General features: G+C 46.6%; 59 protein-coding genes and 1 tRNA gene (1 of these 60 only partly in view). 47 read left to right on the forward strand and 13 right to left on the reverse strand.

All coding sequences use genetic code 11. From position 1 onward, the window contains the following. Positions 1-51: 51 nt before the first annotated feature. On the reverse strand, positions 52-372 hold the full coding sequence (locus tag LY387_RS03965) for a hypothetical protein (protein WP_234495392.1): 321 nt from the start codon (positions 370-372) through the stop codon (positions 52-54). A 292-nt stretch (positions 373-664) separates the two neighbouring features. On the opposite strand from LY387_RS03965, the gene LY387_RS03970 reads away from it, so the two are divergent. The 4 genes from LY387_RS03970 (at position 665) to LY387_RS03985 (ending at position 5,814) form a co-directional block, all read left to right on the forward strand. Further along, complete coding sequence (locus tag LY387_RS03970; protein WP_234495393.1) at positions 665-1,471, forward strand: crotonase/enoyl-CoA hydratase family protein; 807 nt, start codon at positions 665-667, stop codon at positions 1,469-1,471. Between the two features lie 363 nt (positions 1,472-1,834). Further along, positions 1,835-3,517: an amidohydrolase gene (locus tag LY387_RS03975; RefSeq protein ID WP_419153422.1), complete on the forward strand. Its 1,683-nt coding sequence runs from the start codon at positions 1,835-1,837 to the stop codon at positions 3,515-3,517. 124 nt (positions 3,518-3,641) lie between these two features. Further along, positions 3,642-4,988 (forward strand): magnesium transporter, encoded by a 1,347-nt coding sequence (locus LY387_RS03980; protein WP_234495394.1) that lies wholly within the window; start codon positions 3,642-3,644, stop codon positions 4,986-4,988. A gap of 325 nt (positions 4,989-5,313) precedes the next feature. Next, the gene (locus LY387_RS03985; protein WP_042477647.1) at positions 5,314-5,814 is read left to right on the forward strand and encodes a DUF3332 family protein; all 501 of its coding nucleotides are present in this window, start codon (positions 5,314-5,316) and stop codon (positions 5,812-5,814) included. Between the two features lie 199 nt (positions 5,815-6,013). Here the strand turns inward: LY387_RS03985 and LY387_RS03990 are convergent, their stop codons facing one another. Next, positions 6,014-6,355 (reverse strand): hypothetical protein, encoded by a 342-nt coding sequence (locus LY387_RS03990; protein ID WP_234495395.1) that lies wholly within the window; start codon positions 6,353-6,355, stop codon positions 6,014-6,016. Between the two features lie 280 nt (positions 6,356-6,635). Here LY387_RS03990 and LY387_RS03995 point away from each other — a divergent pair, with 280 nt between their 5' ends. Continuing rightward, positions 6,636-6,806, forward strand: coding sequence for a hypothetical protein (locus tag LY387_RS03995; protein ID WP_234495396.1), 171 nt, complete (start codon positions 6,636-6,638; stop codon positions 6,804-6,806). Positions 6,807-6,864: 58 nt separating this feature from the next. Here the strand turns inward: LY387_RS03995 and LY387_RS04000 are convergent, their stop codons facing one another. The 3 genes from LY387_RS04000 to LY387_RS04010 all read right to left on the reverse strand — a co-directional run bounded on the left by LY387_RS04000 (position 6,865) and on the right by LY387_RS04010 (position 9,161). After that, positions 6,865-7,704 (reverse strand): transposase, encoded by an 840-nt coding sequence (locus tag LY387_RS04000; RefSeq protein ID WP_234495397.1) that lies wholly within the window; start codon positions 7,702-7,704, stop codon positions 6,865-6,867. Between the two features lie 268 nt (positions 7,705-7,972). Then, on the reverse strand, positions 7,973-8,374 hold the full coding sequence (locus LY387_RS04005; RefSeq protein ID WP_234495398.1) for a DUF2061 domain-containing protein: 402 nt from the start codon (positions 8,372-8,374) through the stop codon (positions 7,973-7,975). A 244-nt stretch (positions 8,375-8,618) separates the two neighbouring features. Next, positions 8,619-9,161: a nuclear transport factor 2 family protein gene (locus LY387_RS04010; protein ID WP_042477652.1), complete on the reverse strand. Its 543-nt coding sequence runs from the start codon at positions 9,159-9,161 to the stop codon at positions 8,619-8,621. Positions 9,162-9,322: 161 nt separating this feature from the next. Here LY387_RS04010 and LY387_RS04015 point away from each other — a divergent pair, with 161 nt between their 5' ends. The 6 genes from LY387_RS04015 to rodA all read left to right on the forward strand — a co-directional run bounded on the left by LY387_RS04015 (position 9,323) and on the right by rodA (position 13,512). Further along, the gene (locus LY387_RS04015) at positions 9,323-9,691 is read left to right on the forward strand and encodes a winged helix-turn-helix transcriptional regulator (protein WP_234495399.1); all 369 of its coding nucleotides are present in this window, start codon (positions 9,323-9,325) and stop codon (positions 9,689-9,691) included. A 95-nt stretch (positions 9,692-9,786) separates the two neighbouring features. Then, complete coding sequence (dmeF, locus tag LY387_RS04020; RefSeq protein WP_234495400.1) at positions 9,787-10,710, forward strand: CDF family Co(II)/Ni(II) efflux transporter DmeF; 924 nt, start codon at positions 9,787-9,789, stop codon at positions 10,708-10,710. Further along, positions 10,710-11,126, forward strand: coding sequence for a MarR family winged helix-turn-helix transcriptional regulator (locus tag LY387_RS04025; RefSeq protein ID WP_042477654.1), 417 nt, complete (start codon positions 10,710-10,712; stop codon positions 11,124-11,126). The genes dmeF and LY387_RS04025 overlap by 1 nt, the downstream gene beginning before the upstream one ends. 84 nt (positions 11,127-11,210) lie before the next feature. Then, complete coding sequence (locus tag LY387_RS04030) at positions 11,211-11,585, forward strand: hypothetical protein (protein WP_234495401.1); 375 nt, start codon at positions 11,211-11,213, stop codon at positions 11,583-11,585. A gap of 81 nt (positions 11,586-11,666) precedes the next feature. Continuing rightward, positions 11,667-12,344, forward strand: coding sequence for a DedA family protein (locus tag LY387_RS04035; RefSeq protein WP_234496051.1), 678 nt, complete (start codon positions 11,667-11,669; stop codon positions 12,342-12,344). A gap of 82 nt (positions 12,345-12,426) precedes the next feature. After that, positions 12,427-13,512: a rod shape-determining protein RodA gene (gene rodA, locus LY387_RS04040; RefSeq protein WP_234495402.1), complete on the forward strand. Its 1,086-nt coding sequence runs from the start codon at positions 12,427-12,429 to the stop codon at positions 13,510-13,512. 5 nt (positions 13,513-13,517) lie between these two features. Here rodA and LY387_RS04045 read toward each other — a convergent pair whose 3' ends face one another. Beyond that, positions 13,518-13,898 carry a hypothetical protein gene (locus tag LY387_RS04045; protein ID WP_234495403.1) on the reverse strand — a complete coding sequence of 127 codons (381 nt, stop codon included), beginning with the start codon at positions 13,896-13,898 and terminating at the stop codon, positions 13,518-13,520. Positions 13,899-14,127: 229 nt separating this feature from the next. Here LY387_RS04045 and LY387_RS04050 point away from each other — a divergent pair, with 229 nt between their 5' ends. Beyond that, complete coding sequence (locus LY387_RS04050) at positions 14,128-15,309, forward strand: C45 family autoproteolytic acyltransferase/hydolase (RefSeq protein ID WP_042477666.1); 1,182 nt, start codon at positions 14,128-14,130, stop codon at positions 15,307-15,309. 125 nt (positions 15,310-15,434) lie between these two features. On the opposite strand, the gene LY387_RS04055 is transcribed toward LY387_RS04050, so the two are convergent. Beyond that, a complete protein-coding gene (locus LY387_RS04055) occupies positions 15,435-15,998 on the reverse strand; it encodes an outer membrane beta-barrel protein (RefSeq protein ID WP_234495404.1) in 564 nt (187 codons plus the stop codon). 373 nt (positions 15,999-16,371) lie between these two features. Between LY387_RS04055 and LY387_RS04060 the strand changes: the two genes are divergently transcribed. The 7 genes from LY387_RS04060 (at position 16,372) to LY387_RS04090 (ending at position 23,051) form a co-directional block, all read left to right on the forward strand. After that, positions 16,372-17,313 carry a LysR family transcriptional regulator gene (locus LY387_RS04060; protein WP_234495405.1) on the forward strand — a complete coding sequence of 314 codons (942 nt, stop codon included), beginning with the start codon at positions 16,372-16,374 and terminating at the stop codon, positions 17,311-17,313. Positions 17,314-17,513: 200 nt separating this feature from the next. Beyond that, positions 17,514-18,557, forward strand: coding sequence for a TRAP transporter substrate-binding protein DctP (gene dctP / locus LY387_RS04065; protein ID WP_234495406.1), 1,044 nt, complete (start codon positions 17,514-17,516; stop codon positions 18,555-18,557). A 131-nt stretch (positions 18,558-18,688) separates the two neighbouring features. Next, positions 18,689-19,102: a TRAP transporter small permease gene (locus LY387_RS04070; protein WP_234495407.1), complete on the forward strand. Its 414-nt coding sequence runs from the start codon at positions 18,689-18,691 to the stop codon at positions 19,100-19,102. Beyond that, complete coding sequence (locus tag LY387_RS04075) at positions 19,099-20,376, forward strand: TRAP transporter large permease (protein ID WP_234495408.1); 1,278 nt, start codon at positions 19,099-19,101, stop codon at positions 20,374-20,376. The genes LY387_RS04070 and LY387_RS04075 overlap by 4 nt, the downstream gene beginning before the upstream one ends. After that, a complete protein-coding gene (locus tag LY387_RS04080) occupies positions 20,376-21,119 on the forward strand; it encodes a M15 family metallopeptidase (protein ID WP_234495409.1) in 744 nt (247 codons plus the stop codon). The genes LY387_RS04075 and LY387_RS04080 overlap by 1 nt, the downstream gene beginning before the upstream one ends. A gap of 42 nt (positions 21,120-21,161) precedes the next feature. After that, a complete protein-coding gene (locus LY387_RS04085; RefSeq protein ID WP_234495410.1) occupies positions 21,162-22,418 on the forward strand; it encodes a D-amino acid dehydrogenase in 1,257 nt (418 codons plus the stop codon). Between the two features lie 126 nt (positions 22,419-22,544). After that, positions 22,545-23,051 (forward strand): DUF3087 domain-containing protein, encoded by a 507-nt coding sequence (locus tag LY387_RS04090; RefSeq protein WP_234495411.1) that lies wholly within the window; start codon positions 22,545-22,547, stop codon positions 23,049-23,051. Between the two features lie 93 nt (positions 23,052-23,144). On the opposite strand, the gene LY387_RS04095 is transcribed toward LY387_RS04090, so the two are convergent. The 3 genes from LY387_RS04095 to LY387_RS04105 form a co-directional block, all read right to left on the reverse strand. Continuing rightward, on the reverse strand, positions 23,145-24,314 hold the full coding sequence (locus tag LY387_RS04095; RefSeq protein WP_234495412.1) for an MFS transporter: 1,170 nt from the start codon (positions 24,312-24,314) through the stop codon (positions 23,145-23,147). 148 nt (positions 24,315-24,462) lie between these two features. Beyond that, a tRNA-Arg gene (locus LY387_RS04100) sits at positions 24,463-24,539 on the reverse strand. Positions 24,540-24,592: 53 nt separating this feature from the next. Next, on the reverse strand, positions 24,593-25,729 hold the full coding sequence (locus LY387_RS04105; RefSeq protein WP_234495413.1) for a flagellar assembly protein FlgT: 1,137 nt from the start codon (positions 25,727-25,729) through the stop codon (positions 24,593-24,595). A 160-nt stretch (positions 25,730-25,889) separates the two neighbouring features. Here LY387_RS04105 and LY387_RS04110 point away from each other — a divergent pair, with 160 nt between their 5' ends. Both LY387_RS04110 and LY387_RS04115 read left to right on the forward strand, forming a co-directional pair. Continuing rightward, on the forward strand, positions 25,890-26,525 hold the full coding sequence (locus LY387_RS04110) for a FlgO family outer membrane protein (protein WP_042477693.1): 636 nt from the start codon (positions 25,890-25,892) through the stop codon (positions 26,523-26,525). Between the two features lie 9 nt (positions 26,526-26,534). Continuing rightward, the gene (locus tag LY387_RS04115; RefSeq protein ID WP_042477696.1) at positions 26,535-26,963 is read left to right on the forward strand and encodes an LPP20 family lipoprotein; all 429 of its coding nucleotides are present in this window, start codon (positions 26,535-26,537) and stop codon (positions 26,961-26,963) included. Between the two features lie 74 nt (positions 26,964-27,037). Here the strand turns inward: LY387_RS04115 and LY387_RS04120 are convergent, their stop codons facing one another. From LY387_RS04120 to flgA, 3 genes are all read right to left on the reverse strand, one after another. Next, the gene (locus LY387_RS04120; protein ID WP_234495414.1) at positions 27,038-27,463 is read right to left on the reverse strand and encodes a flagella synthesis protein FlgN; all 426 of its coding nucleotides are present in this window, start codon (positions 27,461-27,463) and stop codon (positions 27,038-27,040) included. Positions 27,464-27,493: 30 nt separating this feature from the next. Continuing rightward, positions 27,494-27,811: a flagellar biosynthesis anti-sigma factor FlgM gene (gene flgM, locus LY387_RS04125; RefSeq protein ID WP_042477702.1), complete on the reverse strand. Its 318-nt coding sequence runs from the start codon at positions 27,809-27,811 to the stop codon at positions 27,494-27,496. Positions 27,812-27,934: 123 nt separating this feature from the next. Then, positions 27,935-28,681 (reverse strand): flagellar basal body P-ring formation chaperone FlgA, encoded by a 747-nt coding sequence (flgA, locus tag LY387_RS04130; RefSeq protein WP_042477704.1) that lies wholly within the window; start codon positions 28,679-28,681, stop codon positions 27,935-27,937. Between the two features lie 76 nt (positions 28,682-28,757). On the opposite strand from flgA, the gene LY387_RS04135 reads away from it, so the two are divergent. The 26 genes from LY387_RS04135 to fliG all read left to right on the forward strand — a co-directional run. Continuing rightward, positions 28,758-29,693 (forward strand): chemotaxis protein CheV, encoded by a 936-nt coding sequence (locus LY387_RS04135; protein WP_234495416.1) that lies wholly within the window; start codon positions 28,758-28,760, stop codon positions 29,691-29,693. Positions 29,694-29,771: 78 nt separating this feature from the next. Then, positions 29,772-30,602: a protein-glutamate O-methyltransferase gene (locus tag LY387_RS04140; protein WP_234495417.1), complete on the forward strand. Its 831-nt coding sequence runs from the start codon at positions 29,772-29,774 to the stop codon at positions 30,600-30,602. A 304-nt stretch (positions 30,603-30,906) separates the two neighbouring features. Beyond that, positions 30,907-31,302 carry a flagellar basal body rod protein FlgB gene (gene flgB / locus LY387_RS04145; RefSeq protein WP_042477711.1) on the forward strand — a complete coding sequence of 132 codons (396 nt, stop codon included), beginning with the start codon at positions 30,907-30,909 and terminating at the stop codon, positions 31,300-31,302. A gap of 5 nt (positions 31,303-31,307) precedes the next feature. Then, positions 31,308-31,724: a flagellar basal body rod protein FlgC gene (flgC, locus tag LY387_RS04150; RefSeq protein WP_042477714.1), complete on the forward strand. Its 417-nt coding sequence runs from the start codon at positions 31,308-31,310 to the stop codon at positions 31,722-31,724. 16 nt (positions 31,725-31,740) lie between these two features. Then, positions 31,741-32,448, forward strand: a complete 708-nt coding sequence (flgD, locus tag LY387_RS04155) for a flagellar hook assembly protein FlgD (RefSeq protein ID WP_234495418.1) — start codon at positions 31,741-31,743, stop codon at positions 32,446-32,448. 26 nt (positions 32,449-32,474) lie between these two features. Continuing rightward, positions 32,475-33,773 (forward strand): flagellar hook protein FlgE, encoded by a 1,299-nt coding sequence (gene flgE, locus LY387_RS04160; protein WP_042477717.1) that lies wholly within the window; start codon positions 32,475-32,477, stop codon positions 33,771-33,773. A 257-nt stretch (positions 33,774-34,030) separates the two neighbouring features. Then, the gene (gene flgF / locus LY387_RS04165; RefSeq protein ID WP_128650732.1) at positions 34,031-34,780 is read left to right on the forward strand and encodes a flagellar basal-body rod protein FlgF; all 750 of its coding nucleotides are present in this window, start codon (positions 34,031-34,033) and stop codon (positions 34,778-34,780) included. 20 nt (positions 34,781-34,800) lie between these two features. Then, complete coding sequence (gene flgG, locus LY387_RS04170) at positions 34,801-35,589, forward strand: flagellar basal-body rod protein FlgG (protein WP_128650731.1); 789 nt, start codon at positions 34,801-34,803, stop codon at positions 35,587-35,589. 15 nt (positions 35,590-35,604) lie between these two features. Continuing rightward, entirely contained in the window at positions 35,605-36,378 is a 774-nt protein-coding gene (flgH, locus tag LY387_RS04175; RefSeq protein WP_234495419.1) for a flagellar basal body L-ring protein FlgH, read from the forward strand. A gap of 70 nt (positions 36,379-36,448) precedes the next feature. Continuing rightward, positions 36,449-37,540, forward strand: a complete 1,092-nt coding sequence (locus LY387_RS04180; RefSeq protein WP_234495420.1) for a flagellar basal body P-ring protein FlgI — start codon at positions 36,449-36,451, stop codon at positions 37,538-37,540. A 12-nt stretch (positions 37,541-37,552) separates the two neighbouring features. Then, a complete protein-coding gene (flgJ, locus tag LY387_RS04185) occupies positions 37,553-38,494 on the forward strand; it encodes a flagellar assembly peptidoglycan hydrolase FlgJ (protein ID WP_234495421.1) in 942 nt (313 codons plus the stop codon). A 223-nt stretch (positions 38,495-38,717) separates the two neighbouring features. Continuing rightward, positions 38,718-40,598 (forward strand): flagellar hook-associated protein FlgK, encoded by a 1,881-nt coding sequence (gene flgK / locus LY387_RS04190; RefSeq protein ID WP_042477724.1) that lies wholly within the window; start codon positions 38,718-38,720, stop codon positions 40,596-40,598. A gap of 13 nt (positions 40,599-40,611) precedes the next feature. Beyond that, positions 40,612-41,805, forward strand: a complete 1,194-nt coding sequence (gene flgL, locus LY387_RS04195) for a flagellar hook-associated protein FlgL (protein ID WP_234495422.1) — start codon at positions 40,612-40,614, stop codon at positions 41,803-41,805. Between the two features lie 437 nt (positions 41,806-42,242). Continuing rightward, complete coding sequence (locus tag LY387_RS04200) at positions 42,243-43,379, forward strand: flagellin (RefSeq protein ID WP_042477729.1); 1,137 nt, start codon at positions 42,243-42,245, stop codon at positions 43,377-43,379. A gap of 508 nt (positions 43,380-43,887) precedes the next feature. Continuing rightward, positions 43,888-45,021 (forward strand): flagellin, encoded by a 1,134-nt coding sequence (locus tag LY387_RS04205; RefSeq protein WP_234495348.1) that lies wholly within the window; start codon positions 43,888-43,890, stop codon positions 45,019-45,021. 297 nt (positions 45,022-45,318) lie between these two features. Next, positions 45,319-46,449, forward strand: a complete 1,131-nt coding sequence (locus tag LY387_RS04210) for a flagellin (RefSeq protein ID WP_042478446.1) — start codon at positions 45,319-45,321, stop codon at positions 46,447-46,449. Between the two features lie 137 nt (positions 46,450-46,586). Then, positions 46,587-47,036, forward strand: coding sequence for a flagellar protein FlaG (locus tag LY387_RS04215; RefSeq protein ID WP_042478449.1), 450 nt, complete (start codon positions 46,587-46,589; stop codon positions 47,034-47,036). Between the two features lie 53 nt (positions 47,037-47,089). Continuing rightward, positions 47,090-49,042 (forward strand): flagellar filament capping protein FliD, encoded by a 1,953-nt coding sequence (fliD, locus tag LY387_RS04220; RefSeq protein ID WP_234495423.1) that lies wholly within the window; start codon positions 47,090-47,092, stop codon positions 49,040-49,042. Between the two features lie 23 nt (positions 49,043-49,065). Continuing rightward, a complete protein-coding gene (locus LY387_RS04225; protein WP_042478451.1) occupies positions 49,066-49,368 on the forward strand; it encodes a flagellar protein FliT in 303 nt (100 codons plus the stop codon). Positions 49,369-49,378: 10 nt separating this feature from the next. Then, entirely contained in the window at positions 49,379-49,789 is a 411-nt protein-coding gene (gene fliS, locus LY387_RS04230) for a flagellar export chaperone FliS (protein WP_042478453.1), read from the forward strand. A 216-nt stretch (positions 49,790-50,005) separates the two neighbouring features. Then, positions 50,006-51,469, forward strand: a complete 1,464-nt coding sequence (locus LY387_RS04235; protein ID WP_042478455.1) for a sigma-54 dependent transcriptional regulator — start codon at positions 50,006-50,008, stop codon at positions 51,467-51,469. Positions 51,470-51,662: 193 nt separating this feature from the next. Then, positions 51,663-52,733 (forward strand): sensor histidine kinase, encoded by a 1,071-nt coding sequence (locus LY387_RS04240; protein ID WP_234496052.1) that lies wholly within the window; start codon positions 51,663-51,665, stop codon positions 52,731-52,733. Beyond that, positions 52,733-54,148: a sigma-54-dependent transcriptional regulator gene (locus LY387_RS04245; RefSeq protein WP_234495424.1), complete on the forward strand. Its 1,416-nt coding sequence runs from the start codon at positions 52,733-52,735 to the stop codon at positions 54,146-54,148. Before LY387_RS04240 ends, LY387_RS04245 begins: the two co-directional genes overlap by 1 nt. Positions 54,149-54,287: 139 nt before the next feature. Continuing rightward, complete coding sequence (fliE, locus tag LY387_RS04250) at positions 54,288-54,599, forward strand: flagellar hook-basal body complex protein FliE (RefSeq protein WP_042478457.1); 312 nt, start codon at positions 54,288-54,290, stop codon at positions 54,597-54,599. A 51-nt stretch (positions 54,600-54,650) separates the two neighbouring features. Continuing rightward, the gene (gene fliF / locus LY387_RS04255; protein ID WP_419153436.1) at positions 54,651-56,363 is read left to right on the forward strand and encodes a flagellar basal-body MS-ring/collar protein FliF; all 1,713 of its coding nucleotides are present in this window, start codon (positions 54,651-54,653) and stop codon (positions 56,361-56,363) included. Beyond that, positions 56,363-57,215 carry the 5' portion of a flagellar motor switch protein FliG gene (gene fliG, locus LY387_RS04260; RefSeq protein ID WP_042478459.1) on the forward strand. Its footprint extends 200 nt past the window's final position, so the window shows 853 of its 1,053 coding nt (coding positions 1-853); the start codon lies at positions 56,363-56,365; its stop codon lies off the right edge, out of view. The genes fliF and fliG overlap by 1 nt, the downstream gene beginning before the upstream one ends.

Genomic DNA, 57,215 nt, shown 5'->3' on the forward strand with positions numbered 1-57,215 from the left:
AAGTTTTACCGACAAGCATCTTGCTGATGCCCATAAATGATCACTTAACGGCTACGCTGGTGTCACTTTAGTTTGACGAAACTGTTTTAGCTTGCTGATGATTGTAGGCGTAAACCATATCAACGAGATGGGTATAGCCAATCGGCTGATCGAGTCGATTAGCGCTAATGTGTCACGATCACCACCGGTTAACTGAGTCGGTAAAACGAAGACCAGCAACAGGTAGGTAAACGCAGCCATAATCGCATTAAACCACCAAGGATCCTGAGGTTTATATTCGATGACATGTATTGAATCGGCGTTCTGATGGGCATCAGATGCGGGTTGAGTGTCATTGTTTGACACTTGCGAGTTTTGATTTTCCGTAATCATGGATTGTACTTCCTATTCATCCAATGGAGCACTTCCATTCAAGCACTCAAATGATATAAAACAAGCACTATAGCTTCATAACGTAACCGACCTCTTAAAATTAGTAGTGTAGTCGCTACTTGATCAGCCGCTTCTCACACAATGCGTGACCCTACTGTAAACAGGTGAGACCTCTCATTATTGAGTAAATATTCTAACGTTGAAGCGAACCCTCACTAAACTGATTAAAAAGTCAGCATATAACTTCAGAAGATAACTACATTCAGAAAACAACTATAGGGAAATCACAAAGATGACGTATCAGAGGATTGAAGTTAGTCGTTCAAACGATATTGTGACCGTAACACTCAATCGACCAGACAAACTTAATGGTGTCGATATGGCAATGTTTGATGAGTTAATTGATGTTAGTCGTTTGCTCAAAAAAGATCGTCAACTGCGAGCGGTGATTTTGACCGGATCAGGAGGCAACTTTAGTTCGGGCTTAGATTTCAAATCTATGATGACGCAAAAGAGCAATGCCGTGAGGCTGCTTTTCAAATGGCTTCCCGGACAATCCAATCGTGCTCAACAAGTCAGTAGTAATTGGCGCAAACTCTCTGTTCCTGTGATTGCCGCGATTGATGGTTATTGTTGGGGAGCGGGCATGCAGATCGCGCTAGGTGCCGACTTTCGTATTTGCTCACCAAACGCCAACTTATCGATCATGGAATCTAAGATGGGGTTAACTTCGGATATGGCAGGCTCGATAGCACTAAGAGAAGTGATGCCAAAAGACAAAGCCTTGTTGATCTCTATTTGTGGGACTGAGCTTACTGCGCAACAAGCGCTAGAGTATGGACTAGTGACAAAGGTCAGTGATCAGCCAATAGAGGAAGCGTTATCACTCGCCGCCGAAATCACGAAAATGTCGCCTGATGTGAATGCTGCCATGAAGCATATGTACACCAGATACTGGACTGCACCAGCGTGGAAGCTGCTCGCCTATGAAACCTACAGTCAAATACGCATTATGCTGGGGCGAAACTTCGGTCGAATGCAAAGCGCATTAAGAAAAAAAACGCCGCCTAAGTTTCAACCTAGGCAGCGTTATTGGTAAATCAGTATCGTTAGCGAACGATGGTTTTCTCTCCACACTCTCGGCATCGATAAACCTCTTTGATGCCAGAGAGTTTTTGCCAGACGCTACGTCGGACTCTAACTAGTGATACTGCTTGTTTACACTTGCACATGAATGATTCCCAAACGTTGTTATTTTGTGATATTGGTTCAATTTTTATAAGCCGGTACATATCATTACACTTATATACATAGAAGTGAATAGTCTTATGTACTTTTATTGATATCAATTCAGTGTATATAACTGATTGATTTTACGAATCAATATCGCATTTATATATCATGCGTCTAATTGATGGATTTTGAGGCTTTTATCAAAATGGTGACCCATATATTTCCGGCTATGCTAAAAAAATCGATGCGTTTTGCGATGGTTATGTCAGGCCTTTTTAGCCCTTTAATAGCTTTTGCCGCCCCAGACATCGTTTTAGTCAATGGCTCGATCTATAACAATCAAGACGCACGTGCGTTGGCCATTCAAAACGGTGTGATAACCGCGATTGGCGGGTCAGAGGAACTGCTTGCATCGACTGATGATAAGACACAAGTGATAGACCTGAATGGACAGTTGTTGATGCCGGGCTTTATCGACAACCATAACCATGTGTTCGAAGCAGCATCTGAGGCGGGAGGTAACTGTGAGTTAAGCGCTTCGGCGACATTACTTGAACTCAAGCCCTATCTTGAGTATTGCCAACAGCAATCACAATCGAAAGACTGGTTAATGGGCTATGGCTTTTCACTTGAAATGCTTTTGGCTCATGACAGTGGCCAGACACCGCTCGATATGTTGGACAGCATATTCCCTGATCGTCCTGTGATCTTAATGGAGCAAACCTCTCATTCCATGTGGGTGAACTCAACTGCCCTAGAGTTAGCTCAGATCTCTGAAGACACACCTAACCCTCAAGGCGGCGTCATTCTGCGTGATGAAGCCTCTGGCAAGCTTAATGGCATATTGCTAGATAGTGCTGGGGATGCGGTTATGGAGGTTGCTTGGAATAGTCTGAATAATCAATTTGAACAGAGTTATCAGGGCTTGCTTGTAGGGCTTGAAACAGCAGCAGAGCACGGTATTACAACCATTGGCGATGGACGGCTGTATTGGAAGCGAGGTTGGTATGAGGTATGGCGTCATGCTGATGACCAGCAGACCTTAACCGCGCGCGTCGCGCTTCGACCTTGGGTATACCCAAATGAAGAAATGACGGCGCAGCTTAAGTACCTTGAATCTATCTATTCGAGCGAGCCGACGATGAGCGATCTCCTTATTATCAACCAAGTGAAGATGTACAGTGACGGCATTATCATTAATGGTACGGCTAAGCTGTTGGCACCCTATCTCGATACTTACTTAACGAATAAGCCCTATGGCATCAATTATATTTCGCCCAAAAAGATGACCAACTGGCTCAAGGCATTGAATGATATCGGCTATAGTGCCCACATACACGCGATTGGTGATGGCGCTGTTCGAGAATCTTTGGATGCTATTGAGCAGGTCCGCCAACAAGGAAGTAACAAGCCGTATACTCTGACCCATGTTGAGCTCGTCGATAAAAACGATGAGTCTCGGTTCAATAAGCTCGGCGTCAGTGCAGACTTCCAAGTGGGTTCAGACTACGTTGCCTATAACGATCATGCGTGGGCAGAAGCCTTTATAGGAGCAATGCGAGCTCATCGATTGATGAACCTTAAGGCGATATTTGATACGGGCGCAAATGTCACGTTAAGCAGCGATTGGAATGTGCATGACATCAATCCGTTGGTGGGTATCAGCAACAGCTTGATAATGGAACGCAGCGGATTGCCAACATTGGAAGCTGCGATTGATGCCTACACCATCAATGCTGCCAAAAGCCTAGGTATCGACCACATAACAGGCTCCATCGCGATAGGGAAATCAGCGGACTTGGTCTTGTTAGATAAAGATATCCGTGAACTTGCTCCGGAAGACATTGCGAAAGCGCGTGTGGTTATGACCATGCTTCAAGGAGAGATCGTGTTTAGTTACGCGGAAAATTGAAGTTGAAGTGACGCTAAACGATTAAGATTTATTCAGCTTTATCAATATTCTGAATGTGGCTTGGTGACCTATTCGCTATGATAGAAGGTATTCCAATTACGCGCACGGTTACAGGGAGCCCGCAGTGAGCGAATTCCAAGATCTGTCAGTTCAAATTGAGCAAATCTCACAGGCAGAAGAGGCACAGCAGCCGCACATTCTCAATCGCTTTATAGAGCAAGGTCTCGACGCATCGTCGATCGCTCTGATCCTTGAGGCCTTCCCAATTGAACAAAGGGTACGGCTATGGCGTGAACTGCCTCTTGAGAGTCATATCGAGGTATTGACCGAGTCGCGCGGCGAAGTGAGGGTGTCGATTCTTGATGCTTTGTCAGAGACAGAGCTAAGACTCACGCTCGCTAAGCTGGATAACCTATCACTTATTGAGTGGGCGGACTCTCTACCTGACGACATCATTGAAGAAGCGATATCGCTGCTTGAACCAGGTGAACTCGAGCTTTATGACCAAGCCAACGAATACGAAGAAGAAGAGCTAGGTCGCTGGGCGGAGCGTAAGGTTATCGCTATCCCATTCAACATATCCGTAGAGCGTGCTCGAGTTTTAGTTGCTAAATACAATGTTGAATCGGCAAGCCACATCTATCTTATCGACAAGCAGCAACGCTTTCGAGGCATGGTGGACTACATCGATTTACTAAGCGCGGACCCAAAAGCGCGTATCAAACAGTTAGTGCTTGAACATGTGAACACTCTAAGTGCCAATATGGCGTTAACCGAAGCGGTAGACGCAATGGAACGCTCAGCATTTGCCGCGTTGCCAGTACTCGATGAGCGTAAACGTTTGGTCGGAGAAATCGATTGGAAGTTTGCATTAAGTACCCAGCGTGAAATCTATGAAACGCGCCTTATGGCTGGTACGGGTATGGATGAAGGAGATGATCTATTCGCTCCGATTCTTAAAAGCTCGCAAAAGCGTGGTGTGTGGTTGGGTATCAACCTGTTAACTGCCATTCTTGCTTCAGTGACGATTGGTTTGTTTGAGGATGTTATCGCCCAAGTTGTCGCACTCGCGGTTCTCATGCCAATCGTAGCTTCTATGGGAGGAATTGCTGGTAGCCAAACCCTAACGCTGATGGTTCGTTCTATGGCCTTAAATCAGATCACGTCAGGTAACCGATTCGCCTTGATAAAAAATGAGTTAGGGATCGGTGCCATCAATGGTTTGCTATGGGCAGCAATCATTGGCGTGGTTGCCGGGCTGTGGTTCCAGTCTCCTTTACTTGGCGGCACCATCGCATTGGCTATCATCGTTAATATCATCACTGCGGCATTGTTTGGGGTGCTTATCCCATTAATACTCGATAAGTTAAAGCTCGATCCTGCACTTGCTGGCTCGGTTATCTTGACCACAGTGACAGACGTAGTGGGTTTCTTCGCCTTCTTAGGAACGGCAAGTTTGGTGCTGTTGTAGGATATGACTGTCACAGGTTGATATTTTGTGATTTTTTCGTGGCGATGTGAACAGTTGAATGATAAAGGGACTAAGTTTAAGGCTTTGAATTAAAACATTTTAATTGCTTTGTTGTGAGTGGTTATTGAGAAAGTGGGTCTTGGATGTTAATGCGCAGATAGCGCAGCAAAAATGCGCCTAGAACCGATTTTGATTGGAGTTATAATCCCGCGCCATTTATTGGTGGCGGGAATGAAAAACCAGCACTGATTGCTGGTTTTTTCTAATAATTTCAATCAACTTGCTTGCGCTGTGTTGGCAGTGTGAGTGAGAGGTTTTTTAAGCAATGAAACTGATCAAAACAACGATTACTGCAGCACTAATGTCGACAATGTTGACTGGCTGTATCGGTCAAATGGCAACAACGGGTGCACTTATGTATGAAGTAAACCTAAAAGGGGTCGACAACCGTTACGCCCGTGCTGGTCTTTACACTCTGATGTCACCGGTTTACGCGATCACGGCTGCGGCTGACTTGTTTGTGGTTAACTCGATCGAGTTTTGGACGGGCACGAACCCTATTACTAAGAAAAAAGCCGTGGCAGATACGCCAGCTGAGGCGTACATCAAAGTAAACCACAAAGTTGGTAAGCAGTTCTCTACCGCACCGGTGAAGCTTTCAAAGCTTGATAACAACACCATGCAAATGGAGTTTATCGACGAGGAAGGTAAAGCTCGTACCTTGGTAGGCGTAAGTGGTGAAGAGTCCGTTGATTTCTATCTAGATGGTCAGTACATCACGACTGCAACGCATCAAGAATTGGAGCAGTACGCCGCTGCATCGTAATGGCTTTTTTGCCTTAGCAACAAACAAGGCCTACTAGGTGCTGATACCGGTAGGCCTTATTACCAATAAATAGGATGTAAAAAAGGAGGTTATTGGATTGAGATGATCCTACCACGCATCAACAGAAGCGCTATGACTAGAGCGTGGCAAAATGTAAAAATCGGTATGCAATCTTCTCGATTGAAATACACTGAGACGATTAAGAAGTACGAACCCGTTTTGCCGTTACAATAAGGCCTTGTGTATAGCTAAAACCATAGCCATAACCGTATCCACCATAGCCATTCTCACCACGACCACCTGCCTCTAATAACGCCTTGTAGTCATAGTCACCACTTGTAATTGGCGTGATGGCCACGACCTCATAGCCATCGTGGTTGAGTGTTTCCACGGCTTTTTGCAGATCTTCTGCCAAACGGACACTATCAACTACGGATTTCGAATACCCTGTTTTTCGCCAAACGGGAGAATCACTATAGTCGACAGTCTCATGCTTGCCCACCTCGCAAAACTGAGCGGGAACATGAACAATTCGATTCATCTGATTACCTTACTGCTATTGTTACTCTGATATGCCACATCCGGATTAGTCTTTGCGCTAACACTCTTAATAGTGGATTGGCGATTCTACCGCACTCTTTTATAAAGTCGTAACAAAATGTCTAATCATTCATAGAGTTAAAAGCAGTAAGTGAGCGATAACGCACAGTTAACGGTTGGAGTAACTCGGCATAGCACTAGCGATGCTCGCATGGAAGGTGGTGTAAGCGGGAATCTGACTCATACTTACTGATGTCTTTTTACAACAAGGAGACGTCGTTATGAAATTGATTATCTTATCTTGCGTAAGCGCATTGATCTTGATATCAGGTACAACCTTCGCGAGTCAAAGTGGCGGTAGACTTGGCTATGTGGTTGATTGCAACATCAATGGGACAGTGACACGAATGCCAATGACGGCATGCCGTCAGAAAGGAGGAGAGGCGAAATAGAGGCTATTAGTCTGTTCGCCTCAGTCCAAACGCTGAGGCGAACAAAAGCGACATTCAACTAGAGCGTTGCTTTAGAAACAATACGACTAACTCGCGAATAGTGCAGCCCAAAATGTGCACCAATTTGCTTTTGCGTATAACCGCCACTTCGAAATGCCAAACATATCGCTTCGTCGCGGCTTTGTGCTTGTTGTTCGTATGCCTCTAGGGTCAAAGGGGCTGAGCGACGTTGTGGCGTTGGGATATCACCGAGCTCAATATCGCTACTATCTAGGTTAGAAAGATGGCGCTGGATAAATGTTTCATCTCCTAAGAAAATCTGTCGTTTCACGTTTTGCCATGGATTCTCATCTTTGCCATCCAAAACATACTTTTTGTACTTCGTTAGCGCGGCAGATGGACTGCTATCGAATGACTTTAACGTAGTTTTACTATCAAACCAGGTTGGTGATGTTTTGCTACCGTTTAGATAACACCAACTGCTCCATGGGTAACTTTCTGGATCGACGACCATTTTTGCATGTACCGGGTTTAGCATAATATCTCGGCTAACAGATAAGAAGTAAGCCTCTCGGTCGATCAAGACCGATTTAAAACGACCTTGGAAAAGGTGTCCGCTGCGACCACGTTTGTGATTAAACCTCTGCGTGTATACACCACTAAGCTGACGCATACCAATACTCAAATTGCCATCCGGCGTTTCTAGCATCACATGATATTGATTCGACATTAAGCAGTAGCTATGGACCTGCCAGTTGTATCGCAGGGCAGTATGCTCGAGTACCTGTAAGAACAGTTCGAAATCGCCTCTATCTTGGAAAATAGGTTGTCCGTCGTTGCCTTTACAAGTGACATAATACAAGGCGCCAGGGTATTCGATTCGTAGTGGTCTGCTCATTGCGGTATCGGTCATCGTCATGGTTGGAGGTAGGTCTTACTATAGAGGAATCAGATAGAAAGGCAAAACGCAAGACTTGGCCCCTATTAGGTTTTTGATGTGATTCATTGACTAATATGTCGGCACTATTCATAGGACGCTGATAGATATCGCGATTTGCTAGTTAGAAATTACTGACTTATGAATGATAGATGTAAAAAGGGGCATGTCGATGACATGCCCCTTGGTTTTCGAATAGATCACTCTCAATGTATAGCGCTGGTGGCCGTTACGCGGCAACCGGTTTGTTGAAGTTAACACCAATGCTCTCATGAGATTTGCGTTGCCATACTTTTTCATGGAAGAAGTAGGCGACTGAGTTAATGGCTGGTTCGATTGTTGCCATCAAGCCACCGATAAATGCATCCCCAGTTAGCAAGTAAGTCACAGTGAAGGCAACGCTAAAGTGAATAACGGCAAAGCTAGCGGTTTTCACTTGAGTCAAAGACTGTCGACGTTTTAAAAAGGCCACTTTTTGCCACGCTTTTTCGTGAAGGTAGAAAGCACCTGTGTTGATGGTTGGTTCAATCATGGCGACAAGACTACCTAGCAAAAAGTCACCAGTAAGAGCAAAAGCTACCATGGTTGCAATCGTGAAGTGGATGCCTGCAAAAGTTATAGTCTTGATCATGACGTTACCCTCATTGAACGCTAATCTGTGTTGATGTGAATATTATTGATAATTATTCTCAGTAACAGAAGTAATTTACCCCTATTATTTTGATAGTTAATTCCTATTGATATTTGGTTATGGATAGCTTTTAGGATGAGGCGTAGAGTGAGTGGCAAATGCTGCCCCCATAGCATTGCGTGGATTGGGGGCAGTCGTTGTAACGTCGTTAGTAGGCAAGTGCTTGTTTGGTAGTCGTCAGCTTTTAGAACACACCGTTCTCGTTGGCAATATCGCCACCACTGATTAGGGAGTAGACTCTCATAGAAAAGTCGAGTGCTTGAATGGAGTCCCAATGCTCGACAATGCGACCATCTTCGATGCGCCAAGTATCGATAATGTTCATTCCTTTTTCATCATTCCCCCGGTCTTCTTTGTTTAGTGTCGCGTGGGAATGAAAAATCACATAGTCGCCGTCGACATAGATGTGCTTCACATCATAGCTGTAGTCTGGATATTCTTCGACAAACTCAGTTAGAAACCCAACGAGACCCGTCACTTTATCCGGTAGGTTTCGATTGTGCTGCACATAGGCGCTGTCGTTGTAATGCTTCATCACATAATCAAAGTCATGGTCGTTCATCAGGTGTTGTACAAAGTCAGTGATCAGCGCAGCATTGTTGGCTTCTTGCTCAGTCCAGTTTTCCTTCTTCAATGACGCAAGATCTATCGTGACAGAGTCGTTAGACTGCGCGAAAACGGTGGTTGTTGCGACGAGAAGCATAAGTGAAGTAAGTCGTTTAATCATGGTGATCTCCCTTTCTAATGTTGCTTGTTTGGTATAGATTGATAACCATAGTAATTAATAGTAACCTACACTACAAGAAGGCACCGAAAGCTGCGCTGGTTACCTTTTGGTAACTGTTGGAGCAAAATAGGCAAACGAATGGATAGAGGTTGAAGGTCGAAATGGCGAATACAGAGAGACGAGTGTTTTACAACGACAGCGACTGCCCAGTTAGAAATGTGGTAGCACAAATCGGCGACAAATGGTCATTGCTGATCTTATTTGCATTAGTGGATGGATCCGATCGATTTAATGCATTGAAGTCGAGAATCGAAGGGATCTCGCAACGCATGTTGACTCAGACATTGCGTGATTTAGAGCGAGAAGGGTATGTGAATCGAACGGTATACCCAGAGGTGCCGGTGCGCGTTGAGTACGCTTTGACAGATTTAGGCAGAGATCTCGTCAAGCCACTCTATAATCTGGTTCAGTGGGCAGAGAGTCATCAAGATGAGATTACCCGCTCTCGCGAGGCGTACGACAACCAATAGATCTTATTGGGCGTTAGATACTTACGGTTGACTTTGTTTGATAGTCAAACTAAATTGATAATCAAGTATTTTGATTATCAAACAAAGTGTGCCCCATGTCTTTTGAATCTGCGCCCCACTCACACAATTTTTCTAGCCATAATCACCAAGGTGAGAAACGAACTTTTTATGTGCTGTTGCTCACTGTCACCACTATGGTGGTTGAAATCGTGGCGGGTACCATCTACGGCTCCATGGCACTGTTGGCTGATGGTTGGCACATGGGCACACACGCTGCCGCTTTTTGTATCACCTTGTTTGCTTATCGCTATGCGAAGAAGCATGAGAACAACGATAGATTCTCCTTTGGCACGGGCAAGGTTAGCGTACTTGGGGGCTATACCAGTGCGATTGCGCTGGGTATTGTGGCGATTATGATGATCGTCGAATCGGTGCACCGATTGTTCAATCCACAGCCGATTCATTTCAATGAAGCTATTATCGTCGCCTTTATTGGTCTGGCCGTGAATGTTGCGAGTATGTTTTTGCTGGGGGATCACCACCATCACGACCACCATCATCATGACCATGGGCATTCACATGATCACGGACATGCACACCATCATCACGACCACAACCTAAGAGCTGCTTACCTGCACGTTTTAGCGGACGCGTTGACCTCTGTGCTTGCCATTGGTGCTTTGATTCTGGGTAAGCTCTATGGATGGAATTGGCTAGATGCATTTATGGGGATCGTTGGCGCCCTGGTTATTGGTAAATGGACGCTAAATCTCCTAAAACAAACCAGCCCTATTTTGCTCGACGAAAGCATAGAGGAAACGTATCGAGCAGAAATTCGTGAAGAGCTTGCGCCCTTTGCTGAAGTAGCTGATTTGCATATCTGGAGAGTGAGTGGTCATCACTATGCGGCGGCGATTACCTTGGTGTCTAAGGACACGCTTTCTTTGCAGGCGTTCAAACAAAAGCTGAGCAAGTTTGATAAGATAAGTCATCTCACATTAGAAGTACGTTCGACTTAATGCAGAATCTAGAAACGTTAAACCAGTTACTGACCGAGTTTTACGACAAGATGTCGTCTTGGGAGCAGTCTGTCGTCAAAGAGACCGGCTATTCATTGGCTCAAGTACACACCATAGAGGTTTTGGGTGTTCATGGCGCCATGCGAATGAAAGAGCTCGCTGATAAACTGGGAATAACCACCGGTACCTTGACGGTGCAGGTCGATAAGCTAGTGGCTGCAAAATTGATGGAACGTTTCCCTCATCCGAACGATCGCCGTGCAATTGTGGTTGGGTTGACAGAGGCGGGGCAAGCAATTCACCGTCACCACAACCAATTACACCTCGACTTAGTTAAAGACATCACTCGACATTTTGATGAGGGGCAAGAAGCTTTACTTATCTCATGTCTATCGAAGATGAATCGCGAGTTCTAATCGGATTTAGAGTCGTTAAATTCTCATTGCTTTTTTAGGCGCTTGGCAGTACATATAGGCAGATCCCACTACTAGGCTTTGTGTGTGAAGCGACCGATAAAGCTCGTCCCATTCCTGCTGACTTTGCTAACGATGCTGCTATTGAGCGGCGTCGCAGAGTCTATTGGTGAGACTCCACACTTTTACCAGCCTTCAGTGGTGAATCCAGAGCGGGTTCCTGACCTTGCCAATGACCATCAACTACTGCGTCTGTCAACGTGGCGATTGCCACCACAAAAACCTCAGGCTGGACCTCAAGACCCTCTGCCTTGGCTGATGTTGGTGCTCTCCTTGAGCTCATGGTTTGTGTTTGCGCTTTCAAGAAGGGCGCTCCCGCGAAGCTACCTGGCTTTCGCTCATCCTCGACTCGGCGGCTGGCACGAGTCCAACCTTCAGTTTCGCTTTATTCACTCTCGATAGTTCTCAACTTAAACGTTTCATCGATTCATCTCGTTTCGTTTTTTAGTAACTATGTTGGGAGTAACTATGCTGGGAGTAGCTATGCTTGATGCGACCCAAGACGTCTTGATTGCCATTTGGAATCAAGACTTTGACGCGTTGCTGTCGCCTGGTAGCGCGGTACTGATTTATATCTTAGTGACCCTATTTATTGGTCTTGAAAGCAGTTTTTTGCCAGCTGCACCATTGCCTTGTGACAGTATCGTTGTGTTGGTGGGAACCTTATCTGCCGTCGGGGTTCTTAACCCTTTTCTCGCATTTGCGCTGCTCATCATCGCCGCCTCCGTGGGCAGTTGGCTCGCCTATTTGCAGGGACGTTGGCTTAACAAGCTTCCCGTTGTTCGAGGCTGGCTGATGAAAGTGCCTGAAAGCAATATGCGCCTAGTCGATAACCTTTTGGGTCGCCATGGGCTAATTGCGCTATTCGTTGCCAGATTTGTCCCGGGAGTTCGCTCACTGGTGCCTATGGTAATGGGGATTCGTCTGCACCAAGTTCAGCGCTTTCACTACTTTGCTTGGTGTAGTGCCACGCTATGGATTGCATTACTAGCGGGCGTAGGATTCGTCTTACCTTCATTGCCAGATACCGTGAGTAGAGTCGCGACGATGGTACTGATGGCAGCACCTATTGTGACCCTGTGCGCCGCTATCATCACCTTTGTTACTTGGCGTTTGCGCCGCGTTATTTCAGGTTATCGAAATAGCCTAAAAAAATCCTAACCAGATGCGCCTTTCTGCGCTAATTACCCATGACATTTGTAGAGATGAGCAGCGTCTTAATGGCGTTGCTCGTTAGATTCGTATGCTAAAAGCTCTTAACACTCCAAAAATCGACGTCCTCATCTTGTTGGCGATCGTCACTATCATGCTGCTTGGTTCACTCACTATCTGGAGTGCCAGCGGTTATAGCGAAGCCACCATGACCAACCATCTCATGCGCTGTGGAATATCCATCTTGTGTGTTGTGATCATGGCGTCGATTCCTGCACGGCAGTATCGCCGCGTGTCTCCTTACCTCTATCTGCTTACCATTCTTCTACTGATTGGCGTAGTCCTTGCTGGAGACAGCAGTAACGGCTCTCAGCGCTGGTTGAGTATTGCGGGATTTCGTTTTCAACCATCAGAGTTGGTGAAACTGGCCATTCCCATGATGGTGGCTTGGTTTATACAGCAAGAAGGGACGCGACCAACCGGGATTAGGCTACTCGTCGCTATTTTGATGACCGCCATACCAGCGGGCTTGATATTTGTTCAGCCTGATCTCGATGGAGCAATCTTCGGCATCATATACATGCTATTTGTGCTCTATTTCGCAGGCATGAGCTGGAAGATCATTGGTGGCTTTGCTGCCCTTGTTGCCACTTCGATACCGTTGCTGTGGTTTTTTGTGATTGAGGCTTATCAGAAGAAGCGCATCATACAGTTTCTTAACCCGCAAAGTGACCCACTGGGCTCTGGTTATCAGATCATTCAGTCACATATTGCGATTGGATCTGGAGGCGTGACAGGGAAAGGCTGGATGAATGCCACTCAAAGTTCGCTCGGCTTCATTCCAGAGAGCCACACTGATTTTATCTTCTCTGCTTATGCGGAAGAGTGGGGGTTTCTTGGTTGTGTATTGCTGCTGTCGCTTTATCTATTTATCACCTTGAGAGCACTTTGGCTCGCCTGTCATTGTCATCACGCCTATAGCCGACTGGTGTGCGGGTCATTGGCGCTGAGTTTCTTTTTATATGCCTTTATCAATACAGGGATGGTTAGCGGATTGTTGCCAGTCATGGGAAGTCCATTGCCATTTTTCAGCTATGGTGGCACCGCGATGATCACCCAAGGCGTCTGCTTTGGCATCATTATGTCATTGTGCCGAGCATCGTCGCGTTATGAGTAGTTGGCTTAGTCGTAAGCACCCTTACCATATTGCTCGATGAAGAACTGGTAGTCTAAGTAAGCTTTTCGTACTCGTTCAGGAATGGTTTTCTCATAGACACGGGCATCGTCGATTTTTGCCATGGACCAGCCTTGAAATATGGGCTCCTCATAGCAGTTCATGGCTTCGTCACGGGGTTTGGCTAGAAGAATTCGACGGATGTTTTGTACATGATACCAAGGTGAGCTTTTGCCTCGAAAGTGATTGAGGATTGGGTACTGGATGAGAAAAACCTCACAAGAGACAAGCTGAGCCAGCAAACATTCAGCGCTGTCTCTTTCCTCTTCAGGGTAATACTTTACGACCTTATTAAGTTCCCGATTGCATTGTTCGATCAAGTTGCTCAAATAGTACCTCTAGCATCAAAACATTAAGCCCGTTTTAAACGGAAAATTCGCACGCTTACACAATACACATTAAGACATGGTAAGGCTTATCGCCAGTTCTGTACCTTTTCGTTTTTATTGAAAAGTAATATTGGAGGACTCAACCCATCACTGTGCATTGGTTGGTTTTGCACAAGATTCATACAATCCACCTCGACTTCACAATACTGTTCTATCGAGGTAACTAACAATGACAACTTCAACACTAACACTGCTTAATCAATTTGAAGACGGCAAAATTTTTGAAACTAACGAAGAGATGCTTTACGTCCTTCAACTGCAAGGCAGTTGGTTTGAGATGGGCCGCCAATATGGCGCACTGGCGAAAGATCACATGGAGGCGATGTACCAAAAAATCGTTCAACCAGAAATCAATCACGGCTTGATCACTCAAGCTGACGCATTTGAGCTGTTTGGTACTCGTATCTTTAACGCTCTTTCACTGCGTCGTAAGCAATATTTCCAAGGTGTAGCCGACGGTGCCGGCTGGCCTGTTGAGAAAGTGGTCGTGCTAGACCAAAGCGGTCCGATGGCTATCTACTTGGGTAAACTGCACTCTTTCTCTGGTTGCTCATCGTTGGCGACATGGGGCGAAAACACTAAAGATGGTCACGCTCTTGTCGGACGCAATATGGACTGGGCTGAGCTATTTCTTGATTTCCCAATCTACACGACTGTTTATAACCCAACGGATGGTTCAAACGGTATCGTGAACGTGAGCTGGCCAGGTTGGCAGTGGCTAGTAACAGGTTTCAATGACAAAGGCGTTTACACCGACCTGCATGATGGTACGTCAATGGGCGGTAACATTGTCTCTATCGAAAAACCTTCATTCTTGAACTCTGTGTTCGACTATATGGCAGAGTCTGACTCAATCGAAGCTCTGAGCGCTCGTTTTCAAGCCTCTCGTACTGATGTGGCCGCTATCTGGATGCTTGCTGATCAACAAGGTAAAGCGTGTGCTTATGAGAACACCATTCAAGAGAACCGCCTGCGCTCTGCAGACAAAGATGCAAGCTCGTTTGTGACAGTGAACACCTTCCTAAACCCAGATTGGGGTCTAGGTAAACGTGAAACACAAAGCTTCTCACTAAAACGTTTTGACAACCTCAATGCGCGTCACGATGAAAAAGCAGGTCAGCTGGATACACAACAAATGCGTGATATCTTCGACCTAACGCTATACAACGAAGACGGCAGCTTTAAAGAAAACGGTGGTGTAACCAAACCAACTAACCAAGATGTGGATCTCACCAACTACCAAATCGTAGCAGACCTAAATGAGCTTCAATTGTGGGTCAAACTACCAGCGCTAGGTGTAGAGAGTGATTGGGCACATGTTGATGTTAAGTCACTGTTTGTAAATAAGTAACAGCGTGTCTAGTCACTTACTCTTAGTGATGACTAGTAGGTAAAATGTATCGCCTCTGTTCTATGCCGTGAGGCGATACTTATAGTATTCAATACATGCTCAATGAACTGAGTTTATATTAACGATTAAAAGTTATACCTGATACCTACAAATGGACCAGAAGATCGAACGTCCACATTTTGAATTTTCGAACTGATGTCTTTAAGGCCAAATGCGACGTCTAGATTGTCGATTTGGTAGCCTGCTTCAACCCCAATTTGGTACCCGACAGCATCGTTCTTAACACCAAAATCGAAATGATGGTTTTTAACGTCAAGAGCGACATCACCAATACCAAACATGCCGCCAATATAAAAGTTGCTGTCAGCAATATAGTACTTTGGCTTCGCGCTAATGAAAAAAGCATCTGCCTTACTTGTTGATATATCTTTGTACTTATATTCACCGACAGATGAGTACTGGGCTTCTAGGCCAAGTCCGAACTTTTCAGAAATAGCAAACTCATAGCCACCAATGAACTCAAAATTTAAGCGATTAGTAGCGTCGATTTTGACTCCTAGAGGAGAAATGTAGTTTTCGTTAGCAACTGGAATGTTACCACCGATGTAAAATCCTGGTTTTGCAAACGCACTCGTTGATATTGTTGCAGTAAGTAGTGATAAGAATAAGGTATTGGTAGTTTTAGACATGATTACTCTGTGCTTGATACTGCGGCTAGTACCGCTTTATTTTGTGGCGGGGGATGCTAGCAATGAGTGTTTAATACAGCAAAACGGTTTGTGCTCAATATGGTAGCTATCTATATGAAAAGGAGCGCGAAATCTTGCTTATTCGAATACGATGGCTTCGAACACTTTGAAATATCAGTAAATCTAAGTACTGGCAGGGCATAAAGTAAGTACTGATATAGGTTTGAGTGCATATGATGTGAGGGGTGTTATGGTTTGATGAAATGGGAAGTGAAAAGAGAGGGAGTTAGCATTCTTATAAAATCACTAAGAAAATGAGCTTGAACTGTGAGAAGCTAATCCAGTCTATCGGTTGAGTTAAACAGGATATTTAATGCACCACCTCAATATTCGTTCGCTTGAATACTTAAATGCGGTTTCCAAGTATGGGTCATTGCGAAAGGCGTCAAAGATGCTCAACGTCGATCCAGCAGCAGTGAGTAGAATGTTGAGTCAGCTCGAGGTGCAAGTCGAGGTGAAAGTGTGGGAAAGAAATAGCCGGCAATCCTACCTGACCGAAGCCGGTAAAGAGCTATTAGAATATTACCAATCTATCGTGAGAGGCGAGGCAGCGGTGCTTTCTCGGCTCACTAAGCTAAAAAACTTGACGGGTGGTAGCGTTAGCATTGCGATTGGAGAGGGGTTTATTACCAATTTGGTATCGACACCAATGCAGACGTTTATGGCTCGCTATCCCGATATCAACCTGTCGATAGAAATTGCGGGAGCGCTGGATGCCGTCAAGATGCTGGAAGACCAGCAGATAGATTTTGCTATTACCTACGCCTCTGCACCTCACTCTAAACTTCATTCGCATGTAGAGCGCAGCCATCCATTAGAGTTGATCGTCCCTAAGGGACACTTTCTTACTATGAATACCTCACCTGCAACCTTGCAAGACCTGCAAGATGTTTCTCTGGCATTGATAGACAATTCAACAGGCATGGGCAGGTTGGTAAAACATGCAGAGCAAATTTCCCATTTAACACTTAAGCCAAAACTTCAAACCAATTCAGTGACGGCGTTGACCAACTTTGTTGTCGCTGGGCTCGGCGTTACTTTCATGCCTAAGCTGACCGTCATCGACGAGATAGAAGCGGGAACCATTGAAATTGTAGATACCGAACTGGGTATGCTTCCAAAAGCGACGGTAAAAGTGCTTTCACTCAAGGGGAGAGAGCTCAGCCCGCAGGCTAAGACCCTACTTGAGTTCTTAATGGAAAATACCGCGTTTCTCCGTTTTGACGCGCATACTGTTCCGATGCAAACCCGATAGTGGGTTCTACAGGCTGCGTCCAAAACATATCGTCTTAATCTTAACTTATTGTTATCGCTATAGGTTCTCACGAGATACTGAGATAGAAATCACGATTCTCTCTTTTGTTGCCTCTAAATTACCTTAATTGACAAAATGTCAACACTTCCTATCTTGTTAAGTCAACGCACACTCCGTAATGTGAATTGTGAGTTATTAATATGTTAAATAACATGGAGATGGTGTTGATGAATATGGTTCGTAAAGGAAAAGCTTTTAAACTGTCCGCGCTGGCGTTGGTTGGGGTATTTGGGATGTCTGGTCTCGTTCAGGCTCAGTCTATCAACCTAAGTTATAACGGTGCACCAGATGCAGATAAAAACGCGGTGCACTTATTTGCTTCTAACTTAAAGTCCATTGTCGAGAAGAACTCGAACGGCGAAATAGAATTAAAGCTTTATCCAAATAGTATTTTAGGTGAGGAACAAGAGCGTATGGAGCAAGTGATTAATTCTCCTAGCCTTAACATCGCATCTTTTGGAGGCATTTCGCCGATTTTCCCAGAAATATTTGTCAGCTCCATCCCATTTATGTTCACCGATTTTGACATGGCACGTAAGTTCTTCGATGAGGGGGATTACTGGAAAAAAGCGCAAACTGAGTTCTATCAGAGAAACAACGCACACCTTCTTGCTGTCGTGGAAGAGGGGGGCTTTCTTGCCTTCACTAACAACAAGCGTGAGATTCGTACGCCGGATGACTTTAAAGGTTTGAAGTTTAGAGCGATGGACAAGAGCCAAGTGGCATTATACGAATCGTTTGGCGCGTCCGGTACGCCAATTCCATGGACCGAAGTTTATATGGCGCTCAAAATGGGTGTTGCTGACGGTCAAATGAACCCACCTATGTACATCATCATGGGTAGCTTGAATGAAGTTCAGCAATACCTAACGCTGGCGAATGTTCAGTATTCAGACCAGTTCTTAGTTGCCAACGACAACTTAATGAAAAATCTTACCGACAAGCAACGTGAGATCTTACTCAATGCAGTCAAAGAGGCGAATACACTCAATAGAGAGTCGGTTCAGTCTCAAGTTGAAAACAGAATCGATTACTTATCTAAAAATGGTATGAAGGTTTACCAGCCAACGGAAGAAGAAATTGCCCAGTTTAGAGACGCATCAAAAGAGTCTTATATCAGTTGGTTAGAAACTCAAGGCATCGATAAGAGCTGGGTAGACCTAGCGATGAAAGATATTAAATAGTGCATTAATGCGAAATATCTGAGCATTGGCGCCGATACGGCGCCAATAGCGGTACCTTTTAGAGCTGTAGGTTGAATATGCTTGGCTATATAAAGAAAGTCTTATTGTCTTTATCTACATTGTGTCTATTCATGAATGTAGTGGTATTACTTGGTGGTGTGCTATCAAGATATATATTTAATTCCTCACCAATTTGGGTTGATGAAGCTGCGCGTTATCTTTTAATTGGCTCTGTCATGTTGATGGCTGGCATATTAATCACTACCAATGAGCATATGCGACTCAGCATCGTAGATAAACTTCCCAAAGGTAAGTTGCCATATATTGTTGTTTTCTACCGCCATCTAGTGACAACAGCTATCGCAACGTTCATGACGTATGCGAGTTATCACTATGCGGTTTCTATTGCCAACTTTACGACTATTGGCTTGGGGATCAGTAAATCCATCCCCCTATACGCACTACCTATTGGGTTCTTTTTTATCACCCTTTACTCAGCAATTAAAACAGTGAGTGTAGTAACTAATAAGGAAGGCTTGCGATGATCACTGTAATATTAATTGTATTCTTAGTGAATTTATTTTTAGGGGTGCCACTTTTTATTTCCCTATTGGTATCTTCTATTGCAGGTTTCTTTTTTGTCGACATTGACCTCGCGTTTAGAATTATCCCACAACAGTTTTTCAGTGGCATTGATAGTTTTTCCCTCATGGCGGTCCCTCTGTTTATTCTTGCGGGTAACCTACTCAATGAGAGTGGTTTGACGCCAAAGTTAATGAACCTCTCCAAGGCACTCGTCGGTCACTTAAAGGGCGGTGTCGGATACGTCAACGTTATCTCTAGTGTGTTCTTTGCTGGCGTGAATGGTTCAGCAGTAGCTGACACATCGGCACTCGGTACACTCTTGGTACCCGCAATGAAAAAAGAGGGCTATTCGACAGGTTTTGCTGCAAGTCTCACTGCAGGCAGCTCGCTAATCGGCCCCATTATTCCGCCTAGTATCTTCATGATTATCTATGCCTCATTAACGAATACGTCGGTCGGAGACTTATTCTTGGCTGGCATCATGCCAGGATTGGCGTTGGGGGCAATCTTCTTTATCGTCAACTGGAGATATGCAAGAAAACACAACTTACAGTCCTCGCAGACCAAGCCGAGTATTAAACATGTGTGTAGCGCTATCGTGCAAGCGTTGCCTGCTGTGTTCGCACCGATACTGATCGTCTCAAGTATTATTCTGGGCTTTGTGACACCAACGGAATCTGGAGCTCTTATTGTTCTATACACGGTGATTGTTGGTTTGATACTGCGCACACTGAAGTGGTCGAGCATCCTAAAAGCGATTGTTGATGCGGCAAAGCTCACTACGGCAATATTTATCATTATTGCATCGTCTTCCGTGCTGACATGGCTATTAGGTTACGCTCAAGTGCCCGCAGCGTTCGCAAGCTTGCTCGCTCCGTTTATCGACAGCCCAATCATTATTCTATTTGTTTTGAGTGGCATTACATTCTTTGTCGGCATGCTGATGGAAGAGGTATCTGCGCTCATGCTATTGACGCCAGTTTTCATGCCGATAGCCACGTACGCAGGTGTTGACCCTGTACACCTAGGAATCGTCATTACGATGAACATCACCATCGCGTTGATCACACCACCTATGGGGGCGTGTCTGTATGTGGCGAGTGCGGTGAGTAAAATCGATTTGGCAGTCATGTTCAGAGAAATCATCCCTTTCATTTTCTACGCACTATTAATTCTGTTCCTTGTGATTCTAGTGCCGGACTTTGTTCTATTTATTCCGGGGGCACTTAACTGATGTTGGAAAGAAAAATCGACGCTATGAAAATTCCTTCGATAGACATTCCGGTCTGGGAGAGTTTAGAGAGAATTGCAATTGAAGAATGCGGAGAGCGGCTAGTTCCATTGTCTCTTTCTGACGATATCGTGAGCTATCCCGCCTATTACAAAATGGGGATTAAGTACGCGGTACAAGAGTGCTTTGTCCGTGAAAGTGTGTTCGATAAGTTGCTGGTGGTAGCTCGTAGCTTGCCAGATGGTATTCGCTTAGTGGTATTGGATGGATGGCGACCGATACATGTTCAAGAGTACCTGTATGAGACGTTGATCAACCAACTCAAAAGAGCCCCGATTCACGCGGAAAAGAGCCTATCTGAAATCAGTCTAATCGCTAGGACATTGGTGTCTCCGCCAAGTACTAATGCAAACTGTCCTAGTCCTCACCAGACTGGTGGATCTGTTGATGTGACTCTGTGTGATAGCGATGGGCGACTGTTAGATATGGGGACGCAGTTTGATGAGAACAGCTTGCGTTCATGGTCTAGTGCTTTAGAGGATTCACCTGAAACAGACCAAGCACAAAATAGACGCCTGTTGTACAACGCAATGATTGAAGCTGGGTTTACAAACTTACCCAGTGAATGGTGGCATTACGATTATGGTAATCAAATGTGGGCGAACTATACCGGTCGTAACAAAGCGATATACGGCGCGACGAGACCATTAACCATTGAGCATTTGTGGAATATTCAAGAAGGTTAGAGAGCGCGTTTATGGAATTAAGTGGTAGTTGAGGAGAATAGTGTGGACGTTATCGTAATTGGTAGTGGTGTCATTGGTTTAACCAGCGCATGGTATTTAGCGAAAGAGGGGCACTCTGTCACTGTGATAGAGCGCCAAAGCTCGAGCGGCAAAGAGACCAGCTTTGCTAACGCAGGGCAGATTTCTTATGGTTACTCCTCACCTTGGGCTGCACCAGGGATCCCTCTTAAGGCGATGAAATGGCTGACACAAGAGCATGCTCCTCTGAAGGTGAAGCCTTCACTATCTCCTGAGCTGGTTTCATGGGCGACAAAAATGCTCGCCAACTGCAACGAAGAGAAGTACGCCCAGAACAAGTCCCGCATGTTGCGAATAGCGAACTTTAGCCGCGACTGTTTGACTCATTTGAGAGAAAGCGAAAACCTCGCTTATGAAGGGCGACAAAAAGGCACGCTGCAGGTATTCAGAGATGAAAAGCAGTTAGACGCTGTTCAAAAAGATATGGCGCTTCTGAAAGAGAGTGGCATTGCGCATAGCTTGTTAAACGTAGAGCAATGCTTAGAAGTGGAAGCGGGACTTGCGGATGTTAAAGACAAGCTGGTGGGTGGTCTTTATCTGCCGGGTGACGAAACTGGTGATTGCTATCAGTTCTGCGTCGCACTCACTGAAAAAGCGCGGCAATTGGGTGTGAACTTTGTCTTTGATACTGAGGTGCATAGCCTTAATCAAAACAACGGCGCACTAACCAGTATTAGTACCAGCAAGGGTGATTTCAAAGCTGACGCTTACGTGGTTGCCTGCGGCAGTTACTCAAGGGATTTGCTTAAGCAAGTTGAGCTGTCGCTACCTGTTTATCCCGTTAAAGGATACTCGCTGACTGTACCGATTATTAATCCCGATAAAGCACCGACCTCAACCGTAATGGACGAGACCTACAAGGTTGCCATGACCCGTTTTGATGATCGCATACGCGTTGCTGGAACGGCGGAGCTGGCTGGTTTCAACACCCTAATTCCAGAGAAACGAAAAGCCACCATAGACATGGTCATAAAAGATTTGTTTCCGTTTGGCGGCGATTTCTCTAAAGCGGAATATTGGACTGGATTAAGGCCTATGACGCCAGATGGCACGCCAATTATTGGTAAGACACCGATTACAAATCTGTTTACCAATACGGGGCATGGTACGCTCGGCTGGACGATGGCGTGTGGTTCGGGGAAGATCTTATCTGAAGTGGTCAGCAAGGGTGATACGACGATTGAATCCAGTGATCTCAATGTTTATCGCTATTTGTCGTAGCAACTGTGGATACATTGCCGGATGCTTGGTAATGTTTGCCCTAGCTACTGACTTTCTGGCCTTTCTAGGAGCGGTCCTTCTAAAGGCTAGAAAAGCGTAATCACTCTATTAGCCATTGGATTTAGAATGCAATTACAATCTATCGACAAGCAGTTGTATCGCTCACGTTTAAATATCGTCATCATTGCATGTATTGTCAGCTTAAGTGTCTCTAGCTTAGCGATATCTCAAAGCTTGATATTCTTTTTCCCATCAGAAACGGGCTCGCATTTTCATTGGAACCTTCTTGGTGTCGTGGTGAGTGCATTGGGTCTAGGTTTTACCCTGTTAAAACTTAAGAATCACCCCAAAATGAAAGAAGTCGTTTATGTGTGGCTGCTAAAGAAAGAGCTTAACCTCATTTACCGAAAAAACAGAAAGTTGCTGGCAGCGGCAGAACAAGGCAATGCTGATGCCATGTTAGCGCTTCAGTTTAGTTACGAAGGATCGCGTCAGTTGTGGCAACTTGATGATAATACAATCGTAATGACGAGCCTAAATGCAGCGCAGTCAAAGCTGGATGGATTGACCGAAGAGTATAATTTGCAGCTTGATATATCGAACTATCAGTCAGGGCTACTTCGCCAGTTTTGACAATCACAGCTAAAGCCTAGAGAAGGGACACGTACTTAACGCCTCATGGGGTAACATGTCCTTTCTGTCTCTTCGCCACTATATTCTTCACCACTATTTCTTTACTACCCAATTGAGCAGAAGCAATAGCCCAATTGGGAAAAGCGAAGCAACTAACATCCAGGTCCAGCCTTGGGTAAACAGTACGATTCCAGCACCCAGTGACCCCGATGCCTGGAAAGCCGTAATTGAAAAATCATTGACCGCCTGAACCTTAAAGCGCTCGCTTGGCTTATACGTCTGAGGCAACAACGATGTTCCACCAATAAACAAGAAGTTCCATCCTATTCCAAGTGCAACTAACGCCCACCAGTAGTGATGCACAGAATGCCCAAGCAATGCGACAGCAATACAAATGAGGAATATCACGCAGCCAAGAGTGATCAGCTTGTAAATACCAATACGCTTTATGATCATAGGCGTAATGAGAGAGGGCAGGTACATCGCCATCACATGGCTTTGAATGACCCATTTAGCGCTTTGAATGTCGTGTCCGTGCCCAGACATTGCCAGCGGCGTGGCTGTCATGAGAAAAGCCATCACTGCATACGCCGTTAAGCCTGAACCAATGGCGAGCCACAGCATAGGCTGCCTAAACAGAATGGATAGATCTCTCGCTTCACCATCGTCAGTGTCGTTCTCTTGCACCGTCAGAGGCTTCATTGCAACCGCGAGCACAGCAGCACCTATGAGCTCAAGAAAACCAAGCGCCGCATACGCTCTCGCATACTCAGAATTAAACCATGAAATCGCCTGACCAATGTTGAGTAGCTCCGGACCCACCCAAGCTGCGGCAATTCCACCCACCAACACTAAGCTAATAACCTGTGGGTGTTGAGCGGCACTCTTGCAGCTTTCAATGGCGGCAAAACGGTACTGCCCAACATAAGCAAGCTGACTGCCAAGTAGAAAAGCACAAAAACAGAACTCCCAAAAGCTGCCACTATCAATCGACCAAGCCGCACCAAAAGCACTCACGCTACTGACCAGTGCCGCCAGAATAAACGCCTGCTTTCTACCTAGCGCCTTTTGAATTCTCGCCGCAGGAAAGATGTTCAGCGACACCCCGACAATGAGCGCGGTAACGGGCAGGGTAGCCAGTGTTGGGTCCGAATGAAGCTGAGCTCCAACAATACCGCCCAGAAACACATTCAGCGCTCCAACAGATAAAACAAACGGTTGAACAGAAGCGAGCAACCAGGCATTCCATGGCAATGATTTCATTGGTTCTTTTTTGTGGGGTTAGGTTGGGGTTAATGGTGACGGAATTGGGGAGAAAAGCAATGGTGGAGTGATTTGAAAAGTGATGGACATTTTGTGGACACAAACAAAAAGGACTTAGCTAATGATTCAGCTAAGTCCTTACTTTATATGGCGCTCCCGACAGGATTCGAACCTGTGACCTGCCCCTTAGGAGGGGGCCGCGCTATCCAGCTGTGCCACGGGAGCTTAAGACTTATATTACTCAATTATATGAATAAGTTAAGCCCGCGGTGGCAGATTTAGTTCTGTTTGTGCATTACGTCGCCAATCTGGATGCTGTTGGCGAGAGCAGGTTGATCGACGGTGGCTTCGGCATCACGTTCGTAGACGCGAGAAACGGTTAGGGTAATGTCACTGCGGCTGACTTTATTACGTGGTAGACCGTTTTGGTCGATGAACGAGCCTGTGTGCCATAGTCGCAGTTTGTCGCCAGCTTGAACGCCGTGGACGCGACCGAGGTCGATGGTCACCTTGTTGCCGTATGAGGCGACAACCTCTGGCAGTGTCATCTTGCAGGAAATCTCAGACTCCAGATCGAGCATAATGTTACGGCTAACGCGCTGCATCATCTCTCCATAAGGCGAGGTCCAGAAACGCGCACTCTTGGTATCCACTTTACTGGTTTTTGCAAACGGCCATTCAGCGATCTCACGATAGGTATGCTGGAAGATTTCATGACCTGTCTTGCCGTCGAAGATTGCCATGTCCATAGCGAACTGGCGGTTTATCTTGTCGTCTCTTAACAGACCGCCTTGCTCAATGGTGGCAGTAAGATCTTTAATCTCACCAGTCACTAGATACTGCGCACCGAGATCGTCAGCGATCATTTTAATGCGCTCAGGCTGTCGTTTGTTGATTTCATAGCGGGTAGTACCGACGGAAACGAAGCTGTAAGAACGAGCCCCAAGCTGTTTGTCGATAACCGAGCTGTAGTCTTCACCTAACTTGTAGATCTGACCCATTACCGCTTGCTGAGGATCAACAATGTCAAACATGGCGACGCCAATGGTCTTTTTATACTGCTCTTTATGGCAAGCCTTTGCCGTTGGGTAGATGTCGATGCGGGCTTTGACCACCATCTGATTGCCGCTTACGTACTTGTCGTCAATGACGATATGGCGCACTTCGGAGTCGATGAATTGGTATTGATCTCTGTCGTCTTCCAGCATTGGCGCTAGTGTTGCGAGTCCACCGATGTCAGCACCAGAGAAGTCTACCGCCTTATAGACAGCGTCTTCTAGCGCATAGATCCTTGCCGCCTTCTCAGAGGAGACAATGGTTGAGGTGCCCGTCACTTCGTACCATTCTGCATAGGCACTGCTGGCAGTCATTGTCATTAATGCCGTTGAAATTAAAGAAGAAACAATTTTTTTCATACTACCTTTCCAAATGCGGAACAATATTTGCTTAGTAATTCTCAGCGAATATTGGCGCGGGCTTTCTTATTTAGGACAGAATGAGAATAGCAAAGATTGTTCCAACCTTTGTAAGAGGGTGTTGCAATCGACCCAATTAATAACTTTTGGAGAGTGTGTAATGAAAAAGTGGCTACTGATGGCATCAGTGTTAACGCTGACCGCTTGTGCCTACTCACCAATCTATAACGGTAAAGAGTCGTACTCTGGCAGCAAGTTCATGCTGATGGAGAGTCCGCGTCATACCATGGATTACTTTGTAGAAAGTCTTACCGAAGAGCTAGTGAACTCGAACACAAGCGTGTCTTCGCGCACCCCTATTGCTGTGGCATCTTTTGTGGATCTGCAGAACATGGACGCAACTAACTGGCTCGGTAACTCGGTTTCGGAAGGCTTTATTCACCAATTGCAGCGCCGTGGCTTTAAGGTCGTGGACTTTAAAACGACCGGTTCGATTCAGGTGACCCGTCAAGGCGATTTCGCACTCAGCCGTGATTGGAAAGATCTCGCTCAAGAGCAACAGATTCAATTTGTTCTCACTGGCACTATGTTACGCCAAGAAGGCGGTGTGCTAGTGAATGCACGTGTGGTTGGTATGCAGTCACGTATTGTTGTCGCATCTGCACAAGGCTTCTTGCCGGCTGACCGTATTGGTCGCGACCTCGATACGTTGAACCATATTCGTACCGAAGATGGTGTGCTGATTCGTTCAGACCCAACAATGACAACACCAACGACCGTGATTTTACGCCCATAGGAAATGAAGATGAGAGTAATATTTGCCGCCTTGCTTGCCATGGTAATGATTGGTTGTACACCAATTGGCGCTATGGATCAGAACACGCTTACCGCTGTAGGCTATGCCAGCATCAGTGAGCAGACTGGTCGAAACGATGAAGAGAAGCAAGTTCGTGCTATGCGCGCGTCGAAGATTGATGCCTACCGTGAACTCGCTGAACAGGTTTATGGCCTGCGTGTGTCCGCAAGAGCGGATTTACAGGACCAGCGACTAGGCGTAGAGTCGACCACAGGTGCGGTAGATGGCGTTATTCGCGGTGCTGAGGTGGTTCGAAGCTACAAAGTGGGCGACAGCTACGTCACTGAGCTGGTACTAGACATTGAAAAGATGGATAGACTTCGCGACTACGGTGAGATTCGCCGCGTACCAGAGAAGAAGCGTGAGACTCTGTTCTAGAAACGAACGTCATTAAAAAAGCGGCAATGTGGTGACACATTGCCGCTTTTTTGTATTGGGTGTGTGAAGACAGTTTAAGCTTTTAGGTTGGTGCCCAGCGTCGATAGCGTGTGCGTTTGACCACCGGCGTTGTAGGTCATGCCAATTTTTCCGTGGCTTTGCTGCATCAGGTTATTGAGCTTGTTAAAGCTCAATTGTGCACGCTGTAAGCTCTGTCCGTTAATCTCGTTCAGCTGCTGGCAATCAAGAATAATGGATTTAACGTCGGCGACCTTTTGTGCCAAAGGTGCCTCATCGGTCAGACGATGGACGTCTTGGTGTTCGCTTAAGCGTTTGTCTGTTTGCTGCAGCTGTCCGATGAGCGTCATTTTTTCTTTGGCGATGCGCTCGATATCGGACGATTCTCGCCCAGCAATGGCTTTCGTCTCCTCCGTTAGCAGAAGAGACAGTGCTTTTGCGTTTTTGAGTTGATAGTCAATCAAATCGACAAGTGCTGCCATTACCTTTACCTAAATCTTAAATGAAAGCGGTTATCGCAGTCCGCCAAGTTCGTCTTCAAACTTCATCATGTTGTCCGCTAGCTTCTCTGCGTCTACGGTGTACGAACCGTTGGCAATAGCGTCTTTAATTGCCGCTACTTTAGCAGAGTCAAAGCTTGGCTGACTCGCCATCTGCTGGTGCATTTGACCAATGGCTTTACCGCCTTGGCTCAGCGTCACCGCATCTTGCTTTGTTGAAGATTGACCAACTGGAGTTGATGCGCTCTCTTTGCTGGCGTCCGAACGAGCAGGAGCACGACTCGTGGTCGTTAGCGTCTGTCCAGATCGAATGTTATCAATGCCTGCCATAGTTTCGCCTTATAGTTGCTCAATATTGCGTTTTCATGCACCGGAATTCGGTCATGAGTGTCACACATAATATGCATGTATACCGTCCATATCGACGGGTAACTGAAAACCTTTAGAAAAAAATCAAAAATTAACAGTGATTTCTGCAACGCCGGTGACTATTCCCTCAATTATACGCTGAGACTTGTCATTTTTCACTCTTACTTGATCCCCGTTCGAACCATCAGAGAGTGCAGTACCTCGCGTCGAGATAACCATTTCGTTTTTCACCGCGCGAATCACGACTTTTTCATTTCTACAGACCACACAAACATCGTTACGTTCAACGACATCACCAAGTTTGACATTGCGCTTGAGCTTGGCGCCAACAACGTGTGTCATGTCGCTAAACCCTTGTCGTCTTGCTCGATTTCTATCGACCATGGTCATGGTGACATCTTGCGCTTCAATGAGGCTGCCACGTGCAAGTGGTCTGGTCGCCGTCACCATAGGCAATGAGATAGACATTCTGACCGGTACATAGACTCGCCAGTTGTCTTCTGGACACTCGACTAACACCGTGACATTACTGCTGGTATTACGCGTCGTCGAGGAAGAGGTCTGCAGCGGTGCAGGGCAATCAGTTGCATGGATGCGAGAGTCGATATTGCCTGGGTTTGCAATAATTTCTCCGCCCGGAGGTTGCTCAATCGTATCTAAAACATGAGCTTGGGCAGCCTTTTGAATGTTTTCTATTTGCTCAGGCGTTGCTGCGTGCGTTAATACGCTAAAGAATATCGCGTGCCAGACGATATAGAGGCAAAGCCAGTTACACCCTTGCCTCATTTTGTGACTGGATGTATGCAAAAAAGATGTCTTAAAATACAGCATTCTGTTTCTCGGGTTCTAAGAAGCCCAGATAGACTATCACTTTTTTAGCTTTAAAGTTTGAGATGGAGATGAACTTATGACCGGTATCTTGGATTCGGTGAATCAACGAACGCAGCTAGTAGGTCAAAACCGACTAGAATTGTTGACTTTTCGTTTGATGGGCCGCCAGCGCTACGGCATTAACGTGTTCAAAGTTAAAGAAGTGCTTCAATGCCCAAAACTAACGCGCATGCCTAACCTTCACCACTTAGTGAAGGGCGTGGCGCACATTCGTGGACAGACTATTTCTGTCATCGACCTGAGCCTAGCGGTGGGTGGACGCCCAACGACCGATATTGAAAACTGCTTTGTGGTTATCTCAGAGTTCAACCGCAGTGTTCAAGGTTTCCTGGTTAGCTCTGTAGAGCGCATTATCAATATGCACTGGGAATCCATCTTGCCGCCACCAGAAGGCGCAGGTAAAGCCAACTACCTGACAGCGGTAACCAATATCGACAACGAGTTGGTTGAGATCCTCGATGTTGAGAAGATCTTGGCAGAAATCTCGCCAGTGGTTGAGACCATGGACAGCAACATTGCGACAGAGATTGCCGAAGCTGAGCAGAAAAAACAGAAGCAAGTTGTTAAGCGCATTATGATTGCTGACGACTCAGCGGTAGCAAGAAAACAGGTCCAACGAGCTATTGAATCTATTGGCTTTGAGTCGATTTTGGTGAAAGATGGCAAAGATGCTTACAACAAGCTTGTAGAAATGGCTGGTGAGGGTAATATTCACGACCAGATTTCACTGCTCATCTCGGATATCGAGATGCCAGAGATGGATGGATATACGCTAACGGCAGAGGTTCGCCGCCATCCAGATCTAAAAGATCTTCATATTATTCTGCACACCTCTCTAAGTGGTGTCTTTAACCAAGCGATGGTTGAGCGAGTTGGTGCTAACGAGTTTATTGCTAAGTTCAACCCTGAAGAATTAGGGGGCGCTGTTAAAGCCGCAGTCATCGCTGACTAAATAAATGAATAAGAACGAGAGCTTGTCACCGCTTCGTCGGTAGAAAGCAAGCCTTAGTAAAGTAGTATAGAGAATTGAATGACAGCGATAACCATTAGCGATCAAGAGTATCGCGATTTTAGCCGCTTTTTGGAATCCCAATGCGGCATTGTGCTTGGCGATAGCAAGCAGTATTTGGTAAGAAGCCGATTAAGTCCACTAGTATCAAAGTTTGGTCTTGGCTCGTTGTCCCAGTTACTTAAAGATGTCGTGACCGGACGTAATCGTGAGCTGCGTATTGCTGCTGTTGATGCGATGACGACCAATGAGACCCTTTGGTTTCGTGATGGCTACCCGTTTACGGTGTTAGCGGACAAACTGTTGCCAGAGATGGCGGCGAATAAGCGTCCGATCAAGATCTGGTCAGCGGCGAGCTCTTCTGGTCAAGAGCCTTACTCGATGGCAATGACGGTCCTTGAGACACAAACCAAGAAACCGGGTATGTTGCCAAACGTGTCGATCACTGCGACGGACATCTCTAGCACTATGCTGGATATGTGCCGAGTAGGAGAGTATGACAACCTTGCTCTCGGTCGCGGTTTGTCGCCTGAGCGTCGTCGTGTCTTCTTCGAAGATTCCGGCAATGGCAAGATGAAGGTGAAAGACAACGTTAAGCGTTTAGTGAACTTTAGACCACAGAACCTAATGGACTCTTACGCGCTGCTCGGAAAGTTTGACATCATTTTTTGTCGCAACGTGTTGATTTATTTCTCGCCCGACATGAAAGCTAAGGTACTCAACCAGATGGCACGAAGTCTAAACCCTGGTGGTTATCTATTGCTTGGTGCATCCGAATCTTTGACAGGTTTGACGGATCAATTTGAGATGGTGCGCTGCAATCCGGGTATCATCTACAAGCTGAAATCTTAGTACGGCACATCTCAAACATTTATCTCTCAAAGCCTTGGTCTTCGCCAAGGCTTTTTTGTTTGCTATTCTGATGGTAGGCAAGAGCTTGGATGACTTTTGTCACGACATTCCTAATGACATCCGCCATCTTGTTTGGTCTGCTTTTTGCAAAACTGTTCTCCGCCAGGGTTGCGATAGCGTAAATCAGATGAGAATCGAGTTCGCCTTAGTCGACAAATTTACTTTTTTTGTCGTCTTGTAACTTTTGGCGCGGATATTGCTTTGTATATTACACAGGCACGTATTTTTGAACGATGAGGTTTCAATGGCCATTTCTTTTAACAATGCACTAGGCATTCATCAGCATACCGTTGGGGTACGCGAGAAGAATGCTGAAGTCATCTCTACCAATATCGCACAGGCAAATACGCCTGGATATAAGGCTAAGGGTATGGACTTCGATCGTGCGTTAAGAGCGGCAACCTCAGGGGCAAGTATTGGTCTTAGCCGCACAGATGGACGGCATATTTCTGCCTCTACGAATGTTTCTGGCGAGGTGCTTTACCGCACTCCAACTCAGCCAGATACAGGAGACGGCAATACCGTTGATGTGGATCTAGAACGTAACTTGTTCATGCAAAACCAACTAAGACATCAGGCATCTGTCGATTTCTTAGGTAGCAAATTCAAAAATATGACCAAAGCGATCAAAGGGGAGTAATCTAGATGAGCTTATTTAATGTCTTCAATGTAACAGGCAGCGCCATGAGCGCAGAATCGGTTCGTCTTAATACGACCTCAAGTAACCTCGCTAATGCCGACAGTATTAGTAGCTCAGCCAAAGACACCTATAAAGCGCGTCATGCCGTATTTGGTGCTGAGCTTAGCAAAGCGAAATACAACCGTGATCATACTGTGCCAGTCAAAGTGATGGGCATTGTAGAGAGCGATAAGCCCCTAAACGCAGAGTACAACCCAGATCATCCACTCGCGAACGATGAAGGTTTTATCTATAAGCCGAACGTTAACGTGATGGAAGAGATGGCAAACATGATCTCAGCGTCGCGTTCTTACCAGACAAATGTTCAGGTAGCGGACTCGAGCAAGCAGATGCTGTTAAGCACTTTGCGCATGGGTCAATAGAGATAGGAGATAGCAAATGGCTGGAATCAACAATGTTGGTCAAGGCAGTTTATCCTACCTTGACCAACTAAAAAATCTGCAAGAACAAAACAAAGCTGCAGAGACCACAGGTAAGCAGGATCTCAAGCAAGAAGATTTCCTATCACTACTTACCAAGCAGTTGTCTCAGCAGGACCCGTTCAAGCCTGTCAGCAATGACCAAATGATCGCTCAAATGGCGTCGTTTGCCACAGTTGATGGTATCGGCAAGATGAATACTCAGTTTGAAAACTTGAATTCATCTATGACGTCTAACCAAGCGCTTCAAGCGTCCTCGTTAGTAGGTCGCGATGTGTTGGTACCAGGCGCTGCTGGTATTAAGCAAGCGGATGCGGGCATGGCAGCGATGGTGAAATTACCACAGTCCATGGATAACCTGTTTGTTCGTGTAGAAAATGAAATGGGTCAATTAGTCCGTACCTTTGATGTGGGAGCTCAGCCAGGTGGCGACGCTCGCGTTGAATGGGACGGTAAAGATGATCAAGGTAATCCAATGCCTGCTGGTAAATACAATGTGAAAGCATCTGGCTTACTAGAAGGGGAAAGCCGAGAGTTTGAAGTGTCGACGTACGCTAACGTCAACAGCGTTCTTCTTGGCAAAGGCGATGGAAATGTACTGCTCAATCTAGCTGGTTTTGAGAATCCAGTTCGACTCGCAGAAGTACTGGAAGTCGGCAAAGCATAACCGCTGGTTAGATTAGGAGATTAGGAATGTCATATGTATCTTTAAGCGGTCTATCTGCGGCACAGCTAGATCTGAACACCACCAGTAACAACATTGCCAACGCCAACACGTATGGCTTTAAAGAGTCTCGTGCCGAGTTTGGTGATGTGTACTCTACCTCATTGTTCACGAATGCAAAGACCACTCCGGGTGGCGGTGCTCAAGCGAGTAAAATTGCTCAGCAATTCCACGAAGGTTCGAGCATCTCAACCAATAACCCAATGGACTTGCGCATCAGTGGTACAGGCTTCTTTGCTGTATCTAAAGATCGCCTAATTCCACAGCAAAATGAGCTGACTCGTAACGGTGCTTTCCACCTAAACAAAGACAGCTACATGGTAACGTCTAACGATGAGTTCTTGCTTGGTTACGAGGTGAACAAAGATACCAATGAAGTGGTTTCTTATGAACCTAAGCCTATCAACATCCCGCCAGAGTTTGGTAAGCCAAAGCAAACAGCAAACATCGAGATTGGTGTGAACCTTCCAGCGAATGGTGACCTAAAAGACCCTGCGCTGTTTGATCATACCGATCCAGAAACGTACAACCGTTCTACTTCTTCGACTATGTATGACTCAATGGGTCAGTCTTACAAGATGACGACTTATTATGTGAAGGATCAAACTCAGCCAAACACGTGGCAGAGTTACTACACGGTGACCGATGGTGGCGGTGAGCGTCCGGTGAATATCGCTGGCGGTGACGCAACGAGCCCGACGGGCCACGTTGGTCATACTATGCGTTTTAACAATGACGGTACTCTAGCTAGCTTGAACAATGGTCAGCCAATTGTGACGACACCACTGGGTGAAAACGGCGTTGAAATGAACGGTGCTGATCCAGCACAGACGCTTTCTTTCTCTCTAGACAGCGCGACTCAGTTCGCTGCTCCATTTGAGCTAACCAAGTTCCAAGAAGATGGTGCAACGACAGGCTTCTTGACCAAAGTTGACTTCGATGAGCAAGGTAACGTACTTGGTACTTACTCAAACGGTGAAAACGTCACTCTAGGTCGCGTTGCTATGGTCCGTGTTGCGAACGAGCAGGGTCTAGATAAGAAAGGTGGTACTCAGTGGGATTCAACCACAGCTTCAGGTGCGAAAATCTGGGGTGAATCGAACAAAGGTTCGTTTGGTACCATCAACAACGGTACTCTGGAGCAGTCGAACATCGATATGACTCAAGAGCTGGTGGACCTAATTTCGGCGCAGCGTAACTTCCAAGCGAACTCTCGTGCGCTGGACGTTCATAACCAACTGCAACAAAATATCCTACAGATCCGCTAACCTTAGCGCTGTCATCAAGACGACTCTATCCCGTGTGCTAGATGTAAATCTACCGCACGGGTTGTTTCTTTTTTCATTCGACCTTGCCGCTTACCTTGCCTCCTTGCCGTTTTTCATTGCCATTGCCGCACCTGCCACGTTTGCCATGATCGCTATAAATAGCCCATTTCAATCATATGCTACTGATAAGTAAAGAATAAATTATTTGGCACGGAGATTGCTTTATAGCTCTCGTACTTTGAATATTGGAGCTATCAATGGATCGTGCCCTGTATCTCGCGATGAGCGGTGCAAAGCAAAATATGCACGCTTTGCAGTTAAGAGCTAACAACCTTGCTAACGCAAGCACACCAGGCTTTCGTGCCGACCTTGCCCAAGCGCGCTCAATGCAAGCGTATGGGGAAGGTATGCCAAGTCGTGTTTTCAGCATGACAGAGCGTCCTGGGCACAACTTTGAGCAAGGCAGTGTCGTGACTACCGGTCGTGATTTAGATGTCACTATCGAGGGGCAAGGCTGGATCTCTGTACTGGATAAAACCGGTAAAGAAGGTCTAACTCGAAACGGTGCATTACGCGTTGACCAAAACGGTCTGCTGTCTAACAGCAACGGTCACCTAGTGTTAGGTGAGCAAGGCACGCCTATCACCGTGCCTATTCCATTGAGAAAAATTGAAATTGGCCGCGATGGTACTGTGTCGGTCATCCCTCAAGATGCTCCAGCGGATGAAATGGAAATCGTCGATCGTATCAAGCTTACGAACACCGACAACCGCTCACTATTCAAAGACACCAATGGTTTATTTCGCAGCAAAGACCCTGAGCTGGGTTTTGAGGCTTCCGCGAACGTTCAGCTTATGACAGGTGCTGTCGAAGGCAGTAACGTGAATGCCGTTGGTGAAATGACAAGTTTAATCGATCTGCAGCGTCAGTTTGAGATGCAGGTGAAACTCATGAGCACAGCAGAAGACATGGACAAAGCGTCTAATTCACTGCTTCGCATGGGTTAATAAGGACATAGGGGAAGAATATGCATCCGGCACTTTGGGTAAGTAAGACTGGCTTAGACGCTCAGCAAACCAATATTTCAACAATCTCAAACAACTTGGCGAACGCATCGACTGTCGGCTACAAAAAGAGCCGCGCTGTCTTTGAAGATCTGTTTTATCAGAACATCAACCAGCCTGGTGGTCAGTCATCTCAGAACACGGAGCTTCCGAGTGGCTTGATGTTGGGTGCGGGTTCTAAGGTAGTGGCTACACAAAAAATCCACACACCAGGCAACGCTCAAACCACCACAAACAGCCTAGATATGATGATCGAAGGTGATGGTTTCTTCCAAGTGCTAATGCCAGATGGCAACATCGGTTATAGCCGTAATGGTCAGTTTACCCTTAACGATGAAGGCATCATCGTGACGTCTGGTGCGGGTTACGCGCTAGAGCCAGAAATTGCCATCCCAGAAGACGCAATCTCAATCACCATAGGTACCGACGGTGAAGTCTCAGTACGTGTTCGTGGTCAGCAAGATAACCAGGTAGTGGGTAACATTACGACGGTTGATTTTATCAACCCAGGCGGTCTTGAGCCAATTGGTCAGAACCTCTACCTACCAACAGGTGCGAGTGGCGATCCAAACGAGGGTGTACCTGGATTGGATGGCTTTGGTCAGATTCGTCAGTCGACGCTTGAAAGCTCAAACGTTAACGTGACAGAAGAACTGGTTAATATGATTGAAGCGCAGCGCGTGTATGAAATGAACTCGAAAGTGATCTCGTCTGTCGACAAGATGATGAGCTTCGCGAACCAGCAGCTATAACAGGAGAAATGACAAATGAGAAAACTACTTTGTATTTCATTGTTGGCTGTTTTATCTGGCTGTGCACAGTTTGGACAGGAAGAATCCGTAGACGAAGTGGCGGACAGCACCACAGCCGTTGATGCGGTTGAGGGCGATCGCAGCCAATCTTCGGGTATTGTTGATACGTTGCGTGGTCGTACCGACCCAATTGCGGATGACCCTGCATGGGCACCGATTCATCCCAAAAACAAGCCTGAGCATTATGCAGCGGCAACGGGTTCATTATTTAACACCCACTATGCCCGTGATTGGTATGACGATTCAAAACCGCGCGGCATTGGTGACATCATTACCGTGGAATTGAATGAAGCGACCAAAGCGGCAAAAAGTGCCGATGCAGATTTGTCGAAAGCCAACGATTCATCCATGGACCCATTGTTTGTTGGCGGACGACCGGTCACGGTTAACGACTATGATTTCTCTTATGAGCTAAAAAATGACAACAGCTTTAAAGGAAATGCATCAGCAAACCAGAGCAACAGTCTTTCTGGCTCGATTACTGTCGAGGTCATTGAAGTGTTGGCGAATGGTAACCTAGTGATCCGTGGTGAGAAGTGGCTGACGCTAAACACGGGTGATGAGTATATTCGTTTGAGTGGCACTATCCGCCCAGATGATATTGAGTTTGATAACACGATTGCTTCAAACCGTATCTCTAACGCGCGAATTCAATATTCTGGCACTGGAAACCAACAAGATATGCAAGAACCTGGATTCTTGGCACGATTTTTTAATGTATCCCTATAGGATAGGATTAATCGAATCGTAAGCGGCAAACCCTCTCCTAAGAGGGTTTGTTTGTTTTTAAGGTAACATCATGAAAAAGTTTACGTTTTTACTGTTAGGTTTGTGTTTTGCCGCGGCAAGTGTGCAAGCGGCACGCATCAAGGATGTGTCAGAGGTTGCCGGTGTTCGTAGCAACCAATTGGTGGGTTATGGCTTGGTAACAGGTCTACCTGGTACAGGTGAGAAGACGCCATTTACTGAGCAGAGCTTCCGCTCAATGCTGGAGAAGTTTGGTATTCAAATGCCAATTGGCTTCAAGCCAAAATTTAAAAACGTTGCGGCAGTTATCGTGACGGCTGATCTGCCTGCCTTCTCTAAGCCGGGTCAAAAAATTGATGTTACCGTGTCTTCTATTGGTGCGGCAAAAAGCCTCCGTGGCGGCACTCTGATGCAAACATTCCTGCAAGGTCTTGATGGCGAAGTATATGCCGTTGCTCAAGGCAACCTAGTGGTCAGTGGCTTCAGTGCCGAAGGTCTAGACGGTTCTAAGATCGTGGGCAATAACCCGGTTGTGGGCATGATTTCTAGTGGCGCGACAGTGGAGCGTGAAGTGCCAAGTCCGTTCTCTCGCGGAGACTACATCACGTTTAACCTGCTAGAGTCTGATTTTACCACTGCACAAAACATGGCGAATGCCATCAACGACTTCCTAGGTCCACAAATGGCGAATGCATTGGATGCGACCTCGGTTCGCGTGCGTGCGCCTCGTGACCTTAGCCAACGTGTTGCTTTCCTTTCTGCAGTTGAAAACGTTGAGTTTGATACCGCGGATAGCGGCGCCAAAATCATTGTTAACTCGCGCACCGGTACCATTGTTGTCGGCAAGCACGTGAAGCTGAAGCCCGCTGCGGTTACGCACGGTGGCATGACAGTCGCAATCAAAGAAAACTTGCGTGTGAGCCAACCGAATGCCTTTAGTGAAGGTGATACGGTGGTGGTTCCTAACTCTGACATTCAAGTATCTGAAGGCTCAGGCAAGATGTTTAACTTCCAGCCGGGTCTGACGCTCGATGATTTGGTTCGAGCAGTCAACGAGGTAGGTGCGGCACCTTCTGACCTTATGGCTATACTTCAGGCACTTAAGCATGCTGGTGCCATCGAAGGTCAGTTGATCGTTATCTAAGGTGCCAGCAACATGATGAAAAACCCGAACGACATTGGTTTCATTCACGATATCGCTAGCCTTGACTCACTTCGTCAGAAAGCCGTTAGCGGTAAAGAGGGTGACGACGAAGCGGCATTGAATGCGGCGGCTCGTCAGTTTGAATCGATTTTTACCTCGATGATGCTGAAATCCATGCGTGATGCCAATACGCATTTTGAGTCGGACTTAACCAATAACGGCAACGGTCAATTCTATCGTCAAATGCTCGATGACCAGATGGCGAGCGAACTGAGCTCCTCAGGTTCGCTTGGTCTTGCTGACATGATCGTAGCGCAGCTTGGTAGCGCTCGTGCTCCTGAAGCGCAGGCAGCGGCAAACACTGAGCTAAGAGTTCGCAGTCAAGCCTTCGATTTGCCGGAGCGCCAGCCATACGATGAAGCGAAAGCACGCCAAACGGCTGCAGCACTGGGACTTGATGGACCAAGAACGAAAGCCAAGCCAGTGGATTTTGATACGCCAGAGAACTTTGTGTCTTCGCTTAAACCTTATGCGGATCGCGCAGCGCGCTCTCTTGGCGTTGATTCTTCTTTGCTATTGGCGCAAGCCGCTCTCGAAACAGGGTGGGGGCAGAAAGTGGTCAACAATAGCCAGGGTAGTAGTAACAACCTATTTAATATCAAGGCTGATCGCAGTTGGCATGGCGATAAAGTGGCAACGCAAACCCTTGAGTATCATCAAAATGTACCTGTTCAAGAGCGCGCAGCATTCCGCTCTTATCGTAGCTATGAAGACAGCTTCAATGACTATGTGAAGTTCTTGAATGAAAACCCGAGATACCAAACCGCACTGACTCGTAACCAAGGCTCTGAGTCTTTTATTCGTGATATTCACAAAGCGGGTTACGCAACAGACCCAAGTTACGCGGATAAGGTATTAAGAGTGAAAAAGCAGATTGACGACATGTCGATGTAACTTACGTTCTATTTATACTTTTTCTCGCTCGGCTCCTATGTCGAGCGAGTTTGTTTTTAACGCCAACTAATCCATCTAAAAGCGCTAGATTCTGTCTCTTTTCTTCTTAAAAACCACGTATTTATAATCGCTTACATCATGTGGCATGTACTTTGCATTTACTAAGATAAGCACGGGCAAATCATACTGATTTTTGCCCGATTTTGAGGTTTTTGGGGGCGATATGGCGTCAGATCTTCTGAATGTAGGTACACAAAGTGTGCTCACAGCTCAGAGACAGTTAACTACGACTGGTCATAACATTTCTAACGCAAATACAGAGGGTTACAGCCGTCAATCTGTCATCCAGGGTACCAATGACCCTAGGCAGTTTGGGGGGCAAACCTACGGTATGGGCGTGCATGTGGAAAATGTTCGCCGCTCGTGGGATCAGTTTGCCGTTAAAGAGCTAAACATGGCAACCACACAGATGAACTATCGCAACGAGAATCTGGCAAATCTAGATTTGCTCTCGGGTATGCTGTCTTCTGTGGCATCCAAGAAAATCCCAGAAAACCTCAACGACTGGTTCGATTCTGTTAAGACACTCGCCGACACCCCAAATGATGTGGGTGCTCGTAAAGTGGTGCTTGAGAAAGCAGATCTGATTCGCCAAACCATGAACAACTTTCACGAGTCTGTTCGCCAACAAGCGGACACTGCGAATAAAAAGCTCGATATGGGCATTGAGCGTGTTAACCAGCTTGCGGTTGAAATCCGAGATATTCACCGTTTGATGATGCGAACGCCGGGGCCTCATAACGATCTCATGGATAAGCATGAGCTGTTAGTAAAAGAGTTATCGGAATACACCAAAGTCACGGTGACTCCTCGCGCAAATGCTGAAGGTTTTAACGTTCATATCGGTAATGGTCATACCCTAGTTTCTGGTACTGAAGCCAGCCAGTTGAAGATGATCGACGGCGTGCCCGACGTTCACCAACGACGCTTGGCAATGGTCGAGGGCAAAGGGATAAAAGCCATTAAATCCGATGATATTGGCGGTAAAATTGAAGGCATGCTCGACCTACGCGACAAAGAAATCCCGTACATCATGGATGAACTTGGGCGTTTATCTACCGCCTTCGCCTTTGAAGTGAACAAGTTGCAGGGGCAGGGTCTAGACCTTAATGGTCAAGTCGGTGCGGACATCTTTGTGGACGTAAATACCGAGGTAATAGCCAAGTCGCGAGTGGTGGCATCTCCGAATTCAAAAGCAGATGTCGCTGTGTATATCGCCGACACCAGTGAGCTACAAGGCGGCGAATACGCGTTGAAATACGATGGTGCTAACTATGTGGTGACTAAGCCCAACGGTGAGAATCAAATCGTTGAGCTCAATGCTGGCGCGAGTGCTTTTTATCTAGATGGCATGGTGGTTAACATCAAAAATGCGCCAGAGTCTGGTGAGAAGCTGTTGCTTCGCCCAACTCGAAATGGTGCCGCAACGTTGCAAATGGCAACCACAGATCCGAAAACCATTGCCGCTCACAGCTTCGAGGCTTCAACGACTCATGCACAAGGTAACGCGAAGTTTACGATTACTGGCGCAGGGCAACTTCGTGAGTTCGAGGTTCATGTATCGCCGACAGGCAAAGAGTTTGCTGTCACTGATACCAAAGGCAACGTGCTATTAACGCCGCAGCTTTATCCGCCAACAGAACCTGTCACTGTTTTGGGGACGACGTTTGAACTTACCGACGGAGCTCTACCGGGCGACAAGTTCACCGCGAACCTAAACCCTGCTGAAGGTGACAACGGCAACCTGCGTAAAATGCTGAACATTCAAACCAATAAGACCATGAATGGTGGTGAGTCGACGCTAATCGATGTTTACCACAATTTGAACACTGACGTAGGTCTTAAAGCCTCGACGGCGACGCGCCTACAAGAAGTGGCAAATCTAGAGCATGAATCAGCAAAAAGCCGTATTGCATCGATATCTGGGGTCAACCTAGACGAAGAAGCCGCAAACATGATGAAGTTTCAACAAGCTTACATGGCCTCTTCGCGAGTGATGCAAGCCGCGAATGAGACCTTCGATACCATTTTGGCACTGCGATAGGGGGTGATGGAGCATGATGAATCGTATTTCTAGCTTTCACAGCTATCAGACAGTTCAAAATGACTTGCGCAGGCAAGAGAACAAGATTCACCACAACCAGGCGCAGTTAGCGTCTGGCAAACAGTTGCAAAAGCCGGCAGATGATCCACTGGCGATTCACTATCTACAGAAAGTTGGTCAGCAAACCGAGCAGCTTAAGCAACACACAGATTCTATTGTTTTGTCTCGCAACCGCCTAGAGCACCAAGAGGTGATGCTAAGGGAGACAGAACAGTTCACCGATCACGCCAAACGTTTGACGATGGAGTCAATCAACGGCGCGTTATCACCACAAGATAGAGAAGCGAAAGCGCGTCAAATTGAAGAGCTTGCCGCCAACTTTTTAGCGCTGGCCAACAATCAAGACGAGTCCGGTAACTACACCTTTGCGGGTACCAAGCCAAAGACACAGCCGTTCTTTGTCGACAGCAACGGCAAAATGTCGTACGCAGGTGATGATTATCAGCGCAAGATGCGCATCTCAAACAGCATGGAAATCCCGACGAGTGATCCTGGCAGTAAGTTGTTCATGGAAGTCGATAATCCGTTTGGTGACTATGCGGCCAAATACCAGCTACAAAACGCTTCTGAGCTACTGCTCGACAAAGCGACGAACACCAACTCGAATGACAGCAATCGCTATAAAGTGACGTTTGTCGACATGGGTAACGATCGTTTTGGTTACCAGCTTGAGCAGAATGGCTCAGTGGTCAAAGCTGGCGACTTCGACCCTAAAACGGGGGTCGAGTACGAAGGCTTGAACATTCGCATTAAAGGTCAAATTACGCCTGGTGATGCGATAGAGCTAGAGCCTCGCCAAACCTTTAGCGTATTTGATAGCTTTAGAGATGCTATCTATTGGATGGACTACGACGTATCGGATGCGAGCTCTAATGCGCAGCTTCACCAGGTGACAGAAGAGTTTAACGCTGCGTTTCTGCATCTAACAAAGTCCAGAACGGACGTAGGTGCGAGGCTAAACACCCTAGATATTCAAGAGCAGCAGCATGAAGACTTTAAGATCTCGCTGGCTCGCTCAAAAAGTAATTTTGAAGATCTTGATTATTCAAAAGCGGTTATCGAATTTGAAGAGAACTCAAGAGCTTTGCAGGCGTCACAGCTTGCCTTTGGTAAAACCAAGGACTTAACACTGTTTAACTATCTATAAGATTGATCACCTCTCTGGTTATCGGTTGCCCTATGAGCTCAGCCTTAGGTGCAGATAACGAAAGCGGTAGTGTTGAAACGACAGCGGTAAAGCTGAAACGACGAAGCGGCAAGCCAGTAGACTAGAGCCTTGCCACTTGTATCAATAGATAGCACTTAATTCATTTACTGATCAGATGTGATTGATTTAAGTGATTGAAATAAAACATTATAAATATTATTCATGATTAACTTTAAAACTTGGCACGTGATTTGTATTAATAAGATTTGAACAACCAAGACTTTGCCGTTTTAGCAAAGCTTGATTACGTGAAAATGATTAGATACTCCATCTGATACGGGGTATCAGGTGGATGTAGACGGCCGGTTTTAGCCAAAGACTGGTGGTTTGATCGCAATCCAACTTGAAACGCTTGCGAACTCATTTAGGAGAGCAACATGGCAATTACAGTAAGTACTAACGTTTCGGCGATGACCGCACAGCGTTATCTCAACAAGTCCTCGAACGACCTTAATACGTCGATGGAACGTTTGTCTTCGGGTCACAAGATCAACAGCGCGAAAGATGACGCGGCGGGTTTGCAAATCTCCAACCGTCTTACAGCGCAGTCTCGTGGTCTTGATGTTGCGATGAGAAACGCAAACGACGGTATTTCGATTGCCCAAACCGCTGAAGGTGCGATGAACGAGTCGACCAATATCCTGCAGCGTATGCGTGACCTTGCGATTCAATCATCGAACGGCACAAACTCTCCGTCAGAGCGCCAAGCAATCAACGAAGAATCAATGGCACTGCAAGCGGAGCTTAACCGTATTGCAGAGACGACATCATTTGGTGGTCGCCGCCTGTTGAATGGATCGTTTGGCGATGCGTCATTCCAAATCGGCGCAAACTCAGGTGAAGCAATGATTATGGGTTTGACGAGTGTTCGTGCTGACGACTTCCGTATGGGGGGTACTACCTTTACGGCGGAGAACGCTAAAGACGCGAACTGGTCAGTAGCTCCGGATGCCAACAACCTTAAGTTCGAGTTTACCACCAAAGCGGGTGAAGAAGTGTCTATCGACCTGTTCGCCAAAGCGGGTGACGATATTGAGCAGCTAGCGACTTACATTAATGGCCAGTCAGACCTTGTGAGCGCATCCGTTGGTGATAATGGTGAGTTACAAATCTTTGTAGCAGAGCCTGCGCTTGAAGGTGACATGACCATCTCTGGAAATCTAGCATCAGAGCTTGGCTTATCTAGTGAAGGCACGTTAACGACCGTTCAAGATATCGATATGACCACCGTTGCCGGGTCTCAGAATGCCATCTCGGTTATCGACTCTGCGCTTAAGTATGTGGACTCACAGCGTGCTGATTTGGGTGCTAAGCAAAACCGTCTCAGCCACAGTATTAATAACCTAGCGAATGTACAAGAAAACGTTGATGCGTCGAACAGCCGCATTAAAGATACCGACTTCGCCAAGGAAACAACCGCAATGACCAAGAACCAGATCCTGCAACAAGCGGGTACCTCGATTCTTGCTCAAGCGAAACAGTTGCCGAACTCTGCGATGTCTCTACTACAATAGTAAGGACGTCCAGACAAAGCAGAGGGTAACTAGCCAGACGTGGCGTACCTACCCAACTGCTTGGCAAGCATACTTAGTGAAAGTGTTGGGGCTCTCTCTCTCAACCTGCCCTGATACGGCCATTAGGTATGTCGGATAGCCAGATTGTGTTCATTTCTCTTGATCTCCACACAGGCCATGGCTTCCATCCAGCCCCAGTTCTCTCAAAGGAATAGGGGCTTTTTCTTTTTTAGCCCCCCAACATTTATTTTCAGCTCCTAGTTTTTCAAACGCTATTACAAGCGAAAATCTGACTGTTTCGGCACTGCCAAACGGATCTTTAGCGCTTTTTTATTATTTTGCTATCGTTTGCTCAATTCCTAACCAAATGGATGTTTTATCGAATTTTTTCTCGTTTTTTCCTAAAGGTTTTTTTGGGCGTGTCGTTAAAAGATTAACTTTGAGAGAACTACTTGGTTTTCCGAGACGTCGGAAACCGCTACACCGGAAAATCAATTGGAGAAACAACATGGCAGTGAATGTAAACACAAACGTATCAGCGATGACTGCGCAGCGTTACCTAAACAACGCAAACCAGGCTCAACAAACGTCAATGGAGCGTTTGTCTTCTGGTCACAAAATTAACAGCGCAAAAGACGACGCAGCGGGTCTTCAAATCTCTAACCGTTTGAACGTACAAAGCCGTGGTCTAGACGTCGCAGTACGTAATGCCAACGACGGTATCTCTATCGCACAAACAGCAGAAGGTGCGATGAACGAGACAACAAACATCCTACAACGTATGCGTGACCTATCGCTTCAATCCGCGAACGGTTCAAACTCAAAAGCAGAGCGTGTAGCGATTCAAGAAGAAGTGACGGCACTGAACAACGAGCTAAACCGTATTGCAGAAACCACATCATTTGGTGGTAACCGTCTTCTAAACGGCACCTACGGCACTCAGTCATTCCAAATTGGTGCTGACAATGGTGAAGCTGTGATGCTAAGCCTACGCGACATGCGTTCAGACAACGAAATGATGGGTGGTTCAAGCTACCAAGCAGCAAACGCGAAAGACAAAGACTGGAGCGTAGCCGCAGATGCAAACGAGCTAACCATCACGCTAAAAGACAGCTTTGGTCAAGACCAAGCGCTGACCATCAATGCGAAAGCAGGCGATGACATCGAGCAGCTAGCGACATACATCAACGGTCAAACAGACCTAGTAAAAGCGTCAGTAAACGAAGATGGTCAGCTACAAGTATTTGCTGGTAACAACAAAGTAGACGGTGACGTGAGCTTTGGTGGCAGCCTAGCGGGTGAGCTTGGTATGCAAGACGCGCAAGCAGTTACGGTTGATACTATCGATGTAACTACAGTAGGCGGCGCTCAAGAGTCAGTCGCGATTCTCGATTCAGCGTTGAAGTATGTAGACAGCCACCGTGCGGAGCTGGGTGCATTCCAAAACCGTTTCAACCACGCAATCAACAACTTGGATAACATCAACGAGAACGTGAATGCGTCGAAGAGCCGTATCAAAGATACCGACTTTGCGAAAGAGACGACAGCGATGACGAAGAACCAAATCCTATCGCAAGCATCAAGCTCAATCTTGGCACAGGCGAAACAAGCGCCAAACGCGGCACTAAGCCTACTAGGCTAATCGCTCGCGCTGATTTAAGCGTTAAAGAACGACAAAACCAGAGCCTCGGCTCTGGTTTTTTGCATTAAATGATTGCTCCTTTCCAATCAGGGGTTTCTTACCTTTATCCAGCCTATTTATTTAGATCAAGCTCACATTTATTCAATCAATTGAATTTACTCTAAAAAAAATCACTTTTTTTTCTAAAGCTTCTAAATGAATCGCCGTTACAGGGATTGAGAGAAATGAAATCAGATGTGCCAACGTGAGGTGAGAGACACAGAGGCCATCTACCCCTAAATGCCTAAGGAGATCAATATGGCAATTAATGTAAACACTAACGTGTCTGCAATGACCGCCCAGCGTTACCTGAACAACGCTGCGGAAGGTACACAAAAATCAATGGAGCGTTTGTCTTCGGGCTATAAAATCAACAGCGCGAAAGATGACGCTGCGGGTCTACAGATTTCTAACCGCTTGAACGCGCAAAGCCGCGGTCTTGATATGGCGGTGAAAAACGCAAACGACGGTATCTCTATTGCACAAACCGCTGAAGGTGCAATGAACGAGACCACTAACATCCTGCAACGTATGCGTGACCTATCACTACAATCTGCAAACGGTTCTAACTCAAGAGACGAGCGTGTAGCGATTCAAGAAGAAGTGACGGCGCTTAACGACGAACTTAACCGTATCGCAGAAACAACGTCATTCGGTGGTAACCGTCTTCTAAACGGTACTTACGGTACTCAGTCTTTCCAAATCGGTGCTGACTCTGGTGAAGCAGTAATGCTAACTATGGGTAACCTACGCTCTGATACAGCAGAAATGGGTGGTAAGAGCTACGCAGCGAACACAGGTAAAGATGCTAACTGGACTGTTGGTACTGATACTGAAATCACCATGAGCTATACCAACAAGCAAGGTGATGACGTTAATCTTACTATCAACGCTAAACAAGGCGATGATATCGAACAGCTAGCGACTTACATCAACGGTCAGAGCGATGACGTTAAAGCATCGGTTGGCGAAGACGGCAAAATTCAGCTGTTCGCTTCTACTCAAAAAGTAGACGGTGAAGTGACGTTTGGTGGTGCTCTAGCTTCTGAACTCGATCTAGGTGACGCGAAAGACGTGACTGTTAAAGACGTAGATGTAACGTCAGTAGCGGGTGCTCAAGAAGCGGTTGCTATTCTTGATGGCGCATTGAAGAGCGTTGACTCTCAACGTGCAGAACTGGGTGCATTCCAAAACCGTTTCAACCACGCTATCAACAACCTAAGCAACATTAACGAAAACGTTAATGCATCAAATAGCCGTATCAAAGATACAGACTATGCTAAAGAGACAACTGAGATGACTAAGAATCAAATCTTGCAACAAGCAAGTACTTCGATTCTTGCTCAAGCGAAACAGTCTCCATCGGCGGCTCTTAGCCTACTAGGCTAATTTCGTCGTAGACCTTAGGCAAGGTTGGTTGGCGGTAACGTCCCTTTACCGCCAACTCCCAATTTCAATGTTATTGCTCAACGAGAAGTACCTCAGTTGGAGTTGGACAATACAAGGTTAGAACAGGGAGAGCGAGAATGGACATTTCATCCTACGCATCGAACATTCAGCCTTTTGCCTCATCGAATGGCACAGAACTTGCTTCAAAGAATACTAACAATGCCGCCTCTCAACAGGTAACGACAGAGAAAAAAGAGAAATCTCAGTCGGTTGAAGGGGTCAATAAAACTGAGACGCCGGAGCTTTCTAATAAGAAGGCGACGGAGATGATTCAACGCATCGCCAATGAACGACAGCAACTGAATGATGCTGAGCGCGAAAAGATGGTAGAGCGACTGGATAAGTTCTTAAGTGACATGAATACGGGTTTGTCGTTTCGTGTTGATGAAGATACAGGTCGCAATATTGTCACAGTGTATGCGAAAGAAAGTGGTGACGTCATTCGCCAGTTTCCAGATGAAGAACTACTCGAAGTTTTAAAGCGCATTGAACAGCATGGCTCGTTAACCATAGACATGCTGGTTTAATGTCTGACCTGATTGGGTCAGGTTGGTATAGATTTGCAGTAGTTTGGTGAGTAATGGGTCCGATAGGGATGTCATCTGGCATGGATATCAATTCCATGGTGAGCAAGATAGTCGATGCTGAGCGTATTCCAAAGCAGCAACGTATCGACTTCGAGCGCGCAAAAATTGATACCAGTATCAGTGCCTATGGACGACTCAGAGAGTCACTCGATACGATGAAAAATCTGATGGCAAACTTTCGCCAGGAAAAGGCGTTTGCACTTCGCAGTGTGAACACCACTGAAGAAAGTGTTGTCACAGCAACAGCGACGACTGATGCGATCGCTGGCAAATATGCTGTCGATGTATTGCAGCTTGCACAGAGCCATAAAATCGCTTCTGATGTTATTCCAGAAGACACACGATTTGGCCCAGGTAAGCTGCAAATTTCTCTTGGCGACGAGCAGTTCGACTTTTCCCTTCGCAAGAATTCCAAACTCACCGATGTCGTGAGAGCGATTAACGGTGCCAGTGACAACCCCGGCGTTCGAGCCTCCATTATTAAAGACCGTAATGGGCCGAGACTTATCGTTGCCTCCAACCAGTCTGGTGCTGAAAAAGCCATCAGCATCAATGTTGATGCAGAAGTTGGTAACGATCTCTATCGATTTGAATATAAGACGATTGAGCAGCGAGTTCGCGATCTAGAAAAAGCGCAAGCTGAAGCCTTAAGCGTGCTAGGTATGCCAACGGGCGAAGACGCGGTAGACGGTGAGCTTAGCCCAGAAGAAGCGGCGAAAGTCGGCGAATCAGAAAAAACGAATGAAGAATTAAATTCTGCTGAGCAAACCAAGGTAGACGAGACCGTCAAAGAAGGCGAAGAAAACGCTGCACAGACTCAAGAGGCAAAGTCTGGCCGCCCTGAAGACACAATTCCTGGCTGGACGGAAACCGCGTCGGGCACCCTTATGGATTCTTATCAAGCACCGAAGCCGGAGCTTGATGAGAAAGCCATCGAAAAATCAAAAGAGGTGCCGGGTTGGTCGAACACCGCATCAGGCACGCTTACGGACTCCTATGTCACGCCTGCAGAAGCCCAAGCCAAGCTAGAAGAAGAACTTGCGGCTGAGAAAGCGGCCATCGCCAAGGCTGTTGCCGATGGCGATATGACGGAAGAGGAAGCGAAAAAGCTTGAGCGTGAAAAGCTCTCTCCAGAGGAGCGAGAGCGTTTAGAGAAAGTGGAAGCGATCCAAGCGGAACTAGCCGAAGCGCAGCGCTCAATGCAGGTATACATGGGCATGTCAGAAGTCCAATCTGCCCAAGACTCTGTCGTGTTACTTGATGGAGTTGCTGAGCTTTCCAGTCACAATAATGTGATTGAGGATGCGATTGAAGGTGTCGATTTAACACTCAAAGGCACCACTAAACCTGGCGAGCGCGCCGCAGAAATTGGTGTCGAATACGATAGAGAAAGTGTTCGTGCCGATATCGAGCAGTTTGTTGCCGCCTATAACCAATTTTTCCAAGTGTCACAGGATCTGGCCAAAGTTGATCCCGCTACCGGAATGGCAGGGCCACTTGCAGGAGATAGCATCGTTCGCAGCGCAGACTCTCGTTTAAAAAGTGTGTTTTCGGCCAGCATTGAGAATGCACCTGAGGATCTGAAGACACTGACAGAGTTCGGTATCACTACCACTCGCGCGGGTAATCTCGAAATCAATTATCAGTTGTTGGATAAGCAGCTCAACAACAACTTCAACAAGCTAGAAGACTTTTTTGGTGGCAATAACGGCTTTGCCAAAAAGGTCGAAGATGCGATTCACAGTATGACGGGTATGACAGGTTCAATTCGTACTCGTGAAAAGAGTCTCACAGAACAGAACTATCGACTTAACGATGACCAGGTCGCGCTCGATCGGCGCATGCAAGGCATTGAGAAGCGAACTCAAGACAAGTTCGCGGCGATGCAAGACGCCACGGGTAAGATGCAAGCTCAATTAGCAGGCATGATGAATGCGCTGTCGTAATCGTGTTGGGGAAGGGCATTTAAATGCATATTTTCAATGAGTTAAGTGATTTGGATCACCGTTTATTATCATTGATAGAAAATATTGACCCAGAGACTGAAGAAATTCATCAACTGGTCGATAAAAGAGAACAAATAGTCAAAACCATCATTGATGTCTGCAAAAGGAATCCGAACCTGCAGCAAAGTGCCCAATGGAAGCAAGTCGTCGAGTCGACACGCCATATCACGGTACTTATGGAATCGAAAACGGAACAGCTGGGACAGTCGTTAAGAAAATACCGACATGGTAAACGTTCCTTACAGCAGTACAAAAATTATATTTGAGAGGATAGTGATGCGTGGTTCATTGCAAGCATATAAGAAAGTTTCAGTAGACAGCCAATTGACCGCTGCCTCGCCGCACAAAGTTATCCAAATGCTGATGGGTGGAGCGATAGAGCGTTTGATCCAAGCAAAAGCGGCGATGGAACAAGGCAATATTCCAGTAAAGGGTGAGCGTATTGGTAAAGCGCTGGACATCATTATCGCGCTGCGTAGCTGCCTATCGATGGACGATGGCGGTGATATTGCCAAGAATCTAGACCAACTTTATGAGTTCATGATCACGCAAATTTCAGCGGCTAACCATGAAAACAATCCGCAACCAATTGATGATGTTATAGAAATTATCCGCGAGATAAAATCTGCTTGGGATCAAATTCCAACCGATTATCACAACCTAACTGCTCAAGAAGTAGGTATTTAAGCGGAATAAACCTCTTAAAGTGACTGTGAGTCAGTTGCCTTATGAAAATAATGCCAATAGAATAGACGCCATTCTTAGCCAATGGCGCTTTTTTTGTACCTAACCAATTGTTTTATAAAATACATAGTGATTTTATAAAGACTAGTTGTTGTGTGAGCTTCATCACCTAAAGAGAAGCCACATATGGTTGACTTATCAAGGCATTATTCCTGACACATGCAAGACTTAGCTAAACTTCTTGTTATCGCTGATGACTCGCAGGTGCGAAATAACCTACAAACCATTCTCGAGTTTGTAGGTGAGCACTGCGTCGCAATCTCATCAAACGACATCAATCAGATTGATTGGACTCGGACCTGGTCTGGGTGCATCGTTGGTGCATTGCAAAGCCCGACGCTTTCTAAAGCGTTGCTGTCGCAGCTTTCTGTGTCAAATCATATCCCTTTATTAGTCACAAGCGAGTTTACTGGCGCAGTAGAGTCGCTGACAAATTTTGTCGGTGAACTCGAATTCCCTCTCAACTATCGCCAGCTTAGCGATGCATTACGTCACTGTGGCGAGTTTCTTGGCCGCAAAGGCGTTCAAGTACCTTCTGCGGCACGCAAAAACACTTTGTTTCGCAGCCTAGTTGGGCAAAGTCCCGGTATTCAAGAGGTTCGCCATTTAATCGAGCAGGTATCAGGCTCTGAAGCCAACGTACTAATCTTAGGTGAATCGGGCACGGGCAAAGAAGTAGTGGCGCGAAATATTCACTACCATTCAACCCGCCGTAAAGGGCCTTTCGTTCCGGTTAACTGCGGCGCGATCCCACCCGATTTGCTTGAAAGTGAATTGTTTGGTCACGAGAAAGGGGCGTTTACTGGTGCTATTACAGCGCGCAAAGGTCGTTTCGAGCTAGCAGAAGGCGGCACTCTGTTTTTGGATGAAATTGGTGATATGCCAATGCCAATGCAGGTGAAACTGCTTCGCGTGCTGCAAGAGCGAGTGTTCGAGCGCGTGGGTGGTACAGCTGTCATTAAGGCCAATGTTCGTATTGTTGCTGCGACGCACCGCAACCTTGAATCAATGATCTCTCAAGGAGAGTTCCGTGAAGACCTATTCTATCGTCTGAACGTGTTCCCTATCGAGATGCCTTCGCTTCGTGAGCGTAAAGAAGATATTCCCCTGTTGTTGCAAGAACTCTTGGCTCGTATGGAAGCAGAGGGGGGTCAACCGATCTGTTTCGCACCACGTTCTATTAATTCTTTGATGGAGCATGACTGGCCAGGTAACGTACGTGAACTCGCGAACCTAGTTGAGCGTATGGTTATCCTGTACCCAAATAGCTTGGTGGATGTGAATCACCTACCGGTTAAATACCGCTACAGTGATATTCCCGAGTTCCAACCAGAAATGAATGCGTTCAAAACCATTGAAGAGCAAGAGCGTGATGCGTTAGACAGCATTTTCTCTGACGACTTCTCGTTCAGCGATGAGCCAGAGTTTGATGAGCAACTCTCTCCTCAGTCACTGCCTCCAGAAGGGGTCAACCTTAAAGAGATGTTGGCGGATCTTGAGGTGAACATGATCAATCAAGCGCTTGATGCTCAAGACGGTATTGTGGCACGTGCTGCCGATATGCTGGGTATGCGTCGAACTACCTTGGTTGAAAAGATGCGCAAGTACAGCATCAATCGTTAGTTTCCCTCTTCGACTAAAATTTGACTCTGGTCACGATAAAAAATTGACGACAAAAAATTGACGCAATTAAGTGTCTGATTTTGAAAGAATATAGCTCGGCATGCCTTTTGCATTGTCGGGCTATAGTCTTTTTTGGGCTTACGTATTTCTACGAGCGGTAATGAGAGAAAGGAAAGCCTCGTAAATGAATCAGATGGTCAATGAAACATCGCAACCTGAACCAGAGTCGAGCTCACATCTTGACTCCCTAGAGGCGCAAGTTGAACGCTACCAACAGGTTATCGAAGCCATGCCTGCGGGCGTTATCCTATTGGATTCCCAAGGCGTTGTAAGAGAAGCTAACCCTGAAGCGCATCGAATCCTAGAGATCCCACTTGTTGGTCAAAAATGGTTCCACCTTATCCAAGTCGTGTTTGACCCAAGAGAAGATGACGGCCATGAGGTATCGCTGCGTAATGGGCGTAAGGTACGTCTTGCTATTTCAGCATCAAAAACCGGTCAGCTGATTCTAATTACCGACCTTACCGAAACACGTTTGCTCCAGTCTCGCGTCAGCGACCTGCAACGATTGTCATCATTGGGACGTATGGTGGCGTCATTGGCACACCAAGTGAGAACGCCATTGTCGAGTGCAATGCTCTACGCGTCGAACCTTGGAGCGCCAAACTTGCCGCAAGCGACACGTGAGCGTTTTCAAGTCAAGCTTGTCGATCGACTGCATGACCTAGAAAAGCAGGTGAATGATATGCTGCTGTTTGCCAAAGGCGGTGATAACAAGGTGATTAAGCCGTTTACCATCGCTGATTTAGTCGCAGAATATCAACCTATGGTAGAGACCACGCTGAAGAGCAATCAAATTGATTACTGCTTAGAAGTCGAGCAAGAGGAAACTCAGCTCCTTGGCAACGCCAATGCGTTGGCGTCAGCGCTAAGTAACCTCGTGCTCAATGCAGTCCAAATTGCGGGTAAGGGCTCACAGGTCGATGTGTTCTTTAGACCCGTAAATAATGAACTCAAGATCTCGGTTCAAGACAGCGGACCGGGTGTTCCAAAAGAGTTACAACAAAAAATCATGGAGCCATTTTTCACGACACGTTCACAAGGCACGGGCCTTGGTCTCGCAGTAGTGCAAATGGTATGTCGTGCCCACGAGGGACGATTGGAATTAATATCAGAAGACGATGATGGCGCATGCTTTACCATGTGTCTGCCACTAGCAGAAACCACATCGAATCAAGAAGTAACAGATGAAGGATTAAACTGATGGCTCAGAGCAAAGTACTGATCGTAGAGGATGATGAAGGTCTACGCGAAGCATTAGTCGATACTCTTGCGCTTGCAGGTTACGAGTGGGTAGAAGCGGACTGTGCGGAAGACGCGCTGGTGAAGCTGAAAACTCAACCCGTAGATATTGTGGTCTCTGATGTTCAGATGGCGGGCATGGGTGGTCTAGCCCTGCTACGTAACATCAAGCAGCACTGGCCGAACTTACCTGTTCTGTTAATGACGGCTTACGCCAATATTGAAGACGCTGTAGCGGCGATGAAAGAGGGCGCCATTGATTATATGGCGAAGCCTTTTGCGCCTGAAGTCTTGCTCAATATGGTGAGTCGCTATGCGCCAGTTAAGTCGGACGATAATGGTGATGCGGTTGTTGCTGATCCGAAGAGTATTCAGCTCCTTGCGCTTGCAGAGAAGGTCGCTAAGACCGATGCGAGTGTTATGGTTCTTGGTCCAAGTGGCTCTGGTAAAGAAGTCATGTCGCGCTACATTCATAACAAATCACTGCGTGCTGACGGCCCTTTTGTAGCCATTAACTGTGCGGCGATTCCAGATAACATGCTAGAAGCGACATTGTTTGGCTACGAGAAAGGCGCATTTACCGGCGCGATTCAGGCATGTCCTGGTAAGTTTGAACAAGCTCAAGGCGGGACCATTTTGCTGGATGAAATCAGCGAGATGGATCTAAACCTTCAAGCAAAATTGCTGCGTGTATTGCAAGAGCGTGAGGTTGAGCGTCTTGGTAGCCGTAAGAGTATCTCATTGGATGTTCGTGTACTTGCGACCAGTAACCGCGACCTTAAGCAATATGTGCAAGAGGGTAACTTCCGAGAAGACCTGTATTACCGACTCAATGTGTTCCCAATCGCTTGGCCAGCGCTTCGTGAGCGTACCGGCGATATTGCGCCGCTAGCACGTCACCTGACGGAGCGTCACTGTAAGAAATTGGGTATGCCTATGCCGGAGTTTACTGAGCAAGCACTAGCCAAACTTCAATCCTATCCGTGGCCAGGTAACGTTCGTGAACTTGATAACGTGGTTCAGCGAGCCCTGATCCTGTGCGAGAAAAACCGAGTCTCAGCCGAACATATTTTGTTGGAAGGCGTGGATTGGCAAGACGCATCCAGCCTGCAAATGGCGGTAGCAGAACCACAATCGGTGGCAGTACCAACGGTTGCGCCTGTTGCTGAAGCTGTGTCTGAACTGGCTCGCCCAGTGGCAACCAGCGAAGGTCTTGGTGGTGAGCTGCGTGACCAAGAGTTTGCCATCATTTTGGAGACGCTCAAAGAGTGTGAGGGTCGCCGAAAAGAAATGGCAGAGAAGTTAGGTATCAGCCCAAGAACGCTGCGCTATAAGCTCGCCAAAATGCGCGATGCTGGAATTGAGATCCCTAGCTAATCGTCACAAATTAATTTGCCCCGATGCTAGTCAGTATCGGGGTAGGCGTGGCATAATTTTTGCTGAATATTATCAATTAACGCCCAGTATCAGAATTGTGAAAGGAAACTGTCAATTTATTGGCAGTGGATGGTAAAGCATGAAAGTTGACGGATTACACAGTGAAATGCAAGCGATGATGTTTGAAGCGTCAAACACTAAGCCTGCAGCCAATGCCCATCAAGTAGGGGCGAATTTTGGAGACATGCTTTCCCAAGCAGTAAATAACGTAAATGGCCTACAAAAAACATCGGGCGATTTACAGATGCGTTTTGACCGTGGCGATGCCGATGTGTCGTTATCCGACGTGATGATTGCTCGTAACAAATCAAGCGTCGCGTTTGAAGCAACCATACAAGTGAGAAATAAGCTCGTCGAAGCCTATAAAGAACTCATGAACATGCCCGTGTAATCTAGGTAGTATAAAGTGGCTCAAGAAAATCAGTCGACGGATGTCGCGCTAATGGACAGTGGTACCGATACTGCAATGGTAGCGAGCTCAGACATAGCGTCCGACAGTCAAAACCCTGACATCAATGAAAAAAGCAGTTCTAAGTTTGATCTGGCAGTCGGTGATCTCGATCTGCTAAGACAGATCGTACTGGTGCTGTCTATCTCTATCTGTGTCGCTTTGATTGTGATGCTGTTCTTCTGGGTGAAAGAACCTGAGATGCGCCCACTTGGCGTTTATGAAACCGAAGAGCTTATTCCCGTTCTGGATTACCTAGACCAGAAAAAAGTTGCCTACAAGCTCGAAGGTAACGCATTAAGCGTTCCTGCTAATGAATACAACAATCTGAAGCTTGATATGGTTCGTGCGGGCCTGAACCGTCAGTCGAACGCGGGCGATGATATCTTAATGCAAGATATGGGCTTTGGCGTATCTCAACGCCTTGAGCAAGAGCGTCTCAAGCTAAGCCGTGAAAGACAGCTTGCCAAAGCTATAGAACAAATGAAGCAGGTACGTTCTGCTCGTATCTTATTAGCACTGCCAAAGCAAAGTGTGTTTGTTCGCCACAATCAAGAAGCATCCGCATCGGTATTTTTAACATTGGCGACGGGCTCGCTGCTTAGACAGCAAGAGATCGATTCCGTGGTCGATATGGTGGCAAGTGCCGTTCCAGGTATGAAACCGTCGCGCATTACTGTTACCGACCAACACGGTCGTCTGCTCAACTCTGGCTCACAAGACGCGACGTCTATGGCGAGACGAAAAGAGCAGGAGTTAGAGCGTAACCAAGAGCAAGCACTTCGCGAGAAAATTGACTCGGTACTGATTCCAATCTTAGGTCTTGGCAACTATACCGCTCAGGTTGATATCGAGTTGGACTTTAGCGCTGTTGAGCAAACGCGCAAGCGCTTCGACCCAAATACCCCGGCGACACGAAGTGAATACACACTTGAAGATTACAATAACGGCAGCGTAGTCGCTGGCGTTCCTGGTGCGCTGAGTAACCAGCCTCCGGCCGATGCCTCAATCCCAACTGATGTGGCGCAGATGAAAGATGGCTCGGTAATGGGTCAAGGCTCAGTGCACAAAGAGGCGACTCGCAACTTTGAGCTTGATACCACCATCAGTCACGAGCGCAAGCAAACGGGCGTAGTGAATCGTCAAACGGTTGCCGTTGCTATCAAAAATCGTGCGAAAGTGAACCCAGATACGGGCGAAGTGACCTATGAGCCTCGCTCTGAGAGTGAACTTGCCGCTTTGCGTCAGATATTAGTCGGTGCTGTTGGCTTTAATGAAAACCGCGGTGACCTTCTCAATGTTCTTAGTATGACGTTCGAAGAGCCAGCAGCTGAGCTATTACCAGATGTGCCTATTTGGGAGCATCCAAACTTTAACGATTGGATTCGTTGGTTTGCAAGTGCACTCGTTATCATCGTAGTCGTACTTGTATTGATTCGCCCAGCGATGAAGAAACTGCTTAATCCTGCCGCTCAGGATGAAGATGAGCAACTATACGGACCAGACGGCTTGCCGTTGGGTGCGGATGGCGAAACCAGCCTGATTGGCACTGATATTGATGGTAGTGAGCTGTTCGAATTTAGCTCTGGTATTGACTTACCTAACCTACATAAAGACGAAGATGTGCTGAAAGCAGTGCGTGCACTTGTTGCGAATGAACCTGAACTTGCAGCGCAAGTTGTGAAGAATTGGATGGCTGAAAACTAATGGCGAATGAAATTGTAGCGGCCAACGGCGGTCAACTAGCGGAAACTAGCGTAGACATTGCAACAATTAGCGGCGAAGACAAAGCGGCGATTTTGTTGTTAAGTCTTAATGAATCGGATGCGGCGAGTATTATTCGTCATTTAGAGCCTAAGCAAGTGCAACGCGTCGGTAGTGCGATGGCTAAGGCCAGTGACCTTAGCCAGGACAAAGTCGGGGCGGTGCACCGTGCCTTCTTAGAAGATATTCAGAAGTACACCAATATTGGTATGGGCAGCGAAGATTTCATGCGTAATGCGCTTGTGGCTGCACTTGGTGAAGATAAGGCGAATAACCTTGTTGACCAGATCCTGTTGGGCACGGGCTCAAAAGGTCTCGATTCATTGAAATGGATGGACCCTCGTCAAGTGGCGAGCATCATCATCAACGAGCACCCTCAGATCCAAACTATCGTTTTGTCATACCTCGAGGCCGATCAGTCGGCAGAAATCTTGTCGCAGTTCCCAGAACGTGTTCGTCTTGATTTGATGATGCGTATTGCCAATCTAGAAGAGGTTCAGCCTTCTGCGCTCGCAGAGCTCAACGAAATCATGGAGAAGCAGTTCGCTGGTCAAGCGGGTGCACAAGCGGCCAAGATTGGCGGCCTGAAGGCAGCAGCGGAGATCATGAACTACCTAGACAACAATGTCGAAGGTCTACTCATGGATCAAATTCGCGACCAAGACGAAGATATGGCGACGCAAATTCAAGACCTCATGTTTGTATTCGAGAACCTTATCGAGGTCGACGACCAAGGTATTCAGAAGCTGCTTAGAGACGTACCGCAAGATGTACTTCAACGTGCGCTTAAAGGTG

The sequence above is a fragment of the Vibrio maritimus genome, from assembly GCF_021441885.1.
In the GTDB taxonomy this organism is placed as follows: domain Bacteria; phylum Pseudomonadota; class Gammaproteobacteria; order Enterobacterales; family Vibrionaceae; genus Vibrio; species Vibrio maritimus_B.

What these genes read in the sequence shown, in the direction of transcription:
- LY387_RS03965 (WP_234495392.1), bottom strand. Translation starts at nt 372, where the DNA reads ATGATTACGGAAAATCAAAACTCGCAAGTGTCAAACAATGACACTCAA.
- LY387_RS03970 (WP_234495393.1), top strand. Translation starts at nt 665, where the DNA reads ATGACGTATCAGAGGATTGAAGTTAGTCGTTCAAACGATATTGTGACC.
- LY387_RS03975 (WP_419153422.1), top strand. Translation starts at nt 1,835, where the DNA reads ATGCTAAAAAAATCGATGCGTTTTGCGATGGTTATGTCAGGCCTTTTT.
- LY387_RS03985 (WP_042477647.1), top strand. Translation starts at nt 5,314, where the DNA reads ATGAAACTGATCAAAACAACGATTACTGCAGCACTAATGTCGACAATG.
- LY387_RS03990 (WP_234495395.1), bottom strand. Translation starts at nt 6,355, where the DNA reads ATGAATCGAATTGTTCATGTTCCCGCTCAGTTTTGCGAGGTGGGCAAG.
- LY387_RS03995 (WP_234495396.1), top strand. Translation starts at nt 6,636, where the DNA reads ATGAAATTGATTATCTTATCTTGCGTAAGCGCATTGATCTTGATATCA.
- LY387_RS04000 (WP_234495397.1), bottom strand. Translation starts at nt 7,704, where the DNA reads ATGAGCAGACCACTACGAATCGAATACCCTGGCGCCTTGTATTATGTC.
- LY387_RS04005 (WP_234495398.1), bottom strand. Translation starts at nt 8,374, where the DNA reads ATGATCAAGACTATAACTTTTGCAGGCATCCACTTCACGATTGCAACC.
- LY387_RS04010 (WP_042477652.1), bottom strand. Translation starts at nt 9,161, where the DNA reads ATGATTAAACGACTTACTTCACTTATGCTTCTCGTCGCAACAACCACC.
- LY387_RS04015 (WP_234495399.1), top strand. Translation starts at nt 9,323, where the DNA reads ATGGCGAATACAGAGAGACGAGTGTTTTACAACGACAGCGACTGCCCA.
- dmeF (WP_234495400.1), top strand. Translation starts at nt 9,787, where the DNA reads ATGTCTTTTGAATCTGCGCCCCACTCACACAATTTTTCTAGCCATAAT.
- LY387_RS04025 (WP_042477654.1), top strand. Translation starts at nt 10,710, where the DNA reads ATGCAGAATCTAGAAACGTTAAACCAGTTACTGACCGAGTTTTACGAC.
- LY387_RS04035 (WP_234496051.1), top strand. Translation starts at nt 11,667, where the DNA reads ATGCTTGATGCGACCCAAGACGTCTTGATTGCCATTTGGAATCAAGAC.
- rodA (WP_234495402.1), top strand. Translation starts at nt 12,427, where the DNA reads ATGCTAAAAGCTCTTAACACTCCAAAAATCGACGTCCTCATCTTGTTG.
- LY387_RS04050 (WP_042477666.1), top strand. Translation starts at nt 14,128, where the DNA reads ATGACAACTTCAACACTAACACTGCTTAATCAATTTGAAGACGGCAAA.
- LY387_RS04055 (WP_234495404.1), bottom strand. Translation starts at nt 15,998, where the DNA reads ATGTCTAAAACTACCAATACCTTATTCTTATCACTACTTACTGCAACA.
- LY387_RS04060 (WP_234495405.1), top strand. Translation starts at nt 16,372, where the DNA reads ATGCACCACCTCAATATTCGTTCGCTTGAATACTTAAATGCGGTTTCC.
- dctP (WP_234495406.1), top strand. Translation starts at nt 17,514, where the DNA reads ATGTTAAATAACATGGAGATGGTGTTGATGAATATGGTTCGTAAAGGA.
- LY387_RS04070 (WP_234495407.1), top strand. Translation starts at nt 18,689, where the DNA reads ATGAATGTAGTGGTATTACTTGGTGGTGTGCTATCAAGATATATATTT.
- LY387_RS04075 (WP_234495408.1), top strand. Translation starts at nt 19,099, where the DNA reads ATGATCACTGTAATATTAATTGTATTCTTAGTGAATTTATTTTTAGGG.
- LY387_RS04080 (WP_234495409.1), top strand. Translation starts at nt 20,376, where the DNA reads ATGTTGGAAAGAAAAATCGACGCTATGAAAATTCCTTCGATAGACATT.
- LY387_RS04090 (WP_234495411.1), top strand. Translation starts at nt 22,545, where the DNA reads ATGCAATTACAATCTATCGACAAGCAGTTGTATCGCTCACGTTTAAAT.
- LY387_RS04095 (WP_234495412.1), bottom strand. Translation starts at nt 24,314, where the DNA reads ATGAAATCATTGCCATGGAATGCCTGGTTGCTCGCTTCTGTTCAACCG.
- LY387_RS04105 (WP_234495413.1), bottom strand. Translation starts at nt 25,729, where the DNA reads ATGAAAAAAATTGTTTCTTCTTTAATTTCAACGGCATTAATGACAATG.
- LY387_RS04110 (WP_042477693.1), top strand. Translation starts at nt 25,890, where the DNA reads ATGAAAAAGTGGCTACTGATGGCATCAGTGTTAACGCTGACCGCTTGT.
- LY387_RS04115 (WP_042477696.1), top strand. Translation starts at nt 26,535, where the DNA reads ATGAGAGTAATATTTGCCGCCTTGCTTGCCATGGTAATGATTGGTTGT.
- LY387_RS04120 (WP_234495414.1), bottom strand. Translation starts at nt 27,463, where the DNA reads ATGGCAGCACTTGTCGATTTGATTGACTATCAACTCAAAAACGCAAAA.
- flgM (WP_042477702.1), bottom strand. Translation starts at nt 27,811, where the DNA reads ATGGCAGGCATTGATAACATTCGATCTGGACAGACGCTAACGACCACG.
- flgA (WP_042477704.1), bottom strand. Translation starts at nt 28,681, where the DNA reads ATGCTGTATTTTAAGACATCTTTTTTGCATACATCCAGTCACAAAATG.
- LY387_RS04135 (WP_234495416.1), top strand. Translation starts at nt 28,758, where the DNA reads ATGACCGGTATCTTGGATTCGGTGAATCAACGAACGCAGCTAGTAGGT.
- LY387_RS04140 (WP_234495417.1), top strand. Translation starts at nt 29,772, where the DNA reads ATGACAGCGATAACCATTAGCGATCAAGAGTATCGCGATTTTAGCCGC.
- flgB (WP_042477711.1), top strand. Translation starts at nt 30,907, where the DNA reads ATGGCCATTTCTTTTAACAATGCACTAGGCATTCATCAGCATACCGTT.
- flgC (WP_042477714.1), top strand. Translation starts at nt 31,308, where the DNA reads ATGAGCTTATTTAATGTCTTCAATGTAACAGGCAGCGCCATGAGCGCA.
- flgD (WP_234495418.1), top strand. Translation starts at nt 31,741, where the DNA reads ATGGCTGGAATCAACAATGTTGGTCAAGGCAGTTTATCCTACCTTGAC.
- flgE (WP_042477717.1), top strand. Translation starts at nt 32,475, where the DNA reads ATGTCATATGTATCTTTAAGCGGTCTATCTGCGGCACAGCTAGATCTG.
- flgF (WP_128650732.1), top strand. Translation starts at nt 34,031, where the DNA reads ATGGATCGTGCCCTGTATCTCGCGATGAGCGGTGCAAAGCAAAATATG.
- flgG (WP_128650731.1), top strand. Translation starts at nt 34,801, where the DNA reads ATGCATCCGGCACTTTGGGTAAGTAAGACTGGCTTAGACGCTCAGCAA.
- flgH (WP_234495419.1), top strand. Translation starts at nt 35,605, where the DNA reads ATGAGAAAACTACTTTGTATTTCATTGTTGGCTGTTTTATCTGGCTGT.
- LY387_RS04180 (WP_234495420.1), top strand. Translation starts at nt 36,449, where the DNA reads ATGAAAAAGTTTACGTTTTTACTGTTAGGTTTGTGTTTTGCCGCGGCA.
- flgJ (WP_234495421.1), top strand. Translation starts at nt 37,553, where the DNA reads ATGATGAAAAACCCGAACGACATTGGTTTCATTCACGATATCGCTAGC.
- flgK (WP_042477724.1), top strand. Translation starts at nt 38,718, where the DNA reads ATGGCGTCAGATCTTCTGAATGTAGGTACACAAAGTGTGCTCACAGCT.
- flgL (WP_234495422.1), top strand. Translation starts at nt 40,612, where the DNA reads ATGATGAATCGTATTTCTAGCTTTCACAGCTATCAGACAGTTCAAAAT.
- LY387_RS04200 (WP_042477729.1), top strand. Translation starts at nt 42,243, where the DNA reads ATGGCAATTACAGTAAGTACTAACGTTTCGGCGATGACCGCACAGCGT.
- LY387_RS04205 (WP_234495348.1), top strand. Translation starts at nt 43,888, where the DNA reads ATGGCAGTGAATGTAAACACAAACGTATCAGCGATGACTGCGCAGCGT.
- LY387_RS04210 (WP_042478446.1), top strand. Translation starts at nt 45,319, where the DNA reads ATGGCAATTAATGTAAACACTAACGTGTCTGCAATGACCGCCCAGCGT.
- LY387_RS04215 (WP_042478449.1), top strand. Translation starts at nt 46,587, where the DNA reads ATGGACATTTCATCCTACGCATCGAACATTCAGCCTTTTGCCTCATCG.
- fliD (WP_234495423.1), top strand. Translation starts at nt 47,090, where the DNA reads ATGGGTCCGATAGGGATGTCATCTGGCATGGATATCAATTCCATGGTG.
- LY387_RS04225 (WP_042478451.1), top strand. Translation starts at nt 49,066, where the DNA reads ATGCATATTTTCAATGAGTTAAGTGATTTGGATCACCGTTTATTATCA.
- fliS (WP_042478453.1), top strand. Translation starts at nt 49,379, where the DNA reads ATGCGTGGTTCATTGCAAGCATATAAGAAAGTTTCAGTAGACAGCCAA.
- LY387_RS04235 (WP_042478455.1), top strand. Translation starts at nt 50,006, where the DNA reads ATGCAAGACTTAGCTAAACTTCTTGTTATCGCTGATGACTCGCAGGTG.
- LY387_RS04240 (WP_234496052.1), top strand. Translation starts at nt 51,663, where the DNA reads ATGGTCAATGAAACATCGCAACCTGAACCAGAGTCGAGCTCACATCTT.
- LY387_RS04245 (WP_234495424.1), top strand. Translation starts at nt 52,733, where the DNA reads ATGGCTCAGAGCAAAGTACTGATCGTAGAGGATGATGAAGGTCTACGC.
- fliE (WP_042478457.1), top strand. Translation starts at nt 54,288, where the DNA reads ATGAAAGTTGACGGATTACACAGTGAAATGCAAGCGATGATGTTTGAA.
- fliF (WP_419153436.1), top strand. Translation starts at nt 54,651, where the DNA reads ATGGACAGTGGTACCGATACTGCAATGGTAGCGAGCTCAGACATAGCG.